The sequence below is a fragment of the Halocynthiibacter sp. SDUM655004 genome, from assembly GCF_026015885.1.
Lineage (GTDB): Bacteria > Pseudomonadota > Alphaproteobacteria > Rhodobacterales > Rhodobacteraceae > Falsihalocynthiibacter > Falsihalocynthiibacter halioticoli.
Genome location: NZ_JAPDUG010000002.1, coordinates 173014 through 228361 on the forward strand (window position 1 = coordinate 173014; position 55348 = coordinate 228361).

Below are 55348 nucleotides of genomic sequence, written 5' to 3' on the forward strand. Positions count from 1 at the left end.
GCCCATGGCCAATGCCGCTTGACGCCCTTAGCGAAGCTGCGTAATCAACCCGTCAGGCGGGCCTGTAGCTCAATTGGTTAGAGCAGAGCGCTCATAACGCTTTGGTTGGGGGTTCAAGTCCCTCCGGGCCTACCATTTCCGCCAGTTTTCCGATTATTTTCGTAAAAACGCTACCGAGCCAGGATCAAATCCGCCTGCAACCCACCCAAACGTTCGCTGCGCCCGAGTTTCAGTGCCCCACCATGGGTGCGCGCCACATCAGCAGCAATCGCCAAGCCAAGCCCGACGCCTGATCCCCTGTTCTGATTTCGTGCCGGAACCAGCCTTGAAAACGGCTTAAGGGCTTCTTCCCGATCTGCCTTAGGTATGCCAGGGCCAGGGTCCTCAACTGAAATCCGCAATGTTCGCTCTGTGGCTGTGATGCTCACCTCTGCAGCGCCACCGTAGCGCAGCGCGTTCATAAGCAGGTTATCCAAAGCACGACGCACCCCAACAGGACGCAGCATGAACATATCCGTTTCTTCAATGCCTCTGACCTCGACAAGCTGCACATCCCCGCCGCCACGGCGCAGATCAGCAATCGAGGCCGTTACCAAAGGAAGAAGTGCGCATTCCACAGCTTCTTCGCCAACATCGGAACGCGCGAACTCAAGAAAAGCGTCAAGCAACCGCTCCATCTCGTTCACGTCTTCTTCGAGCGCTTTCACATCATCACTTTGCTCTAGCATCGAAAGCCCAAGCTTAAAGCGGGTCAGCGGACTTCTAAGATCATGCGACACACCCGACAGCATCATGGTCCGCTGCTCGATATGTCGCTCGATACGGTGCCGCATATCGAGAAACGCCCGCCCCGCAGCGCGGACTTCTAGCGCTCCGGATGGGCGATACGGAACCACGCGCCCCTTACCAAAAGCAGAGGATGCCTTCGCAAGACGCCGGATCGGACGCATTTGATTGCGCAAGAAAATAAATGATATAATTGCCAGCAGGATTGATGTTGAAAGTGTCAGAACAAGAAGCTGGTGTGGATTTCGCGCCGATACGCGCGAGCGCTGAAACACGACTCGAATTTGTCCATGATCGGTCGGAAGCCACAAAAGTACGCGCCGCCAACTTCGGGACAGATTGACCTCGACGCCCTCTGGAAATTGCTCCTCCAGTGTCGCGATAATCGAACGGCCGGACAAATCGACAAAACTGCGCGACGTTGCCGCTTCCTCGTCATCTCGGAACAAGATCGATAGTCCGAATTCCTGTGACAAGTCCTGTGCAACGCCAACGGCCTCGGCCTCACTCTCTGCTTCGTTGATCCTTTCGACGACATAGCGCAGTTCATATGACAGATTGTTTGTCATTTGCGCTGTAACGTCGTCATATAGACGCTGAACGAAGATGATCGACACCACAATCTGGATTACCACAATTGGCAACAACAGAATGAGCGAGGCCCGCGCGTAAATACCGCGCGGCGTGAATTTCTTTAGCCAGGCAAAGAACATGCCAAACCGTACCCAAGCCCTTGCGATTAGGAAAGCCGCATAATGACGACCGCGCCAAAAGATATTGCTGTCTTAACCAAACCGCCACAAGCTGGACAGATCACGGACCTTGCCGATGGCCTTCGTGTTCTCCTTGCGCCTAATCCCTCGCCTATGACCTATTGGGGTACAAACACCTATTTCATCGGCACGGACAACATCGCAATCATCGATCCCGGGCCAGACAATCCAGATCACCTCAAAGCAATATTAGAAGCTGTCGGCACCTCCGAGGTGAGCGCCATCCTTGTTACTCATAGTCATCTTGATCACTCCCCCCTCGCCCGACAACTATCTTTGGCATGCGGTGCACCGATCTATGCGTTCGGCAAATCGACCGACGGCCGCACGCCTCAAATGAACGCGCTCGCGGCGACAGGTGATATTGAAGGCGGCGAAGGCGTGGACATCGACTTTGCGCCAGATCAACGCCTCTCCGATGGTCAATCCCTACAAGTAGGGTCACACACCCTTACAGCAATCCATACGCCCGGTCATTTTTGTAATCACCTTTGCTTTCGCTGGGGGGAACTCCTGTTTTCTGGCGATCACATAATGGGATGGGCAAGCACGCTCATCTCACCACCAGACGGCGATCTGAGCCAATATCGCGAGTCACTTGATAAATTGCTTGGTACCGGCGCAACGTACCTTCTACCTGGACACGGGCCCGCGGTTTCAGAGCCCGACTCTGTGATCCAAGCGCTGAGCGAACACCGGAATGACCGCGAGTCGCAGATACTGGCCGCGCTTACGGACGAACCACAGTCTCTCTCTGCGATCACTCACAAAATCTATACCGATATCCCCAAAGCCCTACTCCCTGCGGCCTCTCGCAACACCCTTGCGCATCTCATTGATTTGAATAACAAAAATATAGCAAGAGTTTCTGGGCCGCTTGGAACACGCGGACAATATTCGCTAAATTCCAAGAGTTAGCGGTTTTTTTGATTTTTCTGTCAAATCCCTCTGGACGCCGCAAAACCGAGTTGCTATATCGCCCGTCATGGTCCGGCGTAGCTCAGCGGTAGAGCAGTTGACTGTTAATCAATTGGTCGTAGGTTCGATCCCTACCGCCGGAGCCAATTAACCCCTTAAGTCTCAAAGGTTTGAGGGTACTTTTCCGCCACTATACAATACTGACGCAAACGCATCTCGCGTTGCGGTTAGCCTGCAGTAGTGTGATGAAACGTCATACGTCAATTCGGGCTTCATTGCGCGCGCCGTGACCTTCAGCGGCGGGTTCATCGGACAGATCGATTATGACGGATAGTCCATCTGCTCCGGCGCAAACACTGGACCCTCCTAAAAACGTGAGCCCCAGAGCCTGCTGACAATTATGCCATTCATAACGCATTCATTCAGGGCGTATTGAGCAACGGCGATCACACGCAATCAAATCTCTAGAAGTTTGGAAAGTGGGAAGCAGTAGAGGCGTAAGCGCTCGACTGAGACTTTTCGCGCTCTTTTTATCAGCCCCACTAATAAAAAGGCCCCCAACGCGGCGCGTGGGGGCCTTATTCATTTGATCCGCAGATTGGCAGATCTCTAGGGCATTGCTTTATGCCAGATCATACCGATCTGCGTTCATGACCTTGGTCCATGCGGCAACAAAGTCATTGACGAATTTCGCGCCATTGTCGTCTTGGGCATACACCTCGGCATAAGCGCGAAGGACGGAGTTCGAGCCGAACACAAGATCAACGCGCGTTGCTGTCCACTTGGTTTCGCCAGTAGCGCGGTCGTTGATGTTATAAGTCGATTTGCTCGCTGGCTCCCACTTGTTCGCCATATCGGTGAGGTTCACAAAGAAATCGGTGCTTAGCGCGCCAGGTTTATCTGTGAATACGCCATGCCCTGTGCCGCCGTAGTTGGTGCCCATAACGCGCATGCCGCCGACAAGAACTGTCATCTCTTTGGCTGTTAGCCCCATGAGCTGTGCACGATCAAGCAGCATCTCTTCAGGTGTCACAACGAATTCGGCTTTGGTGAAGTTGCGAAACCCATCTGCATTTGGCTCAAGCGGAGCGAAAGACTCTTCATCGGTCATTTCCGCACTCGCATCGCCACGTCCGGGTGCGAATGGAACAGTCACGTCATAGCCTGCCGCTTTGGCAGCCTGCTCAACGCCAAGGTTACCCCCCAGAACGATCAAATCGGCAATCGATGCGCCAGTTTCTGCGCTCAGGCCTTCGTAAACCGCAAGCACTTTGGCAAGCTGCTCTGGCTCGTTTGCAACCCAGTCTTTCTGTGGCGCAAGGCGGATACGGGCACCATTGGCACCACCACGCATGTCAGAGCCTCGGAACGTGCGCGCGCTGTCCCATGCGGTTGTAACCAACTCAGTGAGAGACAGACCGGAGTTTGCAATTGCTTCCTTGGCCTTCTCTACATCATATCCTGTGCTGCCAGCTGGAACCGGATCCTGCCAGATCAGATCCTCTTTAGGTGCATCCGGCCCGATATAGCGCTGGTTCGGCCCCATGTCGCGGTGGGTAAGCTTGAACCATGCGCGCGCGAATGTCTCTTCGAAGTACTTCGGATCTGCCATGAATTTCTGACAAATCGCGTTGAAACCTGGGTCCATCTTCATGGCCATATCCGCATCTGTCATCATTGGATTGCGGCGCTTTGTTGGGTCGGAAGCATCAAGCGGCTTGTCTTCTTCCTTAATGTCCACCGGCTCCCACTGTTGCGCGCCTGCAGGAGATTTCCGCAACTCCCACTCATGGCCGAACAGCATTTCGAAAAAGCCCATGTCGAACTTGGTTGGCTCTGCTGTCCATGCGCCTTCGATACCGGATGTTACAGCCTTGCTCGCCAGTCCATTTTGGTTGGCGTTGCTCCAGCCCATACCTTGATCTTCAAGGCCAGCGGCTTCCGGCTCTGCACCGAGCGTTTCCGCATCGCCATTGCCGTGCGCTTTACCAACAGTGTGACCACCCGCAGTCAGCGCAGCGGTTTCTTCGTCGTTCATCGCCATACGGCTAAATGTTTCGCGAATATGCTGGGCTGTTTTGAGAGGATCAGGCGTTCCGTTCACGCCTTCCGGATTCACGTAAATGAGGCCCATCTGAACAGCAGCGAGCGGGTTTTCCATGGTATCGGGCTTACCCACGTCGCCATAACGCTCGTCACTTGGCGCAAGCCATTCTTTCTCCGCGCCCCAATACACGTCTTTCTCTGGGTGCCAGATATCCTCGCGACCAAAGGAGAAGCCGAATGTTTTAAGGCCCATATCTTCATAAGCGATTGTACCGGACAGAACGATCAGATCAGCCCAGCTTAGCTTGTTCCCGTATTTCTTTTTCAACGGCCAAAGCAGGCGACGCGCCTTATCAAGGCTTGCGTTATCTGGCCAAGAGTTCAACGGCGCAAAGCGAATGTTGCCGCCACCGGCACCACCACGTCCATCGGCCAGACGATAAGAACCAGCAGAGTGCCACGCCAAACGGATCATCAAACCGCCATAGTGCCCCCAGTCCGCAGGCCACCATTCCTGGCTGTCCTTCAGAAGCGCACGCATGTCTTCTTTGACCGCTTCGAAATCCAGAGACTTCACTTCTTCACGATAGTCGAAATCTTCGCCCATCGGGTTTGTCTTGGTGTCGTGCTGATGAAGAATGTCGAGGTTCAACGCCTTGGGCCACCACGCCATCACTGTATCACCCGATTCGGTGAGTGCACCGTGCATGACAGGGCATCCGCCGCCTGAAGTATCCGAAGGTTTCGTCATGTTTTGTTCCTCTTTGCTGGCCGTCGATTCCCCGTATCGGGGCACTGCGGGCGTTTTGATTTGGCGCTAAACTAGCAGCAGCAACCAATTTAAAAAAATTGCAAATACCTATTCGAACGATTAAAAAAACTTATGACAAGAATCTCAATGAAACAGCTGTTCTATTTCGAAGCATTGGCCCGCCTTCTTCATTTCGGGCATGCTGCTGAAGTCTGTAATATTTCTCAACCCGCGCTCTCGATCCAGATCAAGGAGCTTGAGGCACAGCTCGGTGTTTCGTTGGTTGAACGCTCTTCCAAAAATATCCGCCTCACCCCTTTTGGCGAAGACATTGCCGCCCGCGCCCGCGCTATCTTGCAAGAGGTCGAAGCGCTCGAAGCATCGGCCCGTACGGCGCGGCGGCCCTTTCACGGTCGCATTCGTATTGGAGTTATTCCAACAGTCGCGCCATACTATCTCCCACGTTTCATTGCGCATCTAACCCGCCGTTTCCCGGACCTTGAACCGCAATTGCGCGAGGCAATGACAGGTTCGCTGATCGACGACCTTAACCAAGGGCGCCTCGATGTAGCGATCGTTGCCTTGCCGATTTCAGAGCCCACACTCCATGAGCGCGCATTGTTCGAAGAAGAGTTCGTTTTGGTGCGCCCCGCAAACGAGGAAGGATCTCCCGTGCCCGATGTTTCGCAACTTCGGGAAATGAGATTACTCCTGCTTGAAGAAGGGCATTGCTTCCGCGATCAGGCGTTAAGCTTCTGCGGCCTCGCGCCCACCAAAGCGCGGGACATCATGGAGGGCAGCTCTCTCTCTACGCTGGTTCAAATGGTCGGCGCGGGGATTGGCGTTACGCTCATTCCCGAAATGGCTGTTTCAATTGATGGCGCCGCCTCGCCTGTTTCGATCTCTCGCCTTGCATCCCCTGCCCCAAAACGCACGATTGGAATGGTCTGGCGACATACAAACCCGCTTGCTCCACAGCTTGAAACCATCGCCACGACAATTGAGCAAGAAATGGAATGAACGCCTAGCTCGCGAAAACTTTGTCCAGATCTGTAAACCCTTTGATCTCGATCGGATTGCCGGACGGATCACAAAAGAACATGGTCGCCTGCTCGCCTTCTTGCCCTTCAAACCGAAGAACCGGCTCGATCACGAACTCGACGTCGTTTGCCCTAAGGCGCTCTGCCATCGTCTTCCAATCGTCCATCTGAAGCACCACGCCAAGATGCGGCATCTGGACCATGTGATCTCCAACCTTACCCGTCGGCGCTGTTTTGAACGGCTCGCCAAGATGCATGGAGATCTGGTGACCGAAGAACGAGAAATCGACCCAAGTGTCGGTTGATCTCCCTTCTTTGCAGCCCAGCACATCGCCATAAAAGGTGCGGGTCTCGTCCAAATCTCGGACGTTATAGGCAAGGTGGAATGGCGTCAGCATGAGACGGTCCTTTTAGTTCGGATACACGCACACCCAATCACAGCAGCGCAGAAGGTAAAAGCCAAATTAGGACGCGCTTGGGCTGTCACGCATCAACAATTCTCCGTAACACACCGAAACAATGCGTGATTTTCACGAAAATTTGCACGAAACGGCACGAAATACCCACAATTCGGCCTTTGAGATTTCGCGATCCTTTGCAACACTTCCTTCGTGGGGATGATTAACGAGTAACCATGCAGGAGTATGCGTCATGGCCCCAGAGAGCGAGCGCAACAACAGCGACAACGAACCACCGGATACAACCGCGTCAAACGACGCATCCGCTTCCACTCCCCCTTCCGAGTATCATCAAGACATTCGCGCTGATGCAGAAAGCGACGAGGGAGACAACTCCCAGTGCATCACGGATTGGGCCAGTATTTAGGTATTACTTTCCAAGTAGGCTTTTCAGGTTTCGTGGCCTGCGCTAGGTTGGTTCATCGAATTCACCGATTGTGAGTACATGGCTGACCAAACCAAATCCGAACCAGTTTCCTCTATCCGCAATTTGGGCGAAGCCTCTAATGCGTCATTTGCCCGCGCCGGTATCCATTCAGCTGAACAGCTGCGCGAGCTTGGCCCCGATGAGGCATATCGGATGCTTATCAAGTCCGGCACGCGCCCGCATTTCATCGGCTATTACGCGCTGGTCATGGGGTTGATGGGACGCACATGGAATGACTGCAAAGGCAAAGAAAAAGATGACCTGCGCAAGCGGTTTGACAAGATCAAAGCCGAGACAGCTCCTGCGCCTCTTGCCGGAATTGAGAAAATCCTTAACGAAATTGGCGTGCGCGCGCCTGACTAATCCGGCGATCGCGCACAAAAAAGCCCGCACCAGTTGGCGCGGGCTTTTCCGTAAGTCTTGCCGTATGGCTTAGCCAACCAGCTCGAGACCGGAGAAGAAGAATGCGATTTCTTCTGCGGCTGTTTCTGGAGCGTCGGAACCGTGAACCGAGTTTTCGCCGATGGACAGAGCGAATTCCTTGCGGATTGTGCCTTCTGCGGCTTCTGCTGGGTTTGTTGCGCCCATAACTTCGCGGTTTTTCGCGATAGCGTCTTCACCCTCGAGAACCTGAACAACGATTGGCTCGGAGATCATGAATTCACAGAGTTCGTCAAAGAATGGGCGCTCTTTGTGTACGCCATAGAACTGCTGTGCTTGTGCAAGTGTCAGCTGAATGCGCTTGCTTGCAACGATGCGCAGGCCGGCTTCTTCGAACTTGGCGATGATTTGACCAGTGAGGTTACGCTTTGTTGCGTCTGGTTTGATGATCGAGAATGTGCGTTGGATAGCCATTTTGATGTCTTTCGATTGATGCCCGCAAAGATTGGGCGGTTACACAGCGCCGCGCCCACCATCAGCGACCACGGCAAAAAATATCGCCGCCCTGCTAACACGGGTTTGCGCGCTTGAAAAGCGGCGATTGACCGCGCCGCCGCAATGGGGCAAACCCCGCCCATGTTGAAAATTTCTGATATCTCCTATTCGGTCGATGGCCGCCCGCTTTTGCAAAACGCTTCGGTCACGATTCCGAATGGACATAAGGTCGGGATTGTTGGCCGTAACGGCACCGGAAAAACCACACTGTTTCGGCTGATCTGGGGGGAATTGGCGCTTGAGGGCGGCGAGATCTCCATTCCCAAAGGCGCGCGTATGGGCGGCGTTTCTCAGGAAGTGCCCTCTAACGAAGTCTCGCTGATCAATACCGTTTTGGCCGCCGACACCGAGCGCGCGAGCCTTATGGCCGAGGCCGAAACGGCAACCGAGCCCAACCGCATTGCCGAAATTCAGACTCGCCTGTCCGACATCGATGCATGGAGCGCTGAGGCGCGCGCGGCACAGATTCTTAAGGGACTTGGTTTTGATGCCGAGGCGCAGCTTCGCCCCTGCTCTGATTTCTCCGGCGGGTGGCGGATGCGGGTTGCTCTGGCGGCAGTTCTCTTTTCCAAGCCAGATTTGCTGCTGCTCGACGAACCGACCAACTACCTTGATCTTGAAGGCGCGCTCTGGCTTGAAAGCTATCTTCAGAAGTATCCGCATACAGTTCTGATTGTCTCGCACGACCGCGGGCTGCTCAATCGGGCGGTTGGCTCCATTCTGCATCTCGAAGACAAAAAACTCACTTATTATCAGGTACCCTACGACAAATTCGCCGAGCAACGCGCCGCAAAGCTTGCCGTTGCCGCCGCCGAAGCCAAAAAGCAAGAAGCCCGCCGCGCGCATCTTCAGAGCTTTGTTGACCGCTTCAAAGCCAAGGCGTCCAAAGCCGTTCAGGCGCAAAGCCGTGTGAAGATGCTTGCCAAAATGAAGCCGATCAGCACGCCGCAGGAATCCGCGCTCAAGCGGTTTTCGTTTCCTGCCCCTGAGGAGCTTTCACCACCGATCATCAATCTTGAATCCGCAAGCGTTGGGTATGGCGACACAGTTATCCTCAAGAATATGGACCTGCGGATTGATCAGGATGACCGCATTGCACTGCTGGGCAAAAACGGCGAAGGCAAATCAACGTTGTCAAAGCTGCTGTCCGAGCGGCTTCCGGCCATGGGCGGACGTGTAACGCGGCACAACAAACTCCGCATCGGCTATTTTGCGCAGCATCAGGTTGATGAGCTGCATATCGACGAAACGCCGATTGACCACCTGCGCCGCGTACGCCCATCTGAACTTCCGGCGCGCCACCGTGCGCGGCTGGCCGGTTTCGGGCTTGGCGCGGATCAGGCCGATACGCTTGTTGGGCGGCTCTCTGGCGGGCAAAAGGCGCGGCTCTCGCTTCTTCTCGCCACGATTGACGCGCCGCATCTCCTGATCCTCGACGAGCCAACAAACCACCTCGACATCGAGAGCCGCGAGGCGCTGGTCGAGGCACTGACCGAATATTCAGGCGCGGTCATCCTTGTGTCGCACGATATGCACCTTCTTTCGATGGTCGCGGACCGTCTATGGCTTGTCAAAGACGGCACGGTGCGCCCTTATGACGAGGACTTGGAATCCTATCGCAAGCTGCTTTTAACAAGCGACACTCCGAAAAAGGCCCGCGCGGCCAAGGCGGCTAACAAACCCAAACGCGCTACGGGTGACCAACTCAAGGCGCTACGCGCCGAGGTGCGCACCTGCGAAGAACGGGTTGCAAAGCTCAACGACATGAGCGACCGTCTTGCCAAGAAACTCGCGGACCCCGAGCTTTACGAAGATGGCAAAGCCGGAGAAGCCGAGGTCTGGCAAAAGAAATACGGCGAAGTACGTGACGCAATGGACCGCGCCGAATCCATGTGGATGCGCGCGCTGGAAAAACTGGAGAAGGCAGAGAGTTGAGCCTCGAAATTAGTTCTCTAATTACGGCATTTGTCATGCTGTTTGTGGTGATCGACCCTATCGGGCTCGCTCCGCTCTACATGACAATGACCCGTGGCATGCGCGTTGAGAAACGCCGCAAAATCGCGATCCGCGCTTGCGTAACTGCTGTCGGAATTCTGACCCTGTTCGGGCTCTTTGGCGAAGCCGTGCTTGGATTTGTCGGCATTTCCATGCCTGCGTTCCGCATTGCGGGGGGTGTCCTTTTGTTCCTAACGGCTCTCGAAATGCTGTTTGACAAGCGCGCCAAACGGCGCGGCGATCAAGCCGCTGAGGCCACGGCCGACGAAGATGACGACGACCCCTCGATTTTCCCATTGGCGACCCCGTTGCTCGCTGGTCCGGGATCGATCGCGACGATGATCCTTTTGGTGGGGCAAGCAGAGACAGCCATGGGCGTTATTGCCGTTCATGCGGTAATGATCTCGGTCATCCTCTGTGCCATGCTGATGTTTCTGGCATCTGTACCGATTGAACGCGCGCTTGGCCCAACTGGCATCAATGTTCTCAGCCGCCTACTTGGGATGTTGCTGGCTGCATTGGCTATTCAGTTTATCCTCGACGGGTTTACCAACTACACCCACAGTGTTTTCTAGAAACGGTTTTATGACCACATGACTGGAGCGCCCTATGTCCAGCGATGATCTTCCACGCCTGATTTACCTAATAATTCTCGGGGGAGCTGTGCTGAGCTGGTTCATCGCGGGAAACCGCCAGAGCATGAGCAAAACCATGCAGCAAGCTATTGTCTGGCTACTGATATTCGTTGGCGTGGTGGCGGGCATTGGCCTGTTTCAAGAGATCCGTGATGACCACAAAACCCAAATCTCAACTGATGGCGAGACGGTCACGCTTACACGGCAGTCAGACGGGCATTTCTATGCCACAGCCGAAGTCAATGGCATGCCAATAGATTTTCTCGTAGACACGGGCGCAACCGATATTGTGCTCACACTTCAAGATGCAGAGAAGCTCGGGTTTGCGCGCGAGGATTTGCATTTCCTAGGCAGCGCTCAAACCGCTAATGGTTCCGTCAAGACCGCACGCATCCGCCTTGACAGTGTTCAACTCGAAACTCACGAAGCCCGTGATATCCGCGCGTTTGTCAACGAAGGCGCGCTTTCGATTTCGCTTCTGGGAATGGAATATCTTGAAGGGTTTTCGCGCATTGAGATCGCAGGAAACCGCATGATCCTGTCGCCCTAGTTGCGATTATTTGCTCTCGGCCTTTTTCGCCCAAGAGCCCGTTTCTTCGGACCAATAAACAGCCTTAACACCCTCGCCCGTCAGGGATTTCCACTGCGCGCGCGCACGGTCCACATCTTCGGGCTTGTTGCCATCAAACAGGATACTAACCCGCTGCATCGCTTCGGCGTCTTGCTTGGTTACTTCGGCGCCATCAACGGCAATGACACTGGTGGCACCGTTTTCGCTCTCTGCTTTAAACGTTAGGAGTATCGGCTGATCGGCATCATGATCACCGCCCACGACTCCGTGGGGCAGAAATCCGTCGTTCCGCTCGCTCCAAAGTGCCGTATCGAGATGGGAAAGGTATTGCGGGTCTTGACCACGCACAGCAACGCGCCACCCCGCTTGAAGCGATTTTTCAAGCAGGGTGTAAAGCGTTGAAACCAATGGTTTCTGTGTAACGTGGTAGAAATAAACCTCCCCCATTTTCGCGCCTATGTCTCGAAGCGGTCGCGAACCAGACGGTCAAGCGCCATAACGCCCCAGCCCGTTGCCCCCGCTGGCGCAAAGGCCGACTCGCCAGATACCTGAGCAACACCGGCAATATCGAGGTGAATCCAGGGCGTTTCGTCCTTGATGAACCGTTGCAGGAATTGCGCCGCCGTGATCGATCCCGCCGCACGTCCGCCGATATTTTTCAAATCTGCCTTACGCGACTTCAGGAGCTTGTCATAGCTCGACCCAAGCGGCATCCGCCAAGCGCCCTCACCTTCAAGCTTCGCAGCCTTCAGGAAATTATCGCAGAATTTATCGTCGTTGGAGAACACACCCGCGTTGTCATGTCCAAGCCCGATGATGATCGCGCCAGTGAGCGTCGCAAGATCTACGATCGCGGAAGGTTTGAATGTTTCCTGCGCATACCAGAGCACATCGCACAGCACGAGCCGCCCCTCGGCGTCGGTATTGAGGACTTCAATCGTATCGCCCTTCATGGAGGTAATGATATCCCCCGGACGCATCGCTTTGCCGTCCGGCATATTCTCGACAATACCAACGAGGCCAACAACATTCGCCTTTGCTTTGCGCAGGGCGAGCGTGCGCATAACACCGGAAACAACCCCCGCGCCGCCCATGTCCATGGTCATATCTTCCATGCCAGCGGACGGTTTGATCGAAATGCCACCCGTATCAAAGACAACACCCTTGCCGACAAGTGCGAGCGGAGCTTCATCACCACCGCCATTCCATTTCATGACCACAACCTTGGAGGGGCTTTCGCTGCCTTGACCAACAGCAAGAAGCGCGCCCATGCCAAGTTTCTCAAGCTCTGCTTCCTCAAGGATTTCAACCTCAAGGCCGAGTTCCTGCATCGCTGCAAGACGCGCGGCAAAATCATCCGTCGTAAGAACGTTGGAGGGCTCGTTCACCAAATCACGGGTGAAGAACACACCTTCCGCAACAGCCGCCATCGGTGCCGCTTTCGCGGCCACTTCTTCGGGCTTAGCCACATGGAACCGTACCTCACCCAAATCTTTACCGTCGCCAGTTTTATGCGCATCGAATGTATAGGCACGCAGCGCAATGCCCAGTGAAATCTCTGCGGCCTTGCCAATATTGCCTGCACAGACAAGCGCGCCCGCTTCACCAAGCGATTTGCCGATTAAGGCGCCTGCTTTACGTGCGGCGTCCACACTTGGGCGACGAGGAAGGCGAATGACGTGCACCGCCTCTGCTTTCAGCCCCGTCGGGAAAGACATTTCGAGCCCCTCGCCCTCTTTGAGCTTTTCGAAACGTTCGCTTTCCTGCAGACGGCCCAGCGCCCCTTTGGTCAGGCGGTTGAGTCTGCGAACCGAGCGATCCATCCGCCCTTGCGGTTCCAGAAATACGACAACACGCCCCGGAAATTCGGCGATTTCATCAAGATTGGTTTCGTCAAAAAAGAGGGAAACGGGCGTTGTCATATATTACTCCTGATGCAGTTGTTGCTCATTGGTAGCTTCTTGTTCCGACCAACACCAGATAGCAGTTTTCCCGCCGATAAGAATCCGATACCTTTCGTTGGATTATTGATTTGTCCATTGGAGCGAGTGTGGCGAGATTCGACAGATATGTTCTGACCCAACTGCTTGTGTTTTTTGGGTTTTTCTCGTTGGTACTCGTCCTTGTATACTGGGTAAACCGCGCCGTATCGCTGTTTGACCAACTTATCGCGAGCGGCTCCTCCGCGGGCGTGTTCCTAGAATTTACCGCTCTTACCCTGCCGCGCGTGATTCTTCTGGTCTTGCCGTTCTCGGCATTTGTCGGAACGCTCTATGCGATCAACCGCCTAAGTTCGGAAAGCGAGTTGGTCGTGGTGCAATCTTCTGGCTATAGCCCATATCGCATGGCGCGGCCCGTTTTTGTTTTTGGCGCTATCGTCGCATTGATGATGGGGGTTCTCGCCAATTTTCTTGTTCCGATTGCCCATGGCCAACTTGATGATCGCCGCGCAGATATGGCGCAAAACGTGACGGCGAAAATCCTTGTTGATGGCACCTTTCTGCATCCAACCAAGGGCGTAACGCTTTATATCCGCAATATTTCACCGGAGGGCGCGCTTTCGGATGTGTTCTTGTCAGACGCTCGTTCACCTGGTGTCCGTACATCCTATTCGGCTAAACGGGCCTTGATTGTCGACGACGAAGAAGGGCCAAAACTTCTTATGTTTGATGGGATAGCCCAGAGCTTGCGCGCCGAAGCCCAGCGTTTGTTTACCACCCGGTTTGACGATCTGGTGTTTGATATCTCCGATCTTACCGGTTCACCACGCCGCTCCACGCGCCGCATCCAAGAACTCTCTACGCTTGAGCTTTTGAACCCAACGCCCAAGCTTGAGAAGGAAACCAGAAGCAAAGCAACGCGCATGCTATACCAAGGGCACCAGCGGATTGTTCAGCCGCTCTCTGCAATTTCGACAGTGCTGTTAGCCTTCTCCTGTCTCCTACTTGGTAACTACAGCCGCTTCGGGCTTTGGCCGCAGATTGTTCTTGCGATCACGCTTTTGATCATCACCAAAGTTGTCGAGACAGCGACAGTTGACTTGGCCCAGCAATCCACAGCGCATTGGCCGGCGGCTTATCTTACCGTCGTTGTCGGGCTATTACTGGCTCTCTTGAATTTGTGGATCGCGGCCAACCCGAATGTGGTAAAGCGCGTGAAAAGGCGAATGGCATGACGCTTTATCTTTATATCGGGCGTAAATTCTTAAAGATTTTTCTGGGTGTGTTTGCCGGTTTCTATGGCATTGCGTTCCTACTTGATATTGTTGAACAGGTACGCCAGTTCTCCGGGACAGGCGTTTCGATCGCCGAAATATTGCATCTCGCACTCCTGAAAACCCCCGAGGCGATGTATGCCATTCTGCCGCTGGTGATGATCCTTGCGACCCTTGCGCTTTTCCTCGGGTTGGCACGCAGCAGCGAACTTGTGGTGATCCGCGCATCCGGTCGCTCCGCAATCCGAAGCCTCGCCTCTCCTGTGATCGTCGCGCTTTTTATCGGCGTTGTGAGCGTTGCGGCCTATAACCCAATTGTAGCGACAACAAAGCAGCAGTACGAAAAGGTCGCGCAATCGCATCGCCAAACGCAACAAAATACAATGTCCGTAAGTTCAGAGGGCTTGTGGCTTCGGCAGGTCTCGGAGACTCAACAATCCGTGGTGAGAGCGTCGGAAGCCAATCTTGACGGAACAGAGCTCTGGAATACTACTTTCATCAATTTTGACGACGACGGCGACCCTGTTGTTCGGATCGAAGCGGCTCATGCCAAGTTGATGGACGGTTACTGGGAGCTTTACGGCATTAAGAAGTGGCCCCTACAAGGCACCAACAACCCAGAACGTGACGCGGAATTGTTGGAACGGATGGATTTGCAAACCGACCTTACACGAGACCAAATCCGCGATAGTTTTGGTACTCCGAACGCAATTTCGATCTGGGAGTTGCCGGCCTTCATCGACACGCTGGAGCGCGCAGGGTTTTCTGCGCTAAAGCACCGCGTCTGGCTGAACCGCGAACTTGCGATGCCGATTATGTTTGTGGCTATGGTTTTGATCGGTGCCGGTTTCACAATGCGGCATACGCGTTTTGGTCGAACAGGAACCATGGTTCTATTTTCAATCCTGCTTGGGTTCAGTCTGTTTTTTATCCGTGATTTCGTTCAGATTTTCGGAGAGAACGGTCAGGTACCGGTATTGCTTGCAACTTGGAGCCCACCAGTCGTCGCGATCAGCATCGCGGTCGCCATCTTGTTGCACATGGAGGATGGATGACCAAGTTTGCGACAATTTTCGCGGCACTCTTTGTATGGGGGGCTGCTGCGCTTGCCCAAAGTTCGGGTGCGTCAGGCAGCAACGATGCAGCGGCGTCGCTTGTTGCTGATTCACTTACTGTGGACGAAGATGGCTCTCTGGTTGCCGATGGCAATATCGAAGTCGTTTTCCAAGGTCGTAAACTAACAGCCGACAAGATTACCTATTCCCCCAAATCCGATAAACTTTCGATAACCGGCCCGATCCGGCTATCAGACGGCACAAACATCCGGATTCTTGCAGAAGCAGGCGAACTTGATTCCGCTTTTGAAAACGGAATTCTGACTGGTGCTCGCTTGGTATTGAACTCACGTGTTCAAATTGCCTCCGAGCAGATCCAGCGTGTAAACGGTCGATATACCCAACTCTATAAATCTGTTGCCTCGTCTTGCCAGACTTGCTTGGGGAACCCGACCCCGCTTTGGGAAATCCGCGCGGACCGCGTAACGCACGACAATATCGAAAAACAGATATATTTCGAGCGCGCGCAATTCCGTTTCATGGGGGTTCCCCTCGCGTATATCCCCAACCTTCGGATGCCTGATCCGTCGGTAGAGCGCTACAACGGTTTCCTCGTACCTCGTGCGATTTCGGACTCAAACCTCGGAATTGGTATTGCCACCCCTTACTTCATTACCCTTGGCGACAGTCGCGACGTGACGCTCACACCGATCATCGCAACAGAAACCACGACATTGGCTGTCCGCTATCGTCAGGCGCTGCGAGATGGGTTTATTACCGCAGAGGGCGCCGTCTCGAGAGATACCCTCCGCCCTGGAGAAACGCGGGCGTATTTGTTTGCAGATGGTGATTTCAAACTACCGAACGACTATAAGCTGGCTCTCGGTATTCAGCTGGTTTCTGACCGCGCGTATTTGTTGTCTTATGATTTTTCTAACCGCGATATTCTCGTGAATGACGCCAAGTTAAGTCGCGTCAAACGTAACAACTATGTCGAAGGAACCATCGTCGACACCTACTCACTTCGAGATTCCGTCGACAACGACACACAACCCAACCTATCCGCAGATGCCATTTATGAACGCCGGTTCGCGCCGAGCGGGGTTGGCGGGCAAGCCTATGCTAAATTCACGCTACATGCCCACGAACGCAAATCTAATGCGAACGTTGTAGGGCGAGACGTTGCACGCACATCGTTTGAAGGCAATTGGCAACGCAGCGATGTGTTGTTTGGCGGGATATTGGGAACCGCTGTTGCAGACGCCTCCTTTGACTTTTACGGCATCGACAATGACAGCAACTACCCGCCAAACCTTTCCCGATCAAACGCAACAATCGGCGGCGAGTTTCGGTTGCCAATGCAGAGGTTCACGTCACGCGGCACGAGCCACCTGCTCGAACCGGTCGCGCAACTGCTCTATACCGCGTCTTCCGGTGAAGAGCCGCCGAACGAAGACAGCACCGAAGCCCAACTGGACGAAGCAAATCTCTTCTCCCTTTCCCGATTCCCCGGTGTGGACCGTCGCGAAACCGGCCTCCGTGCAAACATTGGCCTGAAGTATCGGCAAATTACCGCTAGTGGTTGGAACTTTGGAGCGACGGTTGGACGTGTGCTTTGGCAGGAAGACACCGGCCTTTTCAACGAAGGTTCCGGACTTGACGGAATACGTTCTGACTGGCTTGCTGCACTCGAACTCAGCCTTCCAAATGACCTTTCATTCTCGTCACGAAATCTGATCAATGACGGCTTCCGCTTTACACAAAGTGAAACACTCATCGAATACGACAAAGGTCCGCTTCGCCTTGCCACAGGCTATATCTGGCTGCGCCCGGAACCCGCGATCGACCGAGATACGAATGTTTCTGAATGGAACTTCCTTGCCGATTACAGGGTGAATGACAACTGGAAAGCTGTGACTGACTGGCGGTATGACTTCGAGGCCCAATCTCCAGCGCGGGCCGGACTTAGCTTGACCTACACCAACGAGTGTATCGAAGTTGATCTTTCAATATCTCGACGCTTCACCTTCAATGATGAGGTTGATCCCACGACACGTTTTGGCTTCTCTCTTGCGCTTCTTGGCTTTGGAGACAATAACAGTAGTCGCAAAATCCGCAGCAATCGCTGCCGTGTGTAACGAATATGCTGCCATCGCAGCAGGAACAGGACGAAACAGATATGAGAGCACGACGTCTTTTTGCTCATCTGGCTGTTATGGCAAGCCTTGGTCTCGCTGCCCTCTCCGGCACAACAAACCAAACACTGGCTGAGTCTCCGTTCGATCCTGTGATCTATGTGAATGACGAGGTCATTACTCGCTACGAGGTTGAGCAGCGGCAAAAATTTCTGAAAGTTCTTGGTAACGCTGGCGATCTCCAAAAAGCAGCGCAGGACCGTTTGATCGAAGAAAGCCTGTATCGCCTCGCAGGCCGACGTTACGGTATTGAGCCAACTCAAGAAGAAATCGAAGAAGGCATGGCAGAATTTGCCGCCCGCGCCGAGCTGGAACCTCAAGAGTTCATCATGGAACTTGAAAAAGAGGAAATCGACGCCTCCACTTTCCGCGATTTTGTAACCGCCGGTATTATCTGGCGGAACGTAGTTGGCGGCCGCTTTGGGGCTCGAGCAACGGTTACCGAAGCAGAAATCGACCGCGCGCTGTCCTTGTCCTCCAACACAGGTGGCATCCGGGTATTGCTTTCGGAAATCATCTTACCCGCCGATACGCCCGAAAACGCAGAACGCGCTGCAGACCTCGCCAAAGAAATCGCGCTTATCACATCAGAAAAGAGTTTCTCTGCAGCGGCGGCACAGGTTTCTGTATCGCCTTCGCGCGAGAATGGTGGCCAATTGGATTGGCTAAACCTGTCAAATCTACCGCCGACAATCCGACCGATTTTGCTCACTATGACTCCAGGTGAAATTACCGACCCTATCGAGTTGCCTGATGCTATCGCGATTTTCCAGTTGCGCGGCCTACAAGAAACAGGCCCGGTAATAGAGTCCGAAGTCGCGGTTGAATATGCCCGCCTTTACGTCCCGCTCAGCTCACCGGAAAAAGAGATCAACGCCGCGCGGAACATCCGCGAAACCAATGATACTTGTGAAGACCTTTACGGCACATATGGCGATTTGCCCATGGAGAATTTTGAGATCATTTCCCAAGCAAGCCGCGAAGTTCCTGCAGATATTGCACGCGAACTTGCGTTGTTGGACGAAGGTGAAACCTCCTCGCGCCTGCGCCGCAACAATGGGCAAACGATGGTTGTTTTGATGCTATGTGGCCGAACTGCCGCCCTCCCCGAAGATGCCGATCGCGAAGCTATTCGTGCCTCGCTGTTCAATCAACGTCTGTCCTCTTATGCAAGCGGGTATCTTGGTGAGCTGCGCGCCAACTCGCAAATTCGGTATCCATGAGCCTCGCGCCTATTGCTCTGACATGTGGCGAACCGGCTGGCATTGGGCTTGAGCTGGCTGAAAAAGCCTATGCCGCGCTCGGCACTTCGGTCCCATTTTTCCTGATTGCTGATCCCACTCATCTCACACAACAGCAGCCATATGTCGAGATAGCGCATCCGTCAGAGGCCATCGCCGCTCTTGAAAATGGCCTCCCCGTTCTGCCGCACAAATTTCCTGCACCCAATACGGCAGGAAAAGCTGATCCCGCAAACGCACGCGCCGTTGTTGAAGTCATTGAGCGCGCAGTTGGTCTTGTTCAATCGGGCGAGGCTTCGGCTGTTTGCACAAACCCGATCAACAAGAAAGCGCTCAAAGATGGAGCCGGGTTTGAATTTCCGGGGCACACAGAATTTCTTGCGCATCTAGGCGGCGTAGAGCGCGTTGTGATGATGCTTGCGAGCGAGCAGCTGCGTGTTGTTCCAACGACCATCCACATCGCCCTGAAAGACGTCCCAAAGCAACTCACCGCAGAATTGCTGCAAGACACGATCCGAATTACTGCTGAAGGATTGCGGGCGGATTTTGGCATTTCCAATCCACGTATCGCCGTTGCCGGCCTAAATCCGCACGCCGGTGAAGGCGGAGCGATGGGGACGGAAGAACAGGATATGATCTCTGGCGTCCTCAGGGCCCTACAGCAAGAAAACGGCTCCTTTAAACTGAACGGCCCTCTCCCTGCGGATACGATGTTCCACGCACGCGCACGGGCCGGATATGACGCAGCGGTCTGCATGTATCACGATCAGGCGTTGATCCCGATCAAGACGCTTGATTTTGATCGCGGCGTGAATGTGACTCTCGGACTGCCGTTTGTTCGCACCTCACCCGATCACGGTACCGCATTTGACATTGCGGGGCGTGGCATAGCCGAGCCCACAAGCCTGATTGAAGCGCTAAAACTCGCGCACCATATGGCGAGCCGTCGCGCGGCAGCACGCACAGAAACGACAGGATAGCGCGCCATGGCAACCATTGATTCTCTCCCCTCCCTGTCAGAAGTCATAAAAACGCATGGGCTTGCCGCCAAGAAGTCGCTCGGGCAAAACTTTCTGCTTGATCTCAATCTAACTGCCAAGATCGCGCGGCAGGCCGGTGATCTAACAGGGTGTGATGTGCTTGAGGTTGGGCCCGGTCCCGGTGGCTTGACGCGCGGATTGCTTGCGGAAGGCGCGCGTCGCGTGCTTGCGGTGGAGAAAGACAGCCGCTGTCTTCCTGCCCTTGAAGAAATCGCCGCGGCCTATCCAGGTCAGTTATCTGTAATCAACGGCGATGCTTTGGAGGTTAACCCTCTGACAGCACTGACCCCTCCGATCCGTGTCGTGGCGAATTTGCCCTATAACGTTGGAACCGAACTCCTTGTTCGATGGCTTACACCAAAGGACTGGCCGCCGTTTTGGGATAGCCTCACCTTGATGTTCCAACGCGAAGTCGCAAACAGGATTGTCGCCGAACCAGGAAGCAAAGCCTATGGCCGCCTCGCCATACTCGCACAATGGCGTTGTGAGGCAAGAATAGTGATGTCCTTGCCGCCAGAAGCCTTTTCTCCGCCGCCTAAAGTTCATTCGGCTGTCGTGCATCTTCAGAAGCGGGATAAACCGTTGTTTGAAGCAGACCCCAAGGTGTTGTCGCGCGTTGTTGCTGCTGGATTCAATCAACGGCGTAAGATGCTTCGCGCTTCCTTGAAAAGCGTTGCGCCCGATATCGAAGACCGACTGATCGCCTCTGGCATCAAGCCAACAGAACGCGCAGAACAGGTTTCAATCGAGCAGTTCTGTGCTCTGGCACGCAACATCGCGGCAGGCTAATCGCTCTAAAACCAAACACAGCTAAACACACAAAAAAGGCGCCAAAACAAAATGTTGGCGCCTTTTCTAAATGTTCTACGTAAAGATCAGTCTTCGCTAGCGGCCTGCACTTCTGGTGCGGCTTCAGGCTCAGCTGGTTTACTCTTGCGTGCACGTGGTTTCTTCGGCGCAGGCTCTTTTTGAGCCTCGGCGGCTTCCGGCTGCTCGCTTTGTGCCGCTTGATCTACAGGCTTCGGATTACGCGGCTTGCGTGGCCGACGGTTCTGCGGCTTGCTTGGCTTTGTTTCCGGTGTGTCGACCAATGCGCTTTCTGATTGTGTATCCATAACATCAGGTTGCGGCGCATTCGCAGGATCATCCGCATACGGCTGTTGGCCAGATTTCTGCTGGTTTTCCTGCCGCTCAAGACGCTCTGCCCGCTCGGCATCGCGTTGTGCTTGGCGCTCGCGGTTCTGAGCTTCTTGTGCCTCGCGCTTCGCTTCCATCTCACGCTGGTTCTCTGCAAGAAGGCGCGTGTAATGTTCGGCGTGCTGCGCAAAGTTTTCGGCGGCAACCCGGTCGTTCGCAAGCTGCGCATCACGGGTAAGCTGGTTGTATTTATCGATGATTTGCTGCGGGGTTCCGCGCACTTTTCCCTCTGGACCGGAACTATCAAATACTCGGTTGGAGATATTTCCGCCCGGTTGGGAATTGCGGTTGCGATTATTCTTGCCCCGCGAACGTGTCTTAGAAGATCTCATAAATTATTTACCCAGCCCTATTCATGGCATTCGTAAGGACCACTACCGCGCCTCTTGCGTGGGGTTTCTAAACCGGGCCTGACGATTTCTGGCTTATAAACAAGGGGGACCGCTCTCGCATCCGCCTCCTTGCGTAGTCCTGAGTAAACACGATGGCACGGGGAAAACAAGTCAAAACTCGCATTTCTCGCGTTTCCTTGGCGTTTTTTGACCGATTTGCGGCGAAAACCCTACGAATTACGTAAGATCCCCCGAAATAACACGATCATGCCCGGCGTAGTCTTTGCTTATTCTCACGTTCACAAACCCTTCATTTGCAAACATTTCCGCGACAGCCTCGCCCTGATCAAAGCCGATTTCGACAATCAGCCGACCTGTTTTATTAAGCCAACGCGGCGCTGCTTGCGTGATGATACGATACGGCTCAAGCCCATCCCCCCCGGGAGTAAGCGCAATTTCCGGTTCCCAATCTCGCACTTCCGGCGCGAGTCCCTGCATCGCGTCCGCTGCAATATAGGGTGGATTTGAAACGATAAGATCAAAACGCTGTTCTGGCAGAGCATCAAGCCAATTGCTTTGGACAAACTCTGCGCGGCCTTCGATCCCCAAGCGCTTAGCGTTTACTGCAGCAACCTTCAGCGCGGCTGCCGACACATCACAGCCCACGCCACGCGAATCTGGAGTTTTATGCAGCAGTGTCAAAAGAATACAGCCCGAACCTAACCCAATATCAAGCACGGACTCGAACGGTTTTTCCAAGGCGATTTCCACGAGGTGTTCTGTTTCAGGACGAGGATCAAGAACATCTGGCGTCACAGTGAACTCTAGGCCAAAAAACTCACGTTTTCCGATGATCTGCGCAACGGGCTGGCGCTTTTCGCGCGCAGAAACCATCCGCTCAAATTGGGAAAATTGGGCATCGGTGACATCATCCTCACCCATCAGAGTAAGCCGCGTACGGTCAATTCCCAATGCTGCTGCAAGCAAGACGCGTGCATCTCGCGCCGGATCGGCGACGCCACTTTCCTTTAGCCGCCGCGTCGCAGCTGCAAGGCGCGCCGTCAGCGTCATCCTTCCATTTCGGCCAGCATTGTAGCCTGTGCATCGGCTGTGAGTGCGTCGATTATCTCGTCCAACTCGCCTGCCATCACCTGATCCAGCTTATAAAGCGTCAGGTTAATACGGTGGTCCGTCATGCGGCCTTGAGGGAAGTTATAGGTACGGATGCGTTCGGACCGGTCGCCAGAGCCAACTTGGCTTTTACGGTCGGCGGAGCGTTCGTCATGGAGCTTCTGACGCTCCATATCATAGAGCCGCGTACGCATGACCTGCATGGCGATTTCACGGTTGCGGTGCTGGGATTTCTCGGCGCTCACCACGATGATTCCGGTTGGGATATGGGTAATCCGCACCGCAGAATCGGTTGTGTTCACGTGCTGCCCGCCAGAACCAGAAGCGCGCATGGTGTCGATCCGAAGGTCATTGGGGTTGATAACCAGATCCACCTCTTCCGCTTCAGGAAGAACCGCCACGGTCGCCGCAGAAGTATGGATTCGCCCGCCGCTTTCAGTTGTCGGAACCCGCTGCACGCGATGCACGCCGCTTTCAAACTTTAGTCGCGCAAAGACGTTTTCGCCGGAAACCCGCGCAACAAGCTCTTTCACGCCGCCAAGTTCGCTCTCTTGGAATTCGATGATCTCAAACTTCCAGCGCCGTGATTCTGCATACCGCTGGTACATGCGCATCAGATCACCAGCAAACAAGCTGGCCTCATCTCCACCTGTGCCCGGGCGAATTTCGAGCATAGCGGGGCGAGCATCAGCCTCGTCCTTGGGCAGAAGCGTTAGCCGCAGCGCTTGCTCCACTTCTGGAAGGCGTGCACGCATCTCCGGAAGCTCTTCTTCGGCCAGCGCTTTCATCTCGGGATCAGAGAGCATTTCCTCTGCTTCTTCGATATCCGCGACGAGCTGTTGATAGGCGGCGATTTCTTCGACAACCGGTTTTAGGTCGGAATATTCCTTGGCCAGCGCGGCAATATCCGTGCCCGCTGTGCCTTCGGCCATAGCGGCCTCAAGGAATTCAAACCGCTGGGTGATCTGCATGAGTGTATCGTTAGGAACCATGCGCCTGTGTTGGGCTATCGCGACGATTTGGTCAAGAGGCACCGACATGCTATAATCGCGGGATGAAGGGTTTGAGCATTGTTTTCGCCCTGTTGGGCGGAATGGTACATGCGGATACGGCACCGCCCCTTCCGCAAATTTCGTGCTATTGTACAGATACAGGTGGTGAACGCGTAGAACTTGGGCAGTCAGCTTGCCTTCAGGTGGGGCAACGGATGTTTACCGCCCGCTGTGAAATGTCGCTGAATGTACCGATCTGGCGCGAAAAGAGCGAAGGATGCGCGGTGTCATCCCTGCCCTCGCGTACCGAAGCCGTCTCTTCCCCACAGGGGTAATCACTTTGCTGGCTGCAGCCTCTCCACCAACCGCGCAAAAAATGATGCACCAATTGGCAGGATCTCGTCGTTAAAATCGTACGCTGGGTGGTGAACCGAAATCGGCGTGTCCTGACCAAGGTTCAGATAGGCGCCGGGACATTTCTCAAGCATATAGGCAAAGTCCTCTGACCACATACCGCGCAGGGTATCACCATCAACGCCGTCTTCACCGGCGATCTCTTGCGCGACCTGTACGGCCTTTTCAGTCTCTGCAGGATGGTTGATCGTGGGCGGGTAGCCCTTGTTGTATTTCAGCTCGATATCAACATCATAAGCCAGCGCATGCCCTTTACAGAGAGCTTCCAACCGCGCAATCACCATCGCCTGTACGCCTTTGTCAAAGCTTCGCACAGTACCGTTGATATAGGCGGTGTCTGGAATGATATTATCCGCGCTGCCGCTATGGATTTGCGTGACCGAAACAACGAGGTCATCGGTTGTCGCGTGATTACGACTCACGATTGTCTGGATTGCCTGCACAAGCCCGACTGCGGCAATCAGCGGATCTTTGGTCATTTGCGGCGCAGCACCATGGCCGCCACTCCCGCGCACGTGAATGTCAAAATCATCAACCGCCGCCATCATCGGTCCGGGGGTTGTTGCAAACATCCCAAGCGGCAATTCAGTGGCATTATGCAACGCATACACAGAGGAGATATCAAACCGTTCGATAATACCTTCCTCACACATCACGCGCGCACCACCTCCACCCTCCTCGGCAGGCTGAAAGATCAGCGCAACGCGCCCAGTGAAGTTTCGCGTTTCGGCAAGGTATTTCGCCGCACCCAGCAGCATAGATGTGTGCCCGTCATGACCACAGGCGTGCATCTTGCCCTCAACCACAGAAGCATAGTCCGCGCCTGTTTCCTCGGTAATCGGCAGCGCATCCATATCGGCGCGCAATCCAATGGTCGGCCCTTCGCCCTGCCCATTGATGATCGCCACCAAACCCGATTCCGCGATACCTTCGTGCAATTCATCCACGCCAAATGCCCGCAACTTCTCCGCAACAAAGGCCGCTGTCTCGTGACATTCGAAACCAAGCTCAGGATGTTGGTGCATCCAGTGCCGCCATTCTGTCATTTCGGCGGTAAAATCGCCAATTCGGTTAATTATGGCCATGCTACTGGACTCCTATTCGTGCATTTGCGTTAGATGTCGCAAACCGATGATATCCGCGAACGTTCGCAGAGATTCCACGGACAGAGTGTTTCGCAAAGCAGAGAGGCCCGCAATGGCAATTGATCCCCTTCTTTCCTCTACGGGCGAAATTTCGCGACTGCTCGAGATTATGTCGCGACTGCGTGATCCAGAAACCGGTTGCCCTTGGGATGTGGAGCAGGACTTCGCCACTATCGCGCCCTACACCATCGAGGAAGCCTATGAGGTTGCCGACGCGATTGAGCGGGGCGAAATGAACGAGCTTGAGGGCGAACTCGGCGATTTGCTGCTTCAGGTGGTGTTTCACGCGCAGATGGGATCGGAAACGGGGCACTTCGACTTTGAAAGCATCACCCGCTCCATCAGCGACAAGATGATTGACCGTCACCCCCATGTGTTTGGCGATGAATCCCGTGACAAATCCGCAGAACAACAGACGCGCGATTGGGAGAAGATAAAAGCAGCCGAACGTGCAGGTAAGGATCAGGGCGGCGCATTGGATGGCGTTGCGGTCGGGCTTCCGGCGCTGCTGCGGGCTGTCAAATTGCAAAAACGCGCTGCGCGTGTGGGGTTTGACTGGCCCGATATCAGCCAAGTTTTGGATAAGGTGGTTGAAGAAACTCAAGAGTTGGCCGAGGCGCGTGACACGCTCTCCCAAGCGGAGGTCGAGGAAGAATTTGGAGACTTGTTATTTGTTATGGCGAATGTCGCGCGTCACATGAATGTTGATCCAGAGGCCGCACTACGCGCTGCGAATGGCAAGTTTACAAGGCGTTTTGAACAAATCGAAGCTCGATTGGCAGAGGACGGTCGGCGGCCCGAAGACTCTACGCTTGAAGAAATGGACTCTATTTGGAACACGGTTAAAGAGGCGGAAAAGCGGGCGCAAAAATGACGCAGCCTAATTCCGACTTTTTTAATCAAAAATTCGCGCGCACCCCTTGACCTGAGCATTTTACTCGGATTTAACGCGATCAAACGCAAACTTGGAGTTCATAACAATGCGCTTGATTACAACTGTCGCGGCAATTGCCATGGCCGCACCTGCTCTCGCCGAAGAAGTTAACGTCTATTCCTATCGCCAGCCCGAGTTGATCGCGCCGCTCACAGACGCGTTCACCGAAGAAACAGGCATCAAAGTTAACGTCGCCTTCCTGAACCAAGGTATGGTCGAGAAGCTTGAAGCTGAGGGCGATCGCTCCCCTGCCGACCTCGTATTCACAGTTGATATTTCGCGCCTGAACAGCGTTGTCGAAGCAGGCCTGACACAGCCGGTTGAGAGCGAAGCGTTGCTGGCCACTGTTCCTGCGAATTACCGCGACCCAGAAGGCCACTGGTACGGTCTCACAACGCGCGCGCGTATCGTTTATGCATCGAAAGACCGTGTCGCTGACGGCGAAGTCACAACTTACGAAGACCTTGCCGACCCGAAATGGGAAGGCCGCATCTGTACCCGCTCCGGTACACACGCTTATAACGTTGCGCTGACGTCTGCGATGCTGGTTCATCACAGCGAAGAAGAAGTGAAAGAATGGCTCGAAGGCGTAAAGGCTAACCTTGCGCGCAAGCCACAGGGCAACGACCGCGCGCAGGTCAAAGCGATCTGGGCAGGTGAGTGCGATATCGCCATTGGCAACACCTACTACATGGGCAAAATGCTCGCCGATGAAGAGCAAAAAGAGTGGGCTGACGCGGTTAACATCGTGTTCCCAACCTTTGAAGACGCTGGCACACACGTCAACATTTCTGGTGTTGCTCTGGTGAAATCCGCACCGAACAAAGAAAACGCCGTCAAGCTGATGGAGTTCCTGACTTCGCCGAAAGCTCAGGAAATCTACGCTGCTGCGAACTTCGAATACCCAATCGCACCAGGCACAACTCCTGTTGATCTGGTTGCAAGCTGGGGCGAATTCACTGCTGATGACACAAACCTAATGGAAATTGCGAAACGCCGTGCAGACGCGCTTCGCCTCGTAGAAACAGTGGATTTCGACGGCTAAAGCTTCACACAATTAAATTCTGAAAGCGGCCCTGCAACTTGCGGGGCCGCTTCTTTTTTGCCGACAATCGGGCTTGCAATTCGCGCGCGACAGTCGCACTCTCGGCCTTCGCCAACAACAGGACGTACCGATGACTCAAGACAAATCCCCACGCAAAATCATCATTGATACCGACCCAGGGCAGGACGATGCAGTTGCTATATTGCTTGCATTGGGGAGCCCAGAGGACGTTGAGGTTCTCGGCGTCACTGCGGTTGCGGGAAATGTTCCGCTCCCCCTCACGCAAAAGAATGCACGGATCGTCTGTGAGCTTGCGGGAAAAACCGAAGTACCTGTCTATGCAGGCTGTGAAGCGCCGATGAAACGCAAACTGGTAACAGCGGAGCATGTTCACGGCAAAACAGGCCTTGATGGTCCGGTCATGCCCGACCCGACTATGCCGCTCACAGACGGACACGCCGTTGATTTCATAATTGAAACCCTACGAAACCATCCAGAGAAAAGCGTCACTCTCTGTCCGCTTGGCCCGCTAACCAATATCGCAACGGCCTTTGCGAAAGCACCCGATATCGTCGACCGCGTGCAGGAGATTGTCATGATGGGTGGTGCATATTTCGAGGTGGGAAACATAACTCCAGCGGCAGAGTTCAACATCTATGTAGACCCCGAAGCTGCCGATATTGTGTTCAAGTCTGGCGTCCCGATTGTTGTTATGCCGCTCGACGTGACCCACAAGGCGCTCACCACCGCCGAGCGCGTCGAAGCATTTCGCAATCTTGGAACTGAACCAGGCCGAATGGTTGCGGAATGGACCGACTTTTTCGAGCGCTTCGACAAGGAGAAATACGGCTCCGCAGGCGCCCCTCTGCATGACCCTTGCGTAATTGCCTATCTTATCCAGCCCGAGCTGTTTTCAGGCCGTCATATCAATGTCGAGATTGAAACCGGCTCCGAGTTAACCCTTGGCATGACAGTTGCAGATTGGTGGGGCGTTACAGACCGCCCAGCGAATGCAATGTTCATGGGCGATTTGGATGCGGATGGCTTTTTTGCTCTGCTGACAGAGCGGATCGCCCGCCTATAGCGATAAAACAGGAGAGATCCGGTGTTTGCCTTTGACAACAGCTATGCTCGCCTCGCGCCCGATATGTTTGCGGAGGTAGCGCCGACACCTGTAAAGGCGCCGGAACTGTTGGCGTTGAACCAAGAGCTCGCGCAGGAACTTGGCCTATCCGACTCCGAATTCCATTCCAACGAACTGCTTGAAATCCTATCGGGCAATCGCATTGCTAAAGGGTCTCAACCCATCGCACAGGCCTATGCGGGGCATCAATTTGGCAACTTCGTTCCGCAACTTGGCGACGGTCGGGCGCACCTCCTCGGCGAAGTGATCGATAGCAACGGCCAGCGGCAGGATATCGTGCTCAAAGGGTCAGGCCGCACACCATTCTCCCGAAATGGGGATGGCCGTGCATGGCTTGGCCCAGTCTTGCGCGAATTTCTGGTTTCGGAGGCTATGCATGCGCTCAACGTACCCACAACGCGCGCTCTGGCCATCGTGGCCACAGGCGAGCGCGTCCAGCGCGAAACCGCCCTGCCCGGCGCGATTCTAACGCGCGTTGCCACAAGCCACCTTCGCGTGGGAACATTTCAATATTTCGCCCAACGCGGCAATCTGGATGCACTCAGCGCGCTGGTCGATATGGCGATTGAGCGCCACTACCCTGACGCAGAAGGGCCACTCGGCCTGCTGCACGCAACGGTCGCATCGCAGGCCAAGCTGATTGCCCAATGGCTCGGGCTTGGCTTCATTCACGGAGTGATGAACACCGATAACTGTCACATTGGCGGATTGACGATTGATTACGGCCCTTGCGCCTTCATGGACGCATTCAATCCCGAACAGGTCTATTCCTCGATCGACCGTATGAGCCGCTATGCCTATCAGAATCAGCCCGACATCGCCGCATGGAACCTTGCTCAATTTGCCAGCAGCCTTGTGCCCCTCATGGGAGAAGAAAAAGCCGCGATTGCCGCTGCAACCGAAGCAGTAAACAGTTTTGGCCCGTTGTTCTTCCGCGCATGGATTGAAGTTTTCGGGCGCAAACTCGGCATTGCAGATGCAAAGCAGAGCGATCGCGATCTTATCTATGGATTTCTGAATGTCCTCGCGAAAAACCGACTCGATTTCACAAATAGTTTCAGAGATTTGGCTGTTCATGGTCGCATCACTGAAGCGAAAGATACCGAAGAATTAGACGCATGGTATAGCACTTGGAAATCTCGCCTTGATGGCGAATCCAATCCACAAGAAATTATGCGCGGCGCAAACCCAGCGGTCATCCCGCGCAATCATCGAATCGAAGCTGCGATTGTCTCAGCGGTTGGCGGCGACCTTGCCCCCTTTGCCGCGCTTCACACGGCTCTTTCGTCCCCGTATGAAACGCCTGAAGACCGAACACTCGTACAACCGCCAAAGCCCGAAGAGGTTGTCCAAGCAACCTTCTGCGGTACATAGGCTTAACGCGCATTGCGCAAACTCTTGTTTTTCTAGGAAGAAAGTGGCGCGGTTGACGGGGCTCGAACCCGCGACCCCCGGCGTGACAGGCCGGTACTCTAACCAACTGAGCTACAACCGCGCAAGGCCGGGCAATTTCCAAAAGTGCAGTGGCGCGGTTGACGGGGCTCGAACCCGCGACCCCCGGCGTGACAGGCCGGTACTCTAACCAACTGAGCTACAACCGCGTATGCACTCCTGGGACTGTGCCCAAGCGTGAGGCTGCTTTTAGGGTGGTGTGTCCCTGCCGTCAAGCGCGGTTTTACGGAAAACTTTGCTTGAATGAAGATTTATTTGCACAGCAGCCGATACCCGAAGAAACCGAACAAAAAGTCGCTAAATTCGACGGCCAAAATCCGTAACGCGCCGGTCCGGCGTAATCTTAATCTGGTGTATCAAGGGAGAAAATGGTGGGTCGTGAGAGGCTCGAACTCCCGACATCTTCGGTGTAAACGAAGCGCTCTACCAACTGAGCTAACGACCCGATGGCGGCTAATTAGCCTAGGGACGCGGGGGGATGCAAGAGCAAAAATGCGATTATTTCGCTTCTTTTAAAATTACTTCCTCACCGCCCGAAATTCTGAAGATACAGCCTTGTGTATGAGGCAGTGCGCGCATCTCTAAAAAGCTGAGATTACAGGCCAATCCGCGTAACATCGTGGACGTGATTCCATGTGTGATCAGAACGCTCGGTTTCGTTAGGGAGTTCAGAAATGAAAGACAGCGCCCTCGCAATTGAGCCTCGCCCTCCCCGTTCGGGGCGTTGAGGTAGAAGCTGAAATCATCCGCGCACCGTTCAACGATATCAGGCCACTCTTTTTCGATGTCCTTGTGAGTCTTCCTCTGGAAGTCACCAGCATCCACTTCGGCCAATCGCGCGTCTACGATTGCATCTATGCCATGCGGCGCCAATGCGATCTTCGCGGTTTGTTGCGCGCGCCCAAGTGGGCTAACGAAAACATCGACCTGAGCAAACTCCTGAAACACCGCGGTCAGCAATCTGCTTTGTGTTTCCGCTTGCTGTATTCCTTGCGACGTAAGCGGAGAATCTAACGATCCTTGAAGCCGCCCCGCAAGGTTCCATTCAGTTTGCCCGTGCCGAAGAATGAACAAAGGCGGCGTTTTCAATGGCTTTCCCGGCATAGAATAACTGCTTTATGCCTCATCATTTTGCTCACCAATCCATCGCTGGGGGCCCGATCCATGCGCAGCAAGAGCGTCGTCCGCATTGTAGAGAGGGCAGTTTTCAAGCGATAGGCATCCACATCCGATACAGTGATCAAGCTGGTCGCGCAGCTTCTCCATCAAGGCAATCTTCTCGGTAAGGAGCGCCTTCCATGGCTCCGCAGCCTCCGCCCAATCATCCGCTTTGATCACGCGATCTTGGGGCAAGCCTCCGAGCACTTCCTTGATGGTCGACAGGGGCAAACCAACCGATTGTGCCACACGAACGATAGCAAGTTTTCGGAGCTCCCCGCGATTGAATCGCCTGTGGTTGGCATCTGTCCGCCAGCTCTCGATCAGCCCTTCGGCCTCGTAGTAATGCACCGTTGAAACGGGCACGCCTGCGCGCTTTGCGAAGTCCCCGACGGAAAGATCGTTCGGCTTTATCCGTTGCGCGGCCACCCTACCCGCACCGCCTAGGCCGTTTTATGCTTCGGCTGCCGAACGCGACATACGTAAACGTCGGCATTCGGCTGCTCGTTCTTCTTCTTCACAACAAGCTTGCCGAAAGGCTGCAGGTTGAGGTCTTCGCCAGCGGCCAAAGCTTCGCCTAGAACAGCCAGAGCCGCTTCCACCGACGGCTTTACATCACGTTTCTTTAGCCCTGATTTCACAACACAGCGTTCAATGAACTCTTTCTTTTTCAAGACAACAGTTGGAGCGGTGTCCTCTGAAACCTTCTCAACCGGTACTTCTGGCGCCGTAGCTTTTGGCGCTGCGGTTTTCGATGTCTTGCGGGGTTTTGTTGTCATTTTTCCGGTCCGGCTGTTGGAGTTGTCTGCAGGTTAGGACATCGCCCTGCGTTTCACCATGCCTTGCATAGAAAAAGGGCGCCTCCCGGATCGGGAAACGCCCTTTCGCTCTAAATAGTCTGTTTAGTGGGCCGTTACATGGCCACCTTCGCCACCTTTTGAAGCGCTCGCAGCGAGGCGTGCGGCCTCTTCTGCTTCTTCGTCCCAAACGATAGCTTCAGGCTCGGACACTAAAGCGTGCTTCAGAACATCGTTCACATGGCGTACGGGAATGATGGTCAGCCCATCTTTCACGTTGTCCGGGATATCGGCCAGATCCTTCTCGTTCTCATGCGGGATAAGAACGGTCTTGATACCACCCCGAAGCGCAGCGAGGAGCTTCTCTTTGAGGCCACCAATCGCCAGCACATTGCCGCGCAGAGTAACCTCACCGGTCATGGCGATGTCTTTCTTAACGGGAATACCCGTCAGCACCGATACAATCGACGTCACCATTCCAACACCGGCACTCGGTCCATCTTTTGGCGTTGCGCCTTCTGGAACGTGAACGTGGATATCGACCTTTTCAAAGACAGGTGGCTTTACGCCAATCTCTGGGCTGATCGAACGAACAAAGCTGCTGGCGGCATCGATGCTCTCTTTCATCACATCGCCGAGCTTACCCGTTGTTTTCATGCGACCTTTGCCTGGAAGTTTCAGCGCCTCAATCGACAGCAAATCGCCGCCAACGCTTGTCCATGCAAGGCCGGTCACAACGCCCACTTGGTCCTCTTCTTCGGCGAGGCCATAGCGGAAACGCTTAACCCCGAGATAATCCTCAAGATTGTCGCTGGTGATCCGTACCACATCGTCTTTCTTACGAATGATCTGGGTAACAGCTTTACGGGCCAGCTTTGCCAACTCGCGCTCGAGGTTCCGCACACCTGCTTCGCGGGTGTAGTACCGCAAGATATCGGTGAGCGCCTCGTCAGTGATCTCGAACTCGCCCTTCTTGAGGCCATGCGCTTTGATCTGTTTGTTGATCAAGTGCTGTTTGGCGATCTCGGTTTTCTCGTCCTCGGTGTAACCCGCAAGCGGAATGATCTCCATCCGGTCAAGAAGCGGACCTGGCATGTTATAGCTGTTCGAGGTGGTGAGGAACATCACATCCGACAGATCGTATTCCACTTCAAGATAGTGGTCCACGAAGGTCGAGTTCTGTTCTGGATCAAGCACTTCAAGCATTGCTGACGCAGGGTCGCCACGGAAGTCCTGACCCATTTTGTCGATCTCATCGAGCAGAATGAGCGGGTTCGTGGTTTTCGCCTTTTTCAGAGCCTGAATAATCTTGCCGGGCATCGAACCGATATAAGTCCGGCGGTGGCCACGGATTTCGCTTTCATCGCGCACACCACCGAGGCTGATGCGGATAAACTCACGACCCGTCGCAGCGGCAACCGATTTCCCGAGGCTGGTTTTACCCACGCCGGGAGGTCCAACGAGGCACATGATTGGCCCCTTGAGCTTTTTGCTGCGCTGCTGAACGGCGAGGTACTCGACAATCCGCTCTTTCACCTTCTCAAGACCGTAGTGATCGTCGTCGAGGATTTTCTCGGCGCGGCTAAGGTCTTTTTTCACGCGGCTGCGCACACCCCACGGGATGGACAGCATCCAGTCGAGATAGTTCCGTACGACGGTGGCTTCAGCGCTCATCGGGCCCATATTCTTGAGCTTTTTAAGCTCGCTCTCGGCCTTTTCGCGCGCTTCTTTTGAAAGCTTGGTTTCTGCAATCCGCGCCTCAAGTTCCAGAATCTCGTTCTGGTCCTCTTCGCCATCGCCGAGTTCCTTCTGAATGGCTTTCATTTGCTCATTCAGGTAATACTCGCGCTGGGTACGCTCCATTTGGGTTTTGACGCGGGTTTTGATCTTCTTCTCAACCTGAAGAACAGACATCTCGCCCTGCATCAGGCCATAGACCTTCTCAAGACGCACATCGACAGGAAGCGTTTCAAGAAGCTCCTGCTTCTGTTCAACTTCAATCCCCAGATGCCCCGCCACAAGATCAGCCAGTTTGGCGCTTTCGGTGGCTTCGGATACGGCGGCAAGCGCCTCTTCGGGGATGTTCTTCTTGATCTTGGCGTAGCGTTCAAACTCTTCGCCAACCGACCGCACGAGGGCTTCGATCAGATCGGCCTCCCCCGGTGTTTCCTCAAGAAGCTCTGCGTTGGCTTCGAAGAACTGGTCATTTTCGATGTAGTCGGTGATACGTACCCGCTGAATGCCTTCGACAAGCACCTTCACGGTTCCGTCGGGCAACTTCAAAAGCTGCAGCACATTGGCAAGAACGCCAGTACGGTAAATGCCATCGCTTTCGGGATCGTCCACAGACGGGTCAATCTGGCTCGACAGCAGGATATGTTTATCATCCGCCATCACCTCTTCGAGGGCGCGGACTGATTTTTCACGGCCCACAAACAGCGGCACGATCATATGGGGGAAAACCACAATATCGCGCAGCGGCAGGACTGGATAAGATGAATTGAGTTGCTCGTGCATGCTCTTTCCTTGTTTTTGGCAAGAAGGAGCGATCCCGCTTGGCGGCAATCATGTCCTTCTCCGGCTCGGAAAATATAGGTGGGGGCCTGTCCCACGCCTTTCAACCATCGCGCCGTTTGGATGGGTGTAACAATGCCTGCCCGAAACATCGAGAGCAAGGAAGGAATCGCCCAAATTTGCCCGTAATCGCGTGTTGTTTGTTAAGTGTTTGGAGTCAAAACCATTCTTGAGGAGGTAATTGTTTACCGAGCACACAGATTCAGGCGATTTTAGGCGTTCTGACGCGCAGAATCGGCAGGGTTTCTATGCCGAAAACGTGAAGAGAGCGCGGCGCATACTGGATATATCTTGTGGCTCGGCGCCCAAATCCATCCATATCTGGACACCCTAAAGCGGCTCGATATCACCGTTTGCGCGTTCCTCGTGGAACGTTTTTTGGAACTCGGCAAATGTTCCTGCGGCGATAGCGTCGCGCATTCCCTGCATCAAGTCTTGATAATATTGCAGGTTGTGCCACGTCAGGAGCATTCCGGAAATCATCTCTTGTGCGCGGAAAACATGGTGCAAGTAGGCACGCGAGTAGTTCCGACATGCCGGACAGCTACAAGCTTCATCAAGCGGTCGTGGATCATCTGCGTGACGCGCGTTTTTGATGTTCACAACACCTTTTCGCGTAAAGAGCTGTCCCGTGCGGCCAGAGCGGCTCGGCAAAACGCAATCCATCATATCAATCCCGCGGGCGACAGCCCCGACGATATCATCAGGTTTACCCACGCCCATAAGGTAACGCGGCTTATCCTCAGGAAGCATATCAGGCGCATAATCCAGCACGCCAAACATGGCCTCTTGCCCTTCACCAACAGCAAGACCGCCCACGGCATATCCCTCAAAGCCGATCTCGCGCAGCTTTTCCGCGCTTTCGGCACGCAACTCTTGGGTCACGCCCCCCTGTTGGATGCCAAAGAGCGCATGACCAGGCCGATCGCCAAAAGCATCACGGCTGCGCTGCGCCCATCGCATCGACATCCGCATAGAGGCCGCAACCTCCTCTTCGCTGGCGGGCAGCGCAGGGCATTCGTCAAAACACATGACGATATCGCTTCCAAGAAGCTTCTGAATTTCCATTGAGCGCTCGGGCGTCAGCATGTGTTTGCTGCCGTCGATATGCGAGGAAAACTTAACGCCCTCCTCACTCATCTTGCGTAATCCGGCAAGGCTCATAACCTGAAACCCGCCACTGTCGGTCAGGATCGGCTTTTGCCAGTTCATGAACTTGTGCAACCCACCAAGGCGGTCGATCCGCTCTGCGGTTGGGCGCAACATGAGGTGATAGGTATTCCCAAGCAAAATATCCGCGCCCGTTGCCGCGACGCTCTCTGGCAGCATTGCCTTAACAGTAGCTGCTGTGCCGACCGGCATAAACGCAGGCGTGCGAATATCCCCGCGCGGGGTCGAGATCAAACCGGTGCGGGCCTTGCCGTCAGTTGCGGCGAGTTCAAAGGAAAATTTGCTCATGGCCGCCGCATACGACAGCGGCCAGAAAAATGCAAATACCCGTTGGCGTTACTTTGCCAACATGGCATCGAACTTGGCCGCGCAAATGAAATCATTTTCGCTCAACCCATCGATTGCATGGGTGGTGAACGTCACGCTGCAATAGCCCCACCCGAAGGCAATATCGGGATGATGGCCCTGCTGATCGCCAAGAAACGCTGCGAGATTGGCGGTATAGGTGGCTTTTGCGAAACCTTTGAACTCAAGGCGACGCTTTAGAAACTTAGCATCTCCAGACAGCTCCCAACCGTCATCAAGTTGCTTCATCAGCGCCTTTGCTTCGGTTTCGGTTAGTGCCGGAACGCCCCCTTCGCAGGGCACGCAATTCTTGTCTCCCAATAGGCAAACTTCTGTCATTGTTCTCTCCTGCTTTTACGCGTCTGTTTTCTCTGGATAAGTCGGTGCAAACAAGCCGAGCGACTGGGCCTCTCGCACATCGGTGAGCAAGTCCCGTTCGGACATCGCAACCAGATCATCAATCGCATCTACAACATAGTATATCGGCTGATGGATATCGATGCGATACGGCGTTCGCAGCACATCCAGAATTCGGAATTCCCGCCGCTCAGGCGCGTCAGATACCACCGCATGGGGAAGTTCTGTAGGCGAGGACGCAAGCCCAGACCCCATCCCCTTCACCGCGCCATCTTCGAGAAGAAGACCAAATTCGACCGAAAACCAGTAAAGCCGGATCAACCAGCTATAGTCCTTTTTCTCGGCCTTCAGCCCAGCCTTACCAATCGCCTCCGACACCGCAGCGATACGTGGATCAGTCAGAAGGGGCGTGTGGCCGAATATCTCGTGAAAAATATCCGGCTCTTCGATGTAGTCAAAATCCTTCCGGCTGCGGATAAACGAAGCCGCTGGAAAGGTTTTTTCTGCCAGCATCCCAAAAAACCGGCCAAAGCCAATCAATGCAGGTACAGGCGCAACCTTCCAGCCAGTGAGCTTGCCAAGCCTCTCAGAAATCTCACAACATTGCGGTACACGCGTTTTCGGCATGTCGAGTTTGGTGAGGCCGTTCAGATAAACTTGCGACATATGCGCCGCGACACCGCTTTCTTGGGCCGCATAGAGATCGGCCCAAACGCTGTCTTCTTCGGGTGTGTAGTAAATCCGCCCCGCTTCATCGGGTAGTTTCGCGATATACGCGCTCTGTTTTCCCATCACCAAGCCTCCTCTTTTTGGCATTCGTCCTGCATTGGAATGGTCCCACGAGATTTCAGAAAAATTATTTCAACTTTCGGCGCAGAAGTGCGATTGTTGGCATGAGATTCTAATTTGCTCGCAAATCTGGAGAATTCATGCCCGACAGCACACTCGACTCTTTTGACCGATCCATCTTGCGCACCCTACAAAATGACGGGAAAGCTTCAGTTCAGGATTTGGCAACGGCTGCCAATATGTCCACGTCCCCTTGCTGGCGTAGAGTTAGAAAACTTGAAGAAAACGGCACAATTTCGAAATATGTCGCGCTGCTCGATGCGAAAAAGGTCGGGCTGGGAACTCAGGCGTATGTTCATATCTCTCTGCTTGATCACAAGGAAACGACGATCATTGCCTTTGACAGGTTTGTTTCAAAAGAGGAGCAAATTGTAGAATGCTGTTCCATCACGGGTTCGGATGATTACCTCCTCAAGATCGTGGCCCGAGACCCCGAAGACCTTGAAGCCTTTCTGATGCAGCGTGTCTTGGCGCTCGGGATTGTGCGTTCGTCAACCACGCATTTTGTGCTGCGCCAGAAAAAACAAAGCACAGCCCTGCCCCTCAACCTTTGATACCGTGCGGACGGGCCAAAAAATAACGACAGAGTGACAAGGTGACGCTTAAGGGCCTCTGGACGTTTCCGCGCCATATCCTTATATCTTTGGTCAACTATTGAACGAGGCCCCAATGGACACCACACCGCAAGCCCCGATTGAAGGCGCCCCTTTGATCAAGCCAAGCACAAACGACCACGCGCTTTACGACACAATCGTTGAAGCCTGCCGTACCGTTTATGATCCGGAAATTCCGGTTAACATTTTTGATCTCGGCCTGATCTATACAATTGAAATCAATGACGAAAGCGACGTTTCAATCATCATGTCGCTGACGGCTCCTGGCTGTCCTGTGGCCGGCGAGATGCCCGGCTGGGTTGCCGAAGCAATTGAACCTCTGCCCGGTGTTAAATCAGTGGCCGTTGAGCTCACGTGGGAACCGCCGTGGGGTATGGAAATGATGTCTGACGAAGCGCGGCTTGAGCTTGGGTTTATGTAACCCAGCCCGCGCAAACTCGCAGATTTACCTTGTGAAATTTTGGCGGCACCCCCATCTTTAGGGGGAAACACGCGCAAAGGACGATTTTGATGTTCGGTATTCCCGGCAAACCAGCCCTGTCTCTGACACCTGCGGCGATCAAACAGATCACCCGCTTAATGGAGCGTGACGACTCCATGGGGCTGCGCATTGGCGTCAAAAAGGGCGGTTGCGCAGGCATGGAATACACGATGGAGTATGTCTCCGAAGTGAACCCCCATGACGAGGTGATCGAAGAAGGCGGCGCGCGCGTGATGATTGCGCCAATGGCGCAGATGTTCCTGTTTGGTACCGAGATCGACTACGAGGTCTCGCTGCTTGAGTCTGGGTTCAAGTTCAACAACCCGAATGTGGTTGACGCTTGTGGATGCGGTGAATCCATCAAGTTTGCCGAGCCTGAAGCCGCTGATAAATAACCTGCGGCGGCTTTCAATTTAATTCCTACCTTTCCTTGGCGTAATGAATACGTTACCCATCCGTGCGCCCAACAATTCATGCACGGAGATCCGCATGCGAAGAAAACTTGCCGCCGGAAACTGGAAAATGAACGGAACGCGCCCTGCCCTAGCAGAGCTTTCCAAACTCCAAACACCTGAAAACATTGATGTTCTGATTTGCCCTCCGGCGACGCTTGTTGCCCAAGCCGCCGAAACTCAAACCGTCGCAATCGGCGGGCAGGATTGTCACGCGGCACAATCCGGCGCACATACGGGCGATATCTCTGCCGATATGCTGGCCGATGCGGGCGCAAGCTATGTGATTACCGGCCACTCGGAGCGCCGCACAGACCACGGTGAAAGCGACTCAACGATCGCCGCGAAATCTACTGCCGCATGGGACAGTGGGCTTGTTGCAGTTATCTGCATTGGTGAAACACTTGCAGAACGCGAAAGCGGCAAAACACTTGAAGTGATCGCAACACAGCTCGCCGGATCGGTGCCAGACGGCGCAACGGGCGAAAACACAGTGATCGCCTATGAACCGGTTTGGGCCATCGGCACAGGCCTGGTTCCAGAGCTTGTTCAGATCGCCGAAGTACATGATTTTATCCGTTCCGAACTCACGGCGCGGTTTGGCGCAGACATCGCTGGTGCTATCCGGCTTCTGTACGGTGGCTCTGTGAAGCCTTCGAATGCGTCTGAAATTTTTGCAACGTCGAATGTTGACGGCGCACTCGTTGGCGGGGCCTCACTAAAGGCCGATGACTTCAACGGGATTATTGAGGCACTCGCCAAAGTCTAAGCCCCAGGCGCTCTTATACGAAAGGTCGCATGGTTCTCTGTGCGGCCTTTGAAAAACAAACACTTTTTGAGCGTCGCTATGAGCCGACCTGCGGTTAAAAAGAAAGCGGAGATCGTCTGGGTGACTATCCCTAGTTCCCGACGCGGGGCGCCCGTCTTCGGTTGCGGCCGCGGCGCGAATGAATATAACAATCGCTTCCGGCTTTCGTCCCCATTCATTACATTTTGAACCACAATGCGCAGCAGGTCTTGCCATGGCCACGGCCATTTGAAATGCTGCGGCTTCAATTACATGAGGACGCTCTGTGCAGACCCTTTCCCAAGACCCAACAGCCGCCGATTTTACCCAAGCCCCCTATCCGTTTTATGAGCGCGCGCGCGAATGCGGCGCAATGTTTCACTGGCAAGAATACGGTCTTCCTTGTGCAGTCTCATATGCCTCGGTGAATGCGATATTGCGGGATCGCCGGTTTGGCCGCGAAATCCCGGAAGAAAAGGCCACTGAAAAGCCCGCGCATCAGACTGGGTTTTGGGCAATTGAAAATCACTCGATGCTCGAATTGGAACCTCCACGCCATACCCGCCTTCGCGGGTTGGTCCTGCGCGCCTTTACCAGCCGACGCATCAAGGAGCTTGCGCCCGAGATCGCCAGCCTGTCGCATGATTTGATTGATAAGATTCCGCAGGAGCGCTTTGATTTCATTGAGGGGTTTGCCCAGCCCCTACCCGTCATTATCATCGCCCGACTGCTTGGAATTCCAGAAGAAAACGCCCCTGAACTGCTCCGTTGGAGTAATGCGATTGTCGGAATGTACAAAGCAGGCCGAACGTATGACGATGAGGTTGCGGCATCGGAAGCAGGCAAGGAATTTGCCGACTTCCTGCGTGACTATGTGGCCTTCCGGCGCGACAAGCCGCAGGACGATTTGATCACCCATCTCATCGCCGCCGAGGAAGACGGCGAAAAACTCTCAACCGACGAGTTAATCGCCACCTGCGTTCTGCTTTTGAATGCGGGCCATGAAGCTACGGTGCATACGCTTGGCAACGGCCTTAAGGCCTTTCTAGAGAACGGATGCGCCCCTGACCTGCTTGGCCCTGACGCGATTGAAGGAACAGTTGAAGAAATGCTGCGCTATGACCCGCCGCTGCATATGTTCACGCGCTATGCCTATGAGGATATCGAGGTTGGCCGGCACAGCTTTAAACGAGGTGATCAGGTGGCTTGCCTACTGGCAGCGGCGAACCGCGATCCAGGACGTTGGGAAGATCCTGATCACTTCCTGCCAGAGCGCCCCAAACAGGTTAACGCGAGTTTCGGAGCTGGCACGCACTTTTGTATCGGAGCACCGCTTGCTCGACTAGAAATACAAACCGCCCTGCCGATCCTTTTCGAACGCATGCCAAAGCTCGCGATCGTGGAACAGCCGGAATATGCGCCAATTTACCATTTCAGAGGGCTGAAATCACTGCACCTCAGCGCATAACTGCGCCTAGAGGGGAAGCATCGTCGTTGATTTTATCTCTTCCATTGAAAGAAGCGCAGTGACGTTGAAAATCTTCACTTCAGAAATCAGCGCTTGGTAAAAAACGTCATAGGCGCGGGCGTTTTTCACACGAACTTTCAGGATGTAGTCGATCTCACCTGCGAGTCGATGCGCCTCCTGAACTTCGGGGCGTTCGCGCAGCACGTTGAGAAAGTTCTTCTGCCAGCTTTCCTCGTGCTCTGAGGTCCGTATAAGCACAAAGAAACAGGCCTCAAAACCGAGCGCCTCGGCATCAAGCACAACCGTCTCCTGCCCAACGACTCCCGCCTCTCGTAGTTTCTTGATCCGGTTCCAAACAGGTGTCTTGGAACTGCCGACTTTGCGGGCAATTTCATCAAGAGACTGGCCCGCGTCCTGTTGCAACTCCTTGAGGATCTTCCGATCAACCTCATCAATACGGACCGACATCCTATTTCCCTTCCGATTCCGAAAACTGTGTTCTGTTACGCCCCACAATCGGAACATTCTTCCTTATTTGCAAGAGGGCATAGCGAATTATTGGGAAAATATCCTATATTTACGGACTGAAACACAGGAGATCCCGCTATGACACGCCAGAACACCCAAAAACGAGACGCCCTACTCATGATGGCGGCTTGCGGCATGTCTTGCGGATTCACACCATCGCAGGAGGCATTTTAATGGCGCGCGCATTTACCCCGAAAATTGTAACCGCGAATGCCCTTATTGAGGGTGACGTGATTTACCTCACTGCTGATGACACTTGGTCGCGCAATCACGCAGACGCCGAGCTTATCACAGATGAAGCCCGCGCAGCCGTGCGCCTTGCCTTTGCTGAAGCGCAGCAAGATTTCCTTGTCGGTGCTTACTTGGCTGATGCTGTCGAAGGCGACGCTGGCCCTGCGCCAACCCATTTCCGCGAAGAGTTCCGCTCGGTCGGGCCATCCAATTACAACCACGGCAAGCAAGTGGAGCAAAACAATGTATAAGTATAACGACTTTGACGAAGGCTTCCTGCGCGCCCGTACGGCTCAGTTCCGCAAGCAGGTTGAGCGCCGAATTGCCGGAAACCTGACCGAAGAAGAGTTCCGCCCGCTTCGCCTGATGAATGGTCTCTACCTTCAGCTTCACGCTTATATGCTGCGGGTTGCGATCCCCTATGGCACGCTCAACAGCCGCCAGATGGACCAGCTCGCCTATATCGCCGACACGTGGGACAAGGGCTATGGCCATTTCACCACACGGCAAAACATCCAATACAACTGGCCAAAGCTGTCCGACGTGCCGGATATGCTTGATGCGCTTGCAGATGTTCAAATGCACGCCAACCAGACTTCGGGCAATACAATCCGCAACGTGACAAGCGATCCCTTCGCTGGCGCTGCGATTGACGAGATCGAAGACCCCCGCCCTGTTGCGGAGCTTCTGCGCCAGTGGTCCACCGACCATCCCGAATTCCAGTTCCTTGGCCGCAAATTCAAAATCGCCGTGGGCGCCAGCGAGGCGGACCGTGCGGTTCTGAAATCCCATGACCTCGCCGTAAATATCGTGCGCAATGATGCGGGCGAGACTGGCTACCAAATCCTCGTTGGTGGCGGCCTTGGCCGTACGCCGATGGTTGGCAAGGTGCTAAACGAGTTCCTCCCGCGTGAAGATCTGCTTCCCTATGTGGAAGCAGTTCTGAGCGTCTATAACCTTCTTGGTCGCCGCGACAATAAATACAAAGCGCGGATCAAGATCACCGTTCACGAAAACGGCCTTGATACAATCCGCGCCCTCGTCGACGAGCGGTTCGCCGAGTTGCGCCCGACATTCGCGGGCGGTGATCAGGAGCTGCTGGACGAAATCCGCACGCACTTCCAGCCGCCACAGTTCAAAAACGCACCGATCGATGCGTTCGAAGCTGCATATGAATCCGATCCGGTTTTCCGGTCTTGGGCCGACACCAACCTCGCGCCACACAAGAACGAAAACTACGCCATCGCAACGATCTCGCTCAAAAAGCATGGCGAGACTCCGGGCGACGCGACAAGCGCGCAGATGCGTCAGCTTGCTCAGATCGCACGCGAATATGCGCATGACGAACTGCGGATCAGCCACGAGCAAAACGTGATCCTGCCCCATGTTCACAAGAGCCACCTCCCGGCCATTCACGCACTCTTGCGGTCTGAAGGTCTGGCCACGGCGAACATCGGCCTGATCTCCGATATTATCGCCTGCCCCGGCATGGATTACTGCGCACTGGCGACAGCTCGCTCGATCCCCGTGGCTCAGAAAATCGCCACGCGGTTTGACGAGTTGAAGTTGGAACATGAAATCGGCGCACTCAAGATCAAGATTTCGGGTTGCATTAACGCCTGTGGTCACCACCACGTTGGCCACATCGGTATCCTCGGGCTTGATCGTGCGGGCGTTGAGAACTACCAAATCACGCTTGGCGGTGACGGAACAGAAACAACCGTTATCGGCGAACGCGCGGGTCCGGGCTTTGCCTATGACGAGATCGTGCCGGCCATTGAGCGCCTGATACATGCGTATCTCGAGTTGCGCGACTCCGAAGAAGAAACATTCCTGCAAGCCTATCGTCGCCTCGGTATGGCGCCGTTCAAAGACGCGCTTTATCCGGAGGCTGCGAAGAAAAATGCGGCATGATCCCCTCACTCTAAGCGTTCAGGAGCGCGTAGAGCAGCTTAACAAACGCTATGCCCATCATGGGGCAACGGCGGTGTTGGAGCGTGCTCTGGGCGACCCGCAGGTGGGGCGTATCGGGCTTGTTTCGTCTTTTGGCGCTGAATCGGTTGTGCTGCTGCACATGATCTCAGTCATGGATCGCAACACACCTGTGGTTTTCATCGACACGCAGATGCTCTTTGCGGAAACGCTCGAGTATCAGCTTGAATTGACGGAGCGGCTCAATCTGACCAATGTTCAGACAATCCGCGCCGCCGACACAGCTGTGGCTAAAGTTGATCCAGACGGCACGCTTCACCAGCGCGACACCGATGCGTGCTGCGCCCTGCGTAAAACGCAGCCGCTTCAGGAAGCGCTCTCTGGATTTGACGCATGGATCACCGGACGCAAACGTTTTCAGGCCGGAAGCCGCGCAACTCTGGATTTCTTCGAAAACGAAGACAACATCCGCATCAAAGTAAATCCACTGGCACATTGGGCGCCCGAGGATTTGCAAGAATATATGGATAACAACCGCCTGCCGCGTCACCCGCTGGTGGCCAAAGGCTATCCTTCGATCGGCTGCGCCCCCTGCACCAGCCCCGTTGCGCCGGGAGAAGATCCGCGCTCCGGCCGTTGGCGCGGACAGGATAAAGTCGAATGCGGCATTCATTTCGTGAATGGCAAAATGGTTCGCGGGCCGCTGCCCGTAGATACACTTGAGACCGCCGCCAAAGGAGCCGCGGCACAAGGAGAACAGATATGAGCGTGATCGTAAAAGACACAGGTTTCAATACCGACGACTGGGCAGATGGCTTTATCTCGGTCGAAGACCTTGCCGCCAACGACGGGGCTGCAAACCTTGCCCTCGACGTTCCAAGCGATTTTGACCCGAAAGAGATCGAAGCGCGCCTTGCCGAGATTGACCTGATCCGAGTTGACTTCCCATCCAGCGCGGACGGGCGTGGCTTTACGATTGCCAAGCGCCTGCGCCTTATGGGATTTGCAGGCAGATTGCGGGCGAAGGGCCATGTGATCTCGGACCAATACGCCATGGCGCGTCGTTCGGGCTTTGACGAGGTTGAAATCTCGAATGAGCTTGCATCGCGCCAACCCGCCGAGGAATGGGCCTTCCGTGCCAATTGGCAGGACCATGACTATCAGTCGCGGGTCCGCGCCTAGAAATCCTGATAAACTTCCCCTATAGACTGCGAACAGAGGGCAAAGCGCCGCTTTGCATTGATGACATATGAATGAACAGGTTCCCGTGACACAAGACGCTGCAATTCCCGCTGCTAAGCCCGTTAAAGCGATGCCCGACGCCCAGATTGTAAAGTCGGTAAAGCATTGGACAGACCGGCTTTTCTCATTCCGCGTAACACGCCCTGCGAGCCTTCGGTTCCGCTCTGGCGAGTTCGTTATGATCGGCCTGATGGGCGATCCGGACCCAAAAACAGGCAAGCAAAAACCACTCCTGCGCGCCTATTCCATCGCCTCCCCAAGCTGGGACGAGGAGCTGGAGTTCTACTCGATCAAAGTTCAGGACGGCCCACTCACCTCGAAACTTCAGCACATCCAACCAGGTGACGAGCTGATTCTTCGCCCCAAACCTGTTGGAACGCTGGTGCATGATGCCCTGCTCCCAGGTAAGCGCGTCTATTTCTTTGCCACGGGCACAGGAATTGCACCATTTGCGAGCTTGATCCGTGATCCGGAAACTTATGAGAAATTCGACGAAGTGATCCTGACGCACACCTGCCGCGAAGTTGCCGAGCTTGAGTATGGCCGTCAACTGGTGGAGAGCCTCGAAGAAGATCCATTGATTGGCGAGATGATCGAAGGCAAGCTGAAGTACTACCCCACCACAACCCGTGAAGAGAGCCCCGTTATGGGCCGCATCACCGAGCACCTGAAGTCTGGTGAGCTGTTTGAACGCCTTGGCGTACCTCCGCTCAACCCAGAAACAGACCGCGCGATGATCTGTGGTTCGATGGGCCTTAACAAAGACATTACAGCGATTCTTGAGGAATCCGGCATGCGCGAAGGCGCAAATTCCGAGCCTAAAGAATTTGTGGTTGAAAAAGCGTTCGTCGGCTAAACAACCGAACAACCCAACGAAAAACGGCGCCGCGATGAGTTCGCGGCGCCGTTTCTTTTTGCGGAGTTACCCGAAATTACATGCCAAGCGCAGTTTTGACCTGTGCAAGCGCACCGTCAAGCAGCGCTGGATTGTCAGCAGCAGATTGCACAACGGTCTTGAGCGTTTCTTTTGTGCCATCGTCCAGCGATGAGTTGTCAATCAGCTCATTGACCTTGTCTTGATCAAAGTTGTCGGCGGACAGAACCTCTGCATCATTTCCGCCAGTTACCTCGTTCGCAGCATCTTCAACCGCGTCAGTTGCGCTGTCTGCTGCGTTCTCAACAGCATCTGTTGCATCATCTACAGCTTCTTCTGTTGCGGCCGCGGCGTCGCTTGCGGCATCTTCGGTCGCTTCGACAGCATCATTCACTACTTCTTCTGTGGCTGCAGCAGCATCACTTGCAGCGTCTTCAGTCGCCTCAACCGCATCGCTTGCCGCCTCTTCGGTAGCCTCAACGGCATCACTCACAGCGTTTTCCGTTGCTTCTGCGGCTTCACTCGCAGCTTCTTCGGTGGCTTCAACTGCCTCTTCAGCAGCGCTTTCTACGTTTTCGGCAGCCTCAGATACTTCAGTTTGTACAGTCTCACTATTTGAGGAGAACATCATGTATCCACCGAGAAGAACAATCACGGCGATGATAATAATTAATAGGTTTCTATTCATTGGTTAGGCTCCTTTTTCAAAGTTCCTTAAATGCGGTCATTTTGTAACAAATTGCAAACAGTTGCCAACACTTAGGCGGAAAAACGCGAAAACGGCACGCATTCGCTTAAAGGAAACCACACGCGCCCCGCTCAAACCATTGAATAGCGGGTTGAAACACTCTACAGGCAGGAGTAAGTTTCACGCTAAGATATCAGAAACGATCAAAGGAACAAAGCCATAGCTCGCAGACCCCATAACGCCCCGCCACAACGTGATACGGGCCCACGCGTGAATGATCGCATTCGCGCACCTGAAATCCGCCTCATCGAAGCCGATGGTGGCAACGGAGGTGTTGTCACCCCCGCACGCGCCCTTGCGATGGCAGAGGAAGCCGGACTTGATCTGGTTGAAATCTCGCCGAACGCAAAGCCGCCCGTGTGTAAGATCATGGATTTCGGCAAGTTCAAATACGAGCAACAGAAACGCGAAAGCGAAGCGCGCAAGAAGCAGAAAATCATCGAGGTAAAGGAAGTTAAATTCCGTCCAAATACGGACACTCATGATTATCAGGTTAAAATGCGCAACGTTTTCAAATTCCTTGAGAACGGTGACAAGGTCAAAGTCAGCCTTCGGTTCCGTGGGCGCGAAATGGCGCACCAGAACCTCGGACGTGAGCTGCTTGAGCGGGTTGCCGAAGACACCAAGGAACACGGCAAAGTTGAAAACATGCCAAAAATGGAAGGCCGTCAAATGATCATGATGATCGGCCCACTTCCGCAAAAATAATCTGGCTTTTTAGCTTTTCAGATACAGCAAAGCCCCCGATTTCTCGGGGGCTTTTTTGTTTACGGTCCGTGAGTGTGAAATTTGAACCGTGAGTCGTATTAGGGTCAGAAGGACGCGCGAATACCAACCAAGATGTTGTCGCTGTCGCTGCTCATTGACGTGCCGTTAAAGTTGGCGCTTTCGAATGCACGCTGATGACGGTATTCGCCAAACAGGTGTAGATCATCTTGTAGCTTGTATCGCGCACCGATCGAAACTTGTCCGCCAAGGCCGCTATCGCTTCCATTTGCGCCACCGCTCACGTCGTAACTGGTTTCAATATATCCAAGTCCCAGTCCGCCATAGGCCGAGAAGTCACCGGATTGATAGAAGGTATAGCGCGCAACGGCCATTGCTGCACGAGTGCTTGTTTTGTCGTTGGAGTCTGCGATATCGGCATTGCTTCCGCTAAGGTCCACACCGAATTCAAAACCTGGTGTCGCATCTGGCGCGTAGTACGCACCAAGCGAGTACATAGTCCCGACATCCGATTCCGTATCGCTACCGCCATACTGGAATTCGTTCGAGAAACGGCCACCAACCGCGCCTTCGATGGCCCAATTTTGCGCTGTAGCGCCAGTTGCCATCAAGCAGGTCAATCCTGCGGCTGTGAGCATTTTGAGTTTCATTGTCATCTCCATTTATCTCGTGACAAGAGTTATATGGAGAGCCGAACAGACAGGTGAAAGAGCTCGCGGTCATCGGGAATTTATTGTGCAATTTCTAGCGCATCCGCCAAAAAACAGTCGGCCATTTTTGACCCACCGGAAATTCCCCTACGTCACAAAGGGTTTAAATCTAAAACCTCGAACAGGGTCAGAATACCAAAAGATCTAAGTTGTTTTTTGCTCGGGCAGCACGGATTTAGTGCGGCCCGAACAATCAATTCACGGAGATTGGCGTGTTCAGCTCATGGCAGAGATTGCACGGCGCGCCAAAACCTTGATCAAGTGAGCGCGATATGCTGCGGTTCCGTGGATATCCGCAATTAGCCCGTCGTCGTCCGCTTCAAGAGCATCGATGCTCTCTGGAGCAAGACTGCTGTCCAATGCGGCTTCGGCCTCACTCCAGCGAAACACACCTTCCTCGGCCGCTCCAGTCACCGCAACACGAACACCATCCGCGAATTTTGCAACAAAAACGCCGACCAATGCAAAACGAGAGGCAGGTTGCGCAAATTTCTGATAGCTCGCGACTTCAGGGATTGGGAAACGTACCTGTATGATGATCTCGCCTTCTTCAAGCGCAGTCTCGAACATGCCGAGGAAATAATCCGCTGCTGCGATCTCTCGGGTGTTTGTCTGGATCACTGCGCCGGATGCCAGCGCTGCCGCTGAATAGCATGCCGCCGGATCATTGTTGGCCAGCGTTCCGCCAATCGTTCCACGGTTGCGGACTGCTGGATCGCCAATCTGTCCGGCCAGAGCCGCAAGTGCCGGATAAGCGGATACAGATTTCGCAACCTCAGCGTGAGTCGTTGCCGCACCTATCGTAATCCACCCGTCTTTAGCGGAGACGCCCTTTAGCTCTGGAATTGATGTCAGGCTGATCAGACGCTCTGGAGCAGCGAGCCGCTGCTTTAGGGTTGGAATGAGTGTCTGCCCTCCCGCAAGGGCTTGGGCTTCTTCGTCTTTGAGGGCCTCGACCGCGTCTTCCAATGTCGTGGGGCGCTCAATGTCAAAACTATACATGTCTGGTCCCTCGTCGCTTATGCCGCTGCCGCAGCCTGAATGGCTTTGACAATGTTATGATACCCAGTGCACCGACAGATATTGCCCTCAAGGTATTCACGGATGTCCTCTTCGCTTGGATCTGGGTTCTCTTTAAGAAGCGCTGCGGCTGACATCACCATCCCGGGCGTGCAAAATCCACATTGAAGCCCGTGGTGTTCCTGAAATGCCGCCTGAATTTTACTCAGCGATCCATCGGCATTTGCCATACCTTCGATTGTTCGGACGTCCGTGCCATCAGCTTCCACAGCGAACATCGTGCAGGATTTCACCGCAAGGCCATCCACATGCACCAAGCAGGCACCGCATTGGCTTGTATCGCAACCGATATGCGTTCCGGTCAGTCCAAGGTTTTCCCGCAGGAAATGAGACAAAAGCGTACGATCTTCCACCTCTGCGGATTTTGACTCGCCGTTCACCGATATGCTGATCTTGGTCATTGCGTCCCTCTCCTCAAATCCTCGACGTACTAAACCACGGCTTTCGCTGACTTAAAACCGCTTCTTTTGTCTGAATTACCAATTCCTGCGGCATTCACAGAATGAATGTCATTCGCTTTCGGTTCGGCTTCGTGGATGCGGGCGGGTTGGAATTTCCTTGAGTAATCCGCCGACTCCCATCTTTGAGATATCCGATTGCGTTACGTCGATCCCGCACAAAAGCCGCTCAAGCACCCAATCCGCGCCGTTCAAGGCTGGGCTGCGCGCACAGCCCGGAAGGCCGATCACGGGCTTAGGTCCGAGTGTTCCAAAGAACAGCAAATTGCCTGGATCAACCGGCATTCCATAGCACGTAACCTTGCCCCCTGCCTGCTTCAGCGCTGTGGGCGCAATGTCGTCGATATCTGAGGTTGCTGAGGCCGTCAGGATCAACAAGACCTCTTGTTTAGCAGCCTGCAGAGCCTCCGAAATTGCCTCGACATTGTGATCAATTCGCGGCCCGCGCGTGAGATGAACACCCAGCGTCTCGACACGTGCGCGCGTTGCTTCAAACCCCTTGTCGCTCTTCGCTTGGCCAACGGTCTCTATCATGCAGGCGGTGGAGTACACAGGCGTCTCTAGCCCGAGCCCACCTACCGCTATGTCCGCGACTTCCGCGATGTGGCTCTCTGCAACACCGTATGAAATGATCTTAACAGTCGCGATCATCTGTCCTTTTGCGGCCCGCGCATAGGGCGGCGCTGTCGCCACTGTGATCATGGGGTCAATCGCATTCAGAGCATGAATTTTCGCCGCATCAACTCGGGTGACTCCCGCTGCCTTGGCGAAAATGTTCACCCGCCCCGTACCAGCGTTGCTGAGCCTTAACTCATCGCATCCCTCAACAAGTGCCTCCGCCACACGCGTGGCCGCTGTGTTTTCGTCAAGGTCATGCGGACCAAGCCGCGCAACAGAGACTTCTTCGATACCAGCCTGTAAAAGCAAATCGATCTCTTTTTGCGTCAAAGTTATTCCCTTGCGCAGCCGTAATTCACCTGTGTCCCCAACGCTCACGGAATGCGCAAGAATAGCTCCAAGCGCCGTTTCGGTTGGGACTGGCCCGAACTTCATGCGCCGTTCCTCAACACCGCGGTCACTTCCGCGAGGATAGCGAGCGCGATTTCTGTGGGTGTTCGCGCTTGGATGTTCAGCCCGACAGGCCCGTGAATTCGGGCAATATCTTCGGCACTGAACCCTGCTTCACCCAACCGCTCGACCCGCTTTGCATGCGTGCGTTTGGATCCAAGCGAGCCAATATAAAATACATTGGAATTTAGCGCGGCAATCAATGCGGGGTCGTCAATTTTTGGGTCATGTGAAAGCGTTACAACTGCTGTCCGGCTATCGAGCCCCCAATTCTTGAGCGCGACATCTGGCCAGTCGTCGCATTCCAGCGTTTCCCCCGGAAACCTTTCTTCGCTCGCGAATGCCGCACGAGGGTCTATTATAAACGTATCGTATCCGGCCATCTTGGCCATCGGCACCAAAGCTTGAGCGATATGAACCGCGCCGATTATTGCCATGCGCAGCGGCGGGTTGTGAACAGCGACAAATGTTTCGCCATCCTCCTCAAATCCGGATTTATCGGCACGGAATCGCGCTGCATGAAGGGCCGGATCTTGTAGCTCTCCGCGCCCGTCAGCTCCAACGACATAGGCAATCGGCGCCCGCGTGGCGCGTTTTGCGACAAGTTCGGCCAAAATATCCTCAGAAAGGCTGCCACCAACCGGCTCGACCATCACACGGATTTTTCCGCCGCACGCCAAGCCAACTTCAAAAGCTGTTTCATCAGAGACGCCAAACTCCAGAATACGCCGCTTTCCGTCCTCAATCGCGTCAAGCGCTTCGGTGACAACCGCGCTTTCCACGCACCCCCCAGACACAGAGCCGGCAATACCAGCATCGCCCGATATAGCAAGTTGAGAGCCGACGGGGCGCGGCGCTGACCCCCAAGTCTCGACCACGGTTGCGAGCGCAGCCCCTTTACCTTGGCGATACCAAGCAAGTGCTGTTTCCGGAATTGCGTCGAAATCCATGTGCGTAACCCTCTGGATGTTTATGACAGGTTGCCACCGCGCGCGCCCTATTCACAAGGGGAAATTCGGCACTCCACGACAAGGCAGCACCGCCGCAATCATAAGCAGCTTTTCGGACATTTTACCGAATTGCCACAGTTTCCCGATCAAAAAACCAAACTGCCCTGATCGGGCGTGGTATTCAGCCATTCATTCAGATAAGCCAAACACATGAGCGACGCAGAAAACACGCTTCCCACAGGCTGGGAACTTCCGGTAAATGCAGCGGCCCTAGAAACCGAACTCGCGGCAGAACTTGCCGAAGGACATCCGCTTTTTGGCCGAACGGCTGCCGCCGTTGCTCAAAGCTCTGAGTCCGACGAAGCGGTATTCTCATTCACAGGAGACAAGGACTTCATCGCCGTTGTTGCCCTGACTTGGGAAGAAGGCCCGATTTCTGGCCAACCCGAGTTTGAAGTCATTCCAGACCTTGCGGCCCTCGACGGTTTCTTCGACCAGTAAGCCCCTTCTCATCGCGAAATCACCTGACTGCGATTCGAGAATCCGAGCAGCGCGTCATTGGCGCGCTCAATTTCTTCGATCTGTTGGTGAGTGCCGCCTGAGATTAGACAAATTTTAGCAGATATCCCCCTCTGATTGGCCCGCTTTGCGCAACAAAGCGCCCATAAGTAAGCGGATTATCGCAAAGCGCACCCCTAGGTTGCAAAAAATATGCTGCAGCTTCCAATTTTTGCCAAATTGCGTTGTCATTAAGAGCAGGCACATCGCAAGGATCGCGATGCTCTGCTTTTAAGGACTATCAATGACTCACGACACACGCTCTCCACTGGACTCCGAAACCCAAGACTGGCTCGCCCGCCTTGAAGTTGACGGAGAGGATCGCGGGTATTTTGAACCCGTCGGACCAAACCACTCCGCCATTTTGACGGACGAAAGCCCGACGCTTGTCGTGACGTTTGAAACCATCGCATCCGTTCGCAATCGCGGCAAAGGCGATAGTCCGCTTGGATTCCAGCTTGTGGCGGAAAATGGGTTTTCCAACCTCTGTATACTCGCCCATGGCGATACGTGGTTCCGTGACAAATACCTTTACGGCTATTTTGATCGGCTCATCGACGACGGTTTCTTCGAGGATTTTGACAACGTTGTTTTCTATGGCGCTGGCATGTGCGGCTATGCGGCGGCGGCATTTTCTGTTGCGGCCCCAGGTGCGACGGTTATTGCGGTACAACCCCAAGCAACGCTTGATACCGAGTTCGCAGGTTGGGACAAACGATACCCAGCAGCAAGACGGTTGGATTTCACCGAGCGCTATGGCTTTGCCCCTGACATGCTCGAGGGCGCGGACCGCGCGTTTATTGTGTTTGATCCCGACGAAGAGTTCGATGCCATGCATGCATCCCTCTTTAACCGCTCAAACGTAGAGCTGTTGCGATGCCGTAATCTCGGTGCAAATATTCAGCAAAGCCTTGAAGAGATGAAGATTTTGCAGCCTTTGATCGACAAGGCATGCCAAGGTGACTTCACTGCGCTCGACTTCTTCAAATTGTATCGCGCGCGGCGGGAGCATTTCCCCTATTTGCGACGCCTCAACACTCAAACGCAGGATGATGACCGCGACTTCCTATCGCTCATGCTGTGTCAGAACGTTGTGTCGCGCCTGACTGCACCAAAGTTTGAGCGGCGCCTTCACGAAGTTGAAACCCGCCTTGGACGCCGCGCCAACAATTTACATCACCTGCATCCGGTCGCAGTGGATACGGCTACGACCGAGTAGCGCGCTGCCCCAAATCAAAGTCCGCCTGCTTCGCAGATGAATTTGGCAACCTCGGGAACGCCCTTGCCCGATTTGAGCGCCGCCATCACGAACGGCAGGTCTCCGCGTGCGGATGTTGCGTCTGCCTCGAGCTGTGCGGTGTCTACGCCAACGTAAGGTGCGAGGTCCGTTTTGTTAATAATCAAGAGGTCCGACCGCGTAAGCCCAGGCCCCTTTTTGCGCGGAATATCCTGCCCTGCGGCGGTGTCGATCACATAGAGGGTCAGGTCTGCAAGTTCAGGGCTGAATGTTGCGGCAAGATTATCTCCGCCGCTCTCTATCAATACGATATCAAGGTCAGGGAAGGCTTCGCGCAAGTCAGCAACCGCAGCGAGGTTGATGCTTGCATCCTCTCGGATCGCTGTGTGCGGGCAACCACCGGTTTCAACCCCGCGAATGCGGGCCTCTGGCAAGACCTGCGCCCGCATGAGCGCTTCTGCATCCTCACGCGTATAGATATCATTGGTGATCACAGCGACCGAATAGGACTTGGTCAATTCACGACACAACATCTCTGTCAGCGTGGTTTTGCCTGCGCCCACAGGCCCGCCGATTCCAACGCGCAATGGTCCGTTTGGCGATGTCATCCTCTAATCTCCTTCAGCATCATGTCTTGAATATGCGAACGTCTTGGGTTTCGTGCTGCATCGCGGCCATATCTGCGCCAAATGCAGCGGAAGCAATATCGTCCAACGCGGCCGTACTTGCGGCGGTGGCAATATCTGTGATTGTCGCGTGCAGTGCAGAAAGTACCTGCTGCCCCTCGGTTTGGCCAAGCGGAATAAAACGCACCCCGACACTCACGAGATTCGACGCGAAGGCGTGTAGATAGAGCGAAGCAACTTCCACTGGACCAAGGCTCAACGAACGCGCCGCGATACCTACCGCAACCGGCAGAGGCGCCGCTGCGAACTCGGCCCCGGTAATTGCGTTAACTGTTTCAACAAACGCCCTGCCCTGCGCCTCGCTTTCTTCAAGGCGCTCTTTGCTTGCGGCTAGCGCGCGGGCAAGATCGGCAACCTCCGCGCCTTTGAGACTTTGGCACAAAAGGATCGCATCAACGCGCCCAGCGCCGTGTTGCAATACGTCTTTGATCCAACGCTCCAACTCAGAGGCTGTACGCACGTCGCCCTGCACAACGGTAGTTTCCAATCCGTGGGAATACGCAAAGCTGCCCAACGGAAATGCAGGCGAGAGCCACTGCGTCAAAGAAAGGAGATCAGCAGTCACGTCTCGTCTTTCTTGTTTGAATGGCCGTGATGGTGATGATGGTCGTGCTTATGATCATGGCGGTGGTCATGCGAGTGGTCATGCTCATGCGCATGGTCAGCAGGCCCATGGCTATGGCCGAAAGTCCGCCCATAACCATATGCGCCACCTTCAGGCGTAAAGGGCTCAGTCACCTCGTCCAGAGTTGCGCCGAGTTGGCGAAGCATATCCGCGAGCACATGATCATACAGAATAAGTAGCCGCGCCTTTTCAATCTGACAGGGCGTATGACGGTTACCAATATGCCATGCTAAACGAGGCAAATCAGCTCCAGACACAGCCAAAAGCTGCTCCGACGCTGCTTTGACAGCAACGCGTCGGCCATCTTCCAGTATCAGAATGTCATTGTGATCGAGATTGGTCACTTCCGGCAGGTCGAGCAATACAGTCTCGCCATCCGTAGTGATAAGCCGTTTGCGCCTCAGTAGTCGCCCTTCATAGGGGAGCTCGACAATGTCATCAAACGGTACGTTTTCGCCTTTGCTTCGTTCGAAACGGTAGCACTTCGTCGGGGAAAACTTTGGTTGGTGCAGCGGTGCGCTCATGAGCGCACCTGCTGGATTTGGTAAGACGCTGCGCGCCTCGGTGGCAGGCTTAAAGGCCAGCCACGCGGCGTGCGATTTCGTCGCGACGGATGCCGATATCTGCAAGCTGACGATCGCTCAGCGCTTCCAGTTCTTGTGCGTCGGCAGCAAGCTTGCGAGCTTCTGCGAATGATGTGAAACCGTTTTGAACGCCTTGGATCAGAGCAGAGAAGATCGAAGGTTTTGCATCGTATTTCTGTGTAGCAACATATG

59 protein-coding genes and 5 tRNA genes (1 of these 64 cut by a window edge) are annotated in these 55348 nt (G+C 54.4%); 33 read left to right on the forward strand and 31 right to left on the reverse strand.

Annotated elements, in window-relative coordinates; translation table 11 throughout:
• The first annotated feature begins 58 nt into the window (after positions 1-58).
• Positions 59-135: transfer RNA gene (locus N9C89_RS08500), tRNA-Ile, on the forward strand.
• A 35-nt stretch (positions 136-170) separates the two neighbouring features.
• On the opposite strand, the gene N9C89_RS08505 is transcribed toward N9C89_RS08500, so the two are convergent.
• Complete coding sequence (locus tag N9C89_RS08505) at positions 171-1499, reverse strand: ATP-binding protein (RefSeq protein WP_263953456.1); 1329 nt, start codon at positions 1497-1499, stop codon at positions 171-173.
• 42 nt (positions 1500-1541) lie between these two features.
• Here N9C89_RS08505 and N9C89_RS08510 point away from each other — a divergent pair, with 42 nt between their 5' ends.
• Positions 1542-2477: an MBL fold metallo-hydrolase gene (locus N9C89_RS08510; protein WP_263953457.1), complete on the forward strand. Its 936-nt coding sequence runs from the start codon at positions 1542-1544 to the stop codon at positions 2475-2477.
• A gap of 71 nt (positions 2478-2548) precedes the next feature.
• Positions 2549-2623 (forward strand) — tRNA-Asn (locus N9C89_RS08515).
• Positions 2624-3099: 476 nt separating this feature from the next.
• On the opposite strand, the gene katG is transcribed toward N9C89_RS08515, so the two are convergent.
• On the reverse strand, positions 3100-5274 hold the full coding sequence (gene katG, locus N9C89_RS08520) for a catalase/peroxidase HPI (RefSeq protein WP_263953458.1): 2175 nt from the start codon (positions 5272-5274) through the stop codon (positions 3100-3102).
• A gap of 132 nt (positions 5275-5406) precedes the next feature.
• Between katG and N9C89_RS08525 the strand changes: the two genes are divergently transcribed.
• The gene (locus tag N9C89_RS08525) at positions 5407-6294 is read left to right on the forward strand and encodes a hydrogen peroxide-inducible genes activator (protein WP_263953459.1); all 888 of its coding nucleotides are present in this window, start codon (positions 5407-5409) and stop codon (positions 6292-6294) included.
• Positions 6295-6298: 4 nt separating this feature from the next.
• On the opposite strand, the gene N9C89_RS08530 is transcribed toward N9C89_RS08525, so the two are convergent.
• Positions 6299-6712, reverse strand: a complete 414-nt coding sequence (locus N9C89_RS08530) for a VOC family protein (RefSeq protein ID WP_263953460.1) — start codon at positions 6710-6712, stop codon at positions 6299-6301.
• Positions 6713-6965: 253 nt separating this feature from the next.
• Between N9C89_RS08530 and N9C89_RS08535 the strand changes: the two genes are divergently transcribed.
• A complete protein-coding gene (locus tag N9C89_RS08535; RefSeq protein ID WP_263953461.1) occupies positions 6966-7139 on the forward strand; it encodes a hypothetical protein in 174 nt (57 codons plus the stop codon).
• Positions 7140-7217: 78 nt separating this feature from the next.
• On the forward strand, positions 7218-7562 hold the full coding sequence (locus N9C89_RS08540) for a TfoX/Sxy family protein (RefSeq protein ID WP_263953462.1): 345 nt from the start codon (positions 7218-7220) through the stop codon (positions 7560-7562).
• A gap of 69 nt (positions 7563-7631) precedes the next feature.
• Here the strand turns inward: N9C89_RS08540 and ndk are convergent, their stop codons facing one another.
• On the reverse strand, positions 7632-8054 hold the full coding sequence (ndk, locus tag N9C89_RS08545; RefSeq protein WP_263953463.1) for a nucleoside-diphosphate kinase: 423 nt from the start codon (positions 8052-8054) through the stop codon (positions 7632-7634).
• Positions 8055-8216: 162 nt separating this feature from the next.
• Between ndk and N9C89_RS08550 the strand changes: the two genes are divergently transcribed.
• From N9C89_RS08550 to N9C89_RS08560, 3 genes are read left to right on the forward strand one after another with little or no spacing between them, the layout of a single operon-like run.
• Positions 8217-10070 carry an ABC-F family ATP-binding cassette domain-containing protein gene (locus N9C89_RS08550; RefSeq protein WP_263953464.1) on the forward strand — a complete coding sequence of 618 codons (1854 nt, stop codon included), beginning with the start codon at positions 8217-8219 and terminating at the stop codon, positions 10068-10070.
• Positions 10067-10705: a MarC family protein gene (locus N9C89_RS08555; protein ID WP_263953465.1), complete on the forward strand. Its 639-nt coding sequence runs from the start codon at positions 10067-10069 to the stop codon at positions 10703-10705. Before N9C89_RS08550 ends, N9C89_RS08555 begins: the two co-directional genes overlap by 4 nt.
• A 34-nt stretch (positions 10706-10739) precedes the next feature.
• Positions 10740-11315 (forward strand): TIGR02281 family clan AA aspartic protease, encoded by a 576-nt coding sequence (locus N9C89_RS08560; protein ID WP_263953466.1) that lies wholly within the window; start codon positions 10740-10742, stop codon positions 11313-11315.
• Positions 11316-11321: 6 nt separating this feature from the next.
• On the opposite strand, the gene N9C89_RS08565 is transcribed toward N9C89_RS08560, so the two are convergent.
• Both N9C89_RS08565 and N9C89_RS08570 read right to left on the reverse strand, forming a co-directional pair.
• Positions 11322-11783 carry a DNA polymerase III subunit chi gene (locus N9C89_RS08565; protein ID WP_263953467.1) on the reverse strand — a complete coding sequence of 154 codons (462 nt, stop codon included), beginning with the start codon at positions 11781-11783 and terminating at the stop codon, positions 11322-11324.
• An 8-nt stretch (positions 11784-11791) separates the two neighbouring features.
• Complete coding sequence (locus N9C89_RS08570; protein ID WP_263953468.1) at positions 11792-13258, reverse strand: leucyl aminopeptidase; 1467 nt, start codon at positions 13256-13258, stop codon at positions 11792-11794.
• A 128-nt stretch (positions 13259-13386) separates the two neighbouring features.
• Between N9C89_RS08570 and lptF the strand changes: the two genes are divergently transcribed.
• From lptF to rsmA, 6 genes are read left to right on the forward strand one after another with little or no spacing between them, the layout of a single operon-like run.
• On the forward strand, positions 13387-14511 hold the full coding sequence (lptF, locus tag N9C89_RS08575) for an LPS export ABC transporter permease LptF (protein WP_263953469.1): 1125 nt from the start codon (positions 13387-13389) through the stop codon (positions 14509-14511).
• Positions 14508-15605 (forward strand): LPS export ABC transporter permease LptG, encoded by a 1098-nt coding sequence (gene lptG / locus N9C89_RS08580; RefSeq protein WP_263953470.1) that lies wholly within the window; start codon positions 14508-14510, stop codon positions 15603-15605. Before lptF ends, lptG begins: the two co-directional genes overlap by 4 nt.
• Positions 15602-17743 carry an LPS-assembly protein LptD gene (locus N9C89_RS08585; RefSeq protein WP_263953471.1) on the forward strand — a complete coding sequence of 714 codons (2142 nt, stop codon included), beginning with the start codon at positions 15602-15604 and terminating at the stop codon, positions 17741-17743. The genes lptG and N9C89_RS08585 overlap by 4 nt, the downstream gene beginning before the upstream one ends.
• A 41-nt stretch (positions 17744-17784) precedes the next feature.
• Positions 17785-19023, forward strand: coding sequence for a peptidylprolyl isomerase (locus tag N9C89_RS08590; protein WP_263953472.1), 1239 nt, complete (start codon positions 17785-17787; stop codon positions 19021-19023).
• Entirely contained in the window at positions 19020-20021 is a 1002-nt protein-coding gene (gene pdxA / locus N9C89_RS08595; protein ID WP_263953473.1) for a 4-hydroxythreonine-4-phosphate dehydrogenase PdxA, read from the forward strand. The genes N9C89_RS08590 and pdxA overlap by 4 nt, the downstream gene beginning before the upstream one ends.
• 6 nt (positions 20022-20027) lie before the next feature.
• A complete protein-coding gene (gene rsmA, locus N9C89_RS08600) occupies positions 20028-20870 on the forward strand; it encodes a 16S rRNA (adenine(1518)-N(6)/adenine(1519)-N(6))-dimethyltransferase RsmA (protein ID WP_263953474.1) in 843 nt (280 codons plus the stop codon).
• 86 nt (positions 20871-20956) lie between these two features.
• Here rsmA and N9C89_RS08605 read toward each other — a convergent pair whose 3' ends face one another.
• The 3 genes from N9C89_RS08605 to prfA form a co-directional block, all read right to left on the reverse strand.
• On the reverse strand, positions 20957-21610 hold the full coding sequence (locus N9C89_RS08605; protein WP_263953475.1) for a DUF4167 domain-containing protein: 654 nt from the start codon (positions 21608-21610) through the stop codon (positions 20957-20959).
• Positions 21611-21847: 237 nt separating this feature from the next.
• Positions 21848-22681 carry a peptide chain release factor N(5)-glutamine methyltransferase gene (prmC, locus tag N9C89_RS08610; RefSeq protein ID WP_263953476.1) on the reverse strand — a complete coding sequence of 278 codons (834 nt, stop codon included), beginning with the start codon at positions 22679-22681 and terminating at the stop codon, positions 21848-21850.
• Positions 22678-23733: a peptide chain release factor 1 gene (prfA, locus tag N9C89_RS08615; RefSeq protein ID WP_263953477.1), complete on the reverse strand. Its 1056-nt coding sequence runs from the start codon at positions 23731-23733 to the stop codon at positions 22678-22680. Before prfA ends, prmC begins: the two co-directional genes overlap by 4 nt.
• A gap of 71 nt (positions 23734-23804) precedes the next feature.
• Between prfA and N9C89_RS08620 the strand changes: the two genes are divergently transcribed.
• Positions 23805-24068 (forward strand): hypothetical protein, encoded by a 264-nt coding sequence (locus N9C89_RS08620; RefSeq protein ID WP_317134930.1) that lies wholly within the window; start codon positions 23805-23807, stop codon positions 24066-24068.
• Here N9C89_RS08620 and N9C89_RS08625 read toward each other — a convergent pair whose 3' ends face one another.
• Positions 24069-25232, reverse strand: coding sequence for a M20 aminoacylase family protein (locus N9C89_RS08625; RefSeq protein ID WP_263953478.1), 1164 nt, complete (start codon positions 25230-25232; stop codon positions 24069-24071).
• Between the two features lie 112 nt (positions 25233-25344).
• Between N9C89_RS08625 and mazG the strand changes: the two genes are divergently transcribed.
• The 4 genes from mazG (at position 25345) to N9C89_RS08645 (ending at position 29789) form a co-directional block, all read left to right on the forward strand.
• Complete coding sequence (gene mazG, locus N9C89_RS08630) at positions 25345-26166, forward strand: nucleoside triphosphate pyrophosphohydrolase (RefSeq protein WP_263953479.1); 822 nt, start codon at positions 25345-25347, stop codon at positions 26164-26166.
• Positions 26167-26272: 106 nt separating this feature from the next.
• Positions 26273-27271, forward strand: a complete 999-nt coding sequence (locus N9C89_RS08635; protein WP_263953480.1) for a Fe(3+) ABC transporter substrate-binding protein — start codon at positions 26273-26275, stop codon at positions 27269-27271.
• 130 nt (positions 27272-27401) lie between these two features.
• Positions 27402-28355 (forward strand): nucleoside hydrolase, encoded by a 954-nt coding sequence (locus tag N9C89_RS08640; RefSeq protein ID WP_263953481.1) that lies wholly within the window; start codon positions 27402-27404, stop codon positions 28353-28355.
• A 21-nt stretch (positions 28356-28376) separates the two neighbouring features.
• Positions 28377-29789, forward strand: coding sequence for a protein adenylyltransferase SelO (locus tag N9C89_RS08645; protein ID WP_263953482.1), 1413 nt, complete (start codon positions 28377-28379; stop codon positions 29787-29789).
• Positions 29790-29833: 44 nt separating this feature from the next.
• On the opposite strand, the gene N9C89_RS08650 is transcribed toward N9C89_RS08645, so the two are convergent.
• The 10 genes from N9C89_RS08650 to N9C89_RS08695 all read right to left on the reverse strand — a co-directional run bounded on the left by N9C89_RS08650 (position 29834) and on the right by N9C89_RS08695 (position 37060).
• Positions 29834-29910, reverse strand: a tRNA-Asp gene (locus N9C89_RS08650).
• 29 nt (positions 29911-29939) lie between these two features.
• Positions 29940-30016, reverse strand: a tRNA-Asp gene (locus N9C89_RS08655).
• Positions 30017-30236: 220 nt separating this feature from the next.
• Positions 30237-30312 (reverse strand) — tRNA-Val (locus N9C89_RS08660).
• Between the two features lie 53 nt (positions 30313-30365).
• The gene (locus N9C89_RS08665; RefSeq protein ID WP_263953483.1) at positions 30366-30971 is read right to left on the reverse strand and encodes a histidine phosphatase family protein; all 606 of its coding nucleotides are present in this window, start codon (positions 30969-30971) and stop codon (positions 30366-30368) included.
• A gap of 12 nt (positions 30972-30983) precedes the next feature.
• Complete coding sequence (gene soxR / locus N9C89_RS08670) at positions 30984-31454, reverse strand: redox-sensitive transcriptional activator SoxR (protein WP_263953484.1); 471 nt, start codon at positions 31452-31454, stop codon at positions 30984-30986.
• A gap of 14 nt (positions 31455-31468) precedes the next feature.
• Positions 31469-31804, reverse strand: a complete 336-nt coding sequence (locus N9C89_RS08675; protein WP_263953485.1) for an HU family DNA-binding protein — start codon at positions 31802-31804, stop codon at positions 31469-31471.
• A gap of 123 nt (positions 31805-31927) precedes the next feature.
• Positions 31928-34339 carry an endopeptidase La gene (gene lon / locus N9C89_RS08680; protein WP_263953486.1) on the reverse strand — a complete coding sequence of 804 codons (2412 nt, stop codon included), beginning with the start codon at positions 34337-34339 and terminating at the stop codon, positions 31928-31930.
• Positions 34340-34726: 387 nt separating this feature from the next.
• Entirely contained in the window at positions 34727-35854 is a 1128-nt protein-coding gene (gene tgt, locus N9C89_RS08685; protein WP_263953487.1) for a tRNA guanosine(34) transglycosylase Tgt, read from the reverse strand.
• A gap of 48 nt (positions 35855-35902) precedes the next feature.
• Complete coding sequence (locus N9C89_RS08690) at positions 35903-36250, reverse strand: 4a-hydroxytetrahydrobiopterin dehydratase (RefSeq protein WP_263953488.1); 348 nt, start codon at positions 36248-36250, stop codon at positions 35903-35905.
• A 15-nt stretch (positions 36251-36265) separates the two neighbouring features.
• The gene (locus tag N9C89_RS08695; protein ID WP_263953489.1) at positions 36266-37060 is read right to left on the reverse strand and encodes a phenylalanine 4-monooxygenase; all 795 of its coding nucleotides are present in this window, start codon (positions 37058-37060) and stop codon (positions 36266-36268) included.
• Between the two features lie 137 nt (positions 37061-37197).
• Between N9C89_RS08695 and N9C89_RS08700 the strand changes: the two genes are divergently transcribed.
• The 5 genes from N9C89_RS08700 (at position 37198) to N9C89_RS08720 (ending at position 40919) form a co-directional block, all read left to right on the forward strand.
• On the forward strand, positions 37198-37671 hold the full coding sequence (locus N9C89_RS08700) for an Lrp/AsnC family transcriptional regulator (RefSeq protein ID WP_263953490.1): 474 nt from the start codon (positions 37198-37200) through the stop codon (positions 37669-37671).
• Positions 37672-37786: 115 nt separating this feature from the next.
• Positions 37787-38152, forward strand: coding sequence for an SUF system Fe-S cluster assembly protein (locus tag N9C89_RS08705; RefSeq protein ID WP_263953491.1), 366 nt, complete (start codon positions 37787-37789; stop codon positions 38150-38152).
• Between the two features lie 89 nt (positions 38153-38241).
• Entirely contained in the window at positions 38242-38607 is a 366-nt protein-coding gene (locus tag N9C89_RS08710) for a HesB/IscA family protein (protein ID WP_263953492.1), read from the forward strand.
• 94 nt (positions 38608-38701) lie between these two features.
• Positions 38702-39433: a triose-phosphate isomerase gene (tpiA, locus tag N9C89_RS08715; RefSeq protein WP_263953493.1), complete on the forward strand. Its 732-nt coding sequence runs from the start codon at positions 38702-38704 to the stop codon at positions 39431-39433.
• 304 nt (positions 39434-39737) lie between these two features.
• Complete coding sequence (locus tag N9C89_RS08720; RefSeq protein ID WP_263953494.1) at positions 39738-40919, forward strand: cytochrome P450; 1182 nt, start codon at positions 39738-39740, stop codon at positions 40917-40919.
• Positions 40920-40925: 6 nt separating this feature from the next.
• Here the strand turns inward: N9C89_RS08720 and N9C89_RS08725 are convergent, their stop codons facing one another.
• Positions 40926-41387, reverse strand: a complete 462-nt coding sequence (locus N9C89_RS08725) for an Lrp/AsnC family transcriptional regulator (protein ID WP_263953495.1) — start codon at positions 41385-41387, stop codon at positions 40926-40928.
• A 233-nt stretch (positions 41388-41620) separates the two neighbouring features.
• Between N9C89_RS08725 and N9C89_RS08730 the strand changes: the two genes are divergently transcribed.
• The 5 genes from N9C89_RS08730 (at position 41621) to N9C89_RS08750 (ending at position 45708) form a co-directional block, all read left to right on the forward strand.
• Entirely contained in the window at positions 41621-41929 is a 309-nt protein-coding gene (locus tag N9C89_RS08730; protein ID WP_263953496.1) for a DUF2849 domain-containing protein, read from the forward strand.
• Complete coding sequence (locus N9C89_RS08735) at positions 41922-43592, forward strand: nitrite/sulfite reductase (protein ID WP_263953497.1); 1671 nt, start codon at positions 41922-41924, stop codon at positions 43590-43592. Before N9C89_RS08730 ends, N9C89_RS08735 begins: the two co-directional genes overlap by 8 nt.
• On the forward strand, positions 43582-44376 hold the full coding sequence (locus N9C89_RS08740) for a phosphoadenylyl-sulfate reductase (protein WP_263953498.1): 795 nt from the start codon (positions 43582-43584) through the stop codon (positions 44374-44376). The genes N9C89_RS08735 and N9C89_RS08740 overlap by 11 nt, the downstream gene beginning before the upstream one ends.
• The gene (locus tag N9C89_RS08745) at positions 44373-44792 is read left to right on the forward strand and encodes a DUF934 domain-containing protein (RefSeq protein ID WP_263953499.1); all 420 of its coding nucleotides are present in this window, start codon (positions 44373-44375) and stop codon (positions 44790-44792) included. Before N9C89_RS08740 ends, N9C89_RS08745 begins: the two co-directional genes overlap by 4 nt.
• 67 nt (positions 44793-44859) lie before the next feature.
• Positions 44860-45708: a ferredoxin--NADP reductase gene (locus N9C89_RS08750; RefSeq protein WP_263953500.1), complete on the forward strand. Its 849-nt coding sequence runs from the start codon at positions 44860-44862 to the stop codon at positions 45706-45708.
• Positions 45709-45784: 76 nt separating this feature from the next.
• Here the strand turns inward: N9C89_RS08750 and N9C89_RS08755 are convergent, their stop codons facing one another.
• Positions 45785-46414, reverse strand: coding sequence for a hypothetical protein (locus N9C89_RS08755; RefSeq protein WP_263953501.1), 630 nt, complete (start codon positions 46412-46414; stop codon positions 45785-45787).
• Positions 46415-46633: 219 nt separating this feature from the next.
• On the opposite strand from N9C89_RS08755, the gene infC reads away from it, so the two are divergent.
• Positions 46634-47182, forward strand: a complete 549-nt coding sequence (gene infC / locus N9C89_RS08760; RefSeq protein WP_394358507.1) for a translation initiation factor IF-3 — start codon at positions 46634-46636, stop codon at positions 47180-47182.
• Positions 47183-47286: 104 nt separating this feature from the next.
• On the opposite strand, the gene N9C89_RS08765 is transcribed toward infC, so the two are convergent.
• From N9C89_RS08765 to N9C89_RS08785, 5 genes are all read right to left on the reverse strand, one after another.
• Positions 47287-47850, reverse strand: a complete 564-nt coding sequence (locus N9C89_RS08765) for an outer membrane protein (protein ID WP_263953503.1) — start codon at positions 47848-47850, stop codon at positions 47287-47289.
• 276 nt (positions 47851-48126) lie between these two features.
• On the reverse strand, positions 48127-48912 hold the full coding sequence (locus tag N9C89_RS08770; protein WP_263953504.1) for an FAD binding domain-containing protein: 786 nt from the start codon (positions 48910-48912) through the stop codon (positions 48127-48129).
• A gap of 17 nt (positions 48913-48929) precedes the next feature.
• Positions 48930-49391, reverse strand: coding sequence for a (2Fe-2S)-binding protein (locus N9C89_RS08775; protein WP_263953505.1), 462 nt, complete (start codon positions 49389-49391; stop codon positions 48930-48932).
• A 108-nt stretch (positions 49392-49499) separates the two neighbouring features.
• Positions 49500-50501: a molybdopterin-binding protein gene (locus N9C89_RS08780; protein ID WP_263953506.1), complete on the reverse strand. Its 1002-nt coding sequence runs from the start codon at positions 50499-50501 to the stop codon at positions 49500-49502.
• The gene (locus N9C89_RS08785; protein WP_263953507.1) at positions 50498-51466 is read right to left on the reverse strand and encodes an XdhC family protein; all 969 of its coding nucleotides are present in this window, start codon (positions 51464-51466) and stop codon (positions 50498-50500) included. Before N9C89_RS08785 ends, N9C89_RS08780 begins: the two co-directional genes overlap by 4 nt.
• A 210-nt stretch (positions 51467-51676) precedes the next feature.
• Between N9C89_RS08785 and N9C89_RS08790 the strand changes: the two genes are divergently transcribed.
• Together N9C89_RS08790 and N9C89_RS08795 are read left to right on the forward strand one after the other, a co-directional pair.
• Positions 51677-51967, forward strand: a complete 291-nt coding sequence (locus tag N9C89_RS08790; protein ID WP_263953508.1) for a hypothetical protein — start codon at positions 51677-51679, stop codon at positions 51965-51967.
• A 301-nt stretch (positions 51968-52268) separates the two neighbouring features.
• Positions 52269-53243: a phosphoadenosine phosphosulfate reductase gene (locus N9C89_RS08795; RefSeq protein WP_263953509.1), complete on the forward strand. Its 975-nt coding sequence runs from the start codon at positions 52269-52271 to the stop codon at positions 53241-53243.
• 14 nt (positions 53244-53257) lie between these two features.
• On the opposite strand, the gene ureG is transcribed toward N9C89_RS08795, so the two are convergent.
• The 4 genes in view from ureG to N9C89_RS08815 are tightly spaced (at most 49 nt apart) and all read right to left on the reverse strand, a layout consistent with a single transcriptional unit that may run on beyond the window.
• The gene (ureG, locus tag N9C89_RS08800; RefSeq protein ID WP_263953510.1) at positions 53258-53869 is read right to left on the reverse strand and encodes an urease accessory protein UreG; all 612 of its coding nucleotides are present in this window, start codon (positions 53867-53869) and stop codon (positions 53258-53260) included.
• 19 nt (positions 53870-53888) lie between these two features.
• On the reverse strand, positions 53889-54512 hold the full coding sequence (locus N9C89_RS08805; RefSeq protein ID WP_263953511.1) for an urease accessory protein UreF: 624 nt from the start codon (positions 54510-54512) through the stop codon (positions 53889-53891).
• Entirely contained in the window at positions 54509-55096 is a 588-nt protein-coding gene (locus N9C89_RS08810) for an urease accessory protein UreE (RefSeq protein ID WP_263953512.1), read from the reverse strand. Before N9C89_RS08810 ends, N9C89_RS08805 begins: the two co-directional genes overlap by 4 nt.
• Positions 55097-55145: 49 nt before the next feature.
• Positions 55146-55348, reverse strand: the 3' portion of a protein-coding gene (locus N9C89_RS08815; RefSeq protein ID WP_263953513.1) for a DUF1127 domain-containing protein. The gene runs 4 nt beyond the window's last position; 203 of the gene's 207 nt are visible here — the last part of the coding sequence; its start codon lies off the right edge, out of view; it ends in the stop codon at positions 55146-55148.

Excerpts from the sequence above, each read along its gene's own strand:
- N9C89_RS08505 (WP_263953456.1), bottom strand. The coding sequence starts at position 1,499 with ATGTTCTTTGCCTGGCTAAAGAAATTCACGCCGCGCGGTATTTACGCG.
- N9C89_RS08510 (WP_263953457.1), top strand. The coding sequence starts at position 1,542 with ATGACGACCGCGCCAAAAGATATTGCTGTCTTAACCAAACCGCCACAA.
- katG (WP_263953458.1), bottom strand. The coding sequence starts at position 5,274 with ATGACGAAACCTTCGGATACTTCAGGCGGCGGATGCCCTGTCATGCAC.
- N9C89_RS08525 (WP_263953459.1), top strand. The coding sequence starts at position 5,407 with ATGACAAGAATCTCAATGAAACAGCTGTTCTATTTCGAAGCATTGGCC.
- N9C89_RS08530 (WP_263953460.1), bottom strand. The coding sequence starts at position 6,712 with ATGCTGACGCCATTCCACCTTGCCTATAACGTCCGAGATTTGGACGAG.
- N9C89_RS08535 (WP_263953461.1), top strand. The coding sequence starts at position 6,966 with ATGGCCCCAGAGAGCGAGCGCAACAACAGCGACAACGAACCACCGGAT.
- N9C89_RS08540 (WP_263953462.1), top strand. The coding sequence starts at position 7,218 with ATGGCTGACCAAACCAAATCCGAACCAGTTTCCTCTATCCGCAATTTG.
- ndk (WP_263953463.1), bottom strand. The coding sequence starts at position 8,054 with ATGGCTATCCAACGCACATTCTCGATCATCAAACCAGACGCAACAAAG.
- N9C89_RS08550 (WP_263953464.1), top strand. The coding sequence starts at position 8,217 with ATGTTGAAAATTTCTGATATCTCCTATTCGGTCGATGGCCGCCCGCTT.
- N9C89_RS08560 (WP_263953466.1), top strand. The coding sequence starts at position 10,740 with ATGTCCAGCGATGATCTTCCACGCCTGATTTACCTAATAATTCTCGGG.
- N9C89_RS08565 (WP_263953467.1), bottom strand. The coding sequence starts at position 11,783 with ATGGGGGAGGTTTATTTCTACCACGTTACACAGAAACCATTGGTTTCA.
- N9C89_RS08570 (WP_263953468.1), bottom strand. The coding sequence starts at position 13,258 with ATGACAACGCCCGTTTCCCTCTTTTTTGACGAAACCAATCTTGATGAA.
- lptG (WP_263953470.1), top strand. The coding sequence starts at position 14,508 with ATGACGCTTTATCTTTATATCGGGCGTAAATTCTTAAAGATTTTTCTG.
- N9C89_RS08585 (WP_263953471.1), top strand. The coding sequence starts at position 15,602 with ATGACCAAGTTTGCGACAATTTTCGCGGCACTCTTTGTATGGGGGGCT.
- N9C89_RS08590 (WP_263953472.1), top strand. The coding sequence starts at position 17,785 with ATGAGAGCACGACGTCTTTTTGCTCATCTGGCTGTTATGGCAAGCCTT.
- pdxA (WP_263953473.1), top strand. The coding sequence starts at position 19,020 with ATGAGCCTCGCGCCTATTGCTCTGACATGTGGCGAACCGGCTGGCATT.
- rsmA (WP_263953474.1), top strand. The coding sequence starts at position 20,028 with ATGGCAACCATTGATTCTCTCCCCTCCCTGTCAGAAGTCATAAAAACG.
- N9C89_RS08605 (WP_263953475.1), bottom strand. The coding sequence starts at position 21,610 with ATGAGATCTTCTAAGACACGTTCGCGGGGCAAGAATAATCGCAACCGC.
- prmC (WP_263953476.1), bottom strand. The coding sequence starts at position 22,681 with ATGACGCTGACGGCGCGCCTTGCAGCTGCGACGCGGCGGCTAAAGGAA.
- prfA (WP_263953477.1), bottom strand. The coding sequence starts at position 23,733 with ATGGTTCCTAACGATACACTCATGCAGATCACCCAGCGGTTTGAATTC.
- N9C89_RS08625 (WP_263953478.1), bottom strand. The coding sequence starts at position 25,232 with ATGGCCATAATTAACCGAATTGGCGATTTTACCGCCGAAATGACAGAA.
- mazG (WP_263953479.1), top strand. The coding sequence starts at position 25,345 with ATGGCAATTGATCCCCTTCTTTCCTCTACGGGCGAAATTTCGCGACTG.
- N9C89_RS08635 (WP_263953480.1), top strand. The coding sequence starts at position 26,273 with ATGCGCTTGATTACAACTGTCGCGGCAATTGCCATGGCCGCACCTGCT.
- N9C89_RS08640 (WP_263953481.1), top strand. The coding sequence starts at position 27,402 with ATGACTCAAGACAAATCCCCACGCAAAATCATCATTGATACCGACCCA.
- N9C89_RS08665 (WP_263953483.1), bottom strand. The coding sequence starts at position 30,971 with ATGCCGGGAAAGCCATTGAAAACGCCGCCTTTGTTCATTCTTCGGCAC.
- N9C89_RS08675 (WP_263953485.1), bottom strand. The coding sequence starts at position 31,804 with ATGACAACAAAACCCCGCAAGACATCGAAAACCGCAGCGCCAAAAGCT.
- lon (WP_263953486.1), bottom strand. The coding sequence starts at position 34,339 with ATGCACGAGCAACTCAATTCATCTTATCCAGTCCTGCCGCTGCGCGAT.
- tgt (WP_263953487.1), bottom strand. The coding sequence starts at position 35,854 with ATGAGCAAATTTTCCTTTGAACTCGCCGCAACTGACGGCAAGGCCCGC.
- N9C89_RS08690 (WP_263953488.1), bottom strand. The coding sequence starts at position 36,250 with ATGACAGAAGTTTGCCTATTGGGAGACAAGAATTGCGTGCCCTGCGAA.
- N9C89_RS08695 (WP_263953489.1), bottom strand. The coding sequence starts at position 37,060 with ATGGGAAAACAGAGCGCGTATATCGCGAAACTACCCGATGAAGCGGGG.
- N9C89_RS08700 (WP_263953490.1), top strand. The coding sequence starts at position 37,198 with ATGCCCGACAGCACACTCGACTCTTTTGACCGATCCATCTTGCGCACC.
- N9C89_RS08705 (WP_263953491.1), top strand. The coding sequence starts at position 37,787 with ATGGACACCACACCGCAAGCCCCGATTGAAGGCGCCCCTTTGATCAAG.
- N9C89_RS08710 (WP_263953492.1), top strand. The coding sequence starts at position 38,242 with ATGTTCGGTATTCCCGGCAAACCAGCCCTGTCTCTGACACCTGCGGCG.
- tpiA (WP_263953493.1), top strand. The coding sequence starts at position 38,702 with ATGCGAAGAAAACTTGCCGCCGGAAACTGGAAAATGAACGGAACGCGC.
- N9C89_RS08725 (WP_263953495.1), bottom strand. The coding sequence starts at position 41,387 with ATGTCGGTCCGTATTGATGAGGTTGATCGGAAGATCCTCAAGGAGTTG.
- N9C89_RS08730 (WP_263953496.1), top strand. The coding sequence starts at position 41,621 with ATGGCGCGCGCATTTACCCCGAAAATTGTAACCGCGAATGCCCTTATT.
- N9C89_RS08735 (WP_263953497.1), top strand. The coding sequence starts at position 41,922 with ATGTATAAGTATAACGACTTTGACGAAGGCTTCCTGCGCGCCCGTACG.
- N9C89_RS08740 (WP_263953498.1), top strand. The coding sequence starts at position 43,582 with ATGCGGCATGATCCCCTCACTCTAAGCGTTCAGGAGCGCGTAGAGCAG.
- N9C89_RS08745 (WP_263953499.1), top strand. The coding sequence starts at position 44,373 with ATGAGCGTGATCGTAAAAGACACAGGTTTCAATACCGACGACTGGGCA.
- N9C89_RS08750 (WP_263953500.1), top strand. The coding sequence starts at position 44,860 with ATGAATGAACAGGTTCCCGTGACACAAGACGCTGCAATTCCCGCTGCT.
- N9C89_RS08755 (WP_263953501.1), bottom strand. The coding sequence starts at position 46,414 with ATGAATAGAAACCTATTAATTATTATCATCGCCGTGATTGTTCTTCTC.
- N9C89_RS08765 (WP_263953503.1), bottom strand. The coding sequence starts at position 47,850 with ATGAAACTCAAAATGCTCACAGCCGCAGGATTGACCTGCTTGATGGCA.
- N9C89_RS08770 (WP_263953504.1), bottom strand. The coding sequence starts at position 48,912 with ATGTATAGTTTTGACATTGAGCGCCCCACGACATTGGAAGACGCGGTC.
- N9C89_RS08775 (WP_263953505.1), bottom strand. The coding sequence starts at position 49,391 with ATGACCAAGATCAGCATATCGGTGAACGGCGAGTCAAAATCCGCAGAG.
- N9C89_RS08780 (WP_263953506.1), bottom strand. The coding sequence starts at position 50,501 with ATGAAGTTCGGGCCAGTCCCAACCGAAACGGCGCTTGGAGCTATTCTT.
- N9C89_RS08785 (WP_263953507.1), bottom strand. The coding sequence starts at position 51,466 with ATGGATTTCGACGCAATTCCGGAAACAGCACTTGCTTGGTATCGCCAA.
- N9C89_RS08790 (WP_263953508.1), top strand. The coding sequence starts at position 51,677 with ATGAGCGACGCAGAAAACACGCTTCCCACAGGCTGGGAACTTCCGGTA.
- N9C89_RS08795 (WP_263953509.1), top strand. The coding sequence starts at position 52,269 with ATGACTCACGACACACGCTCTCCACTGGACTCCGAAACCCAAGACTGG.
- ureG (WP_263953510.1), bottom strand. The coding sequence starts at position 53,869 with ATGACATCGCCAAACGGACCATTGCGCGTTGGAATCGGCGGGCCTGTG.
- N9C89_RS08810 (WP_263953512.1), bottom strand. The coding sequence starts at position 55,096 with ATGAGCGCACCGCTGCACCAACCAAAGTTTTCCCCGACGAAGTGCTAC.